The following is a 57671-nucleotide window of genomic DNA, read 5'->3' on the forward strand; positions in this document are numbered from 1 at the left end:
TGCTTTCATTAGGTTTGATTACACAATGATATTTCATTATTATTGATTGTACCTCATAACAGCGGGAACCGCTGTATTTATTAGCTCAAATCGATTCACCGCTGGTACTCGCCTTAGATGATGTCGATCGCCTTTTCACTCACCCCGAAATTGCCTCTGACTTTTTTGGTCTGCTGCGAGCTTGGTACGAAAAAGGCAAGTATGGCGATCGCAGTAGTAATATCTGGCAGAAACTTCGGTTAGTAGTAGTACACTCGACAGAAGTTTATATTCCCCTCAATATCAATCAATCCCCATTTAATCTAGGGCTGTCAGTTGAAATACCTGATTTTACCAGCGCTCAAGTGCAAGATTTAGCACTTCGGCATGGATTGAATTTGCCAATACAGGATGTAGAGAAACTAATACATTTTGTGGGTGGAAATCCCCATTTAATCCGATTGGCTTTATATCATATTTGGGCGCAGGATATCTCGCAGGAACAAATGTGGCAAATAGCACAAGTGTGGAAGATTGTCACAAAACTTTACATTATTCCCTATATTCCTCCTCTACACCCTAATCTTATCCGGTAAAAATCCGCTTCTAGAAATCGAACCGGATACCTGTTTCTACATCCAGAATTAAGCTTTAGTCAGAAGCAAAAATTTTGAGTTAGAAACAGACCCGCCGGATTTTGGTGTAGAGTCTGACTACACAAATTATTATCTAAATAAGTTCACAATCTATTCTTCCCTTGGCGTTCCCGAACTTTGGAGATAGCGCGGGCAAACCTTAGAACTATATCAGCTTGTAGAGGGAAAATACGATCGTGCTGCTCAAAGTTTAGCTTTTCCATTTTTGGCGATCGCAGAAGTACCCGGATTTATTAAACAAAGCAGGGCGATCGGACAAATAGCAGCCGTCAGTTGGTTTCCGACAATAATTAGAGAAAATTTGCCACATAGCGAGGAATAAAAGATGCACAATAGATACGCATCAACTCTATATTTAGCGTGTATATGGCGCACATTTTCGCTATAAATAGCGCCTCACACTCTAGAAAAGATATATCATCATTATTTCTTTCTCATTCTTCTCTGGGAACCTCTTTTAGGCAGTCGCTTAATTTCTGTTTCGCCTCCTTGAAATTCTACTTCTTCTCTAATTTCTACAGTGACACTTTTAACATCGCTTTCGGTCATTTGTTCCTTTACATCAATTCCCTCATAATCCGGTAGATTTTCTATTAACTGCACGTCCAACCCAGAAGCTTGAACCGACAATTCTTCGATTTCTTGACTAATTTCAGTTTCTTCAATCCGATGCTCAATTTCCGCCGCCACTAAATCTTCCTCCAAAGCCGGAAAGTTATCAATTTCTTGACTAATTTCAGTTTCTCTGATTTCCTTGTCTACTAGCTGCATTGATAACTGCTGCTTTTCCCTTGACAATTCCTCAACCTTAGTTCCCAGCATTCTAATCTGTTCGTTGAGAATGCGAATTTCTCGGTTTTGCTGCTGAATCATTTTTTCGGCATCAGCAAGAGTTCGATTTCTCTCTAATATCACCTCATTTTTAGTTTCTAATTCCAAAGCGCTCATAGCCGCTTTAATTACATTATAAAAATGTGGCTTAGATACATCAACTTGTTTAGCATTATGGCGACTTTTTCCCAAAAGTCCAATCTTTTGTCCTTGCTTAACAGCCAAAACAAAACCTTGATGATTTTTTATTTTTAATTCTTTGACAAAATCTACTTGAACTAAACTGCAAATATATTTGTGACAGTCAAAATAAAATTCTGCTTTCATCAAAAAGCACCCCTTCCTGCTACAGTCCCGCAGAATTATACCACAAACAGAGTTTTTGCGGTAAATAAAAAGAAATAAATAAGCGTTCGCCCATTTGGGTCAAAACTAAATTTCATCATCAACAACATCTTCCGGCAACTCTACCACACCCGCAATCAACTTCCAACAAGGGTCATCTCCCTCCCAATCATCGGGCCGCCAAGGCATACTCAAACTCACTGTTACCAAACAAGCTTTTTGCGGTCGATACCCCAATTCTAACTTTCTAATAAACACCGGATCGGTAATTGTTGCAGTCAATCTTTGACCATGCTGCGTGACAATAGATCCTTCCCATTTATTACCACCTTCAAATCTTTGACTTAGCTTTTTTACCGTAAATATTACTGCTTTAACTAATTGCAAAGTTAGGCGGTCGCACATAGGCAAAGACTGCATATATGCCACCGTAACATATCGCAAATCGTTGTGCAAAATATATTCTTGACTCTGGCAATATTTCAGCAAATATGCTGGCGGAACTTTCCCGACTTGCCGCCATTCTCCCGGTAAAACAGAAAGATTTTCACACTCAAACCCAAAGTCTGGCCCCGTCTTCGCCAGAGGAATTTCTAGAACATCTAACAACGCGGGTTCAAGTCTATTTATCTGCCGCATTTCTTTAGGAATCTGACCATCTGGTAAGTCAGAAACTGGACGCACCCACTTACCTTTAACCTCATTAATTCCGGCGATGCACCTGTCGCCGCGTTTCCACGAATTAGCGAGACAAATTATCCGAGTCATTCGATTTTAGATTTTAGATTTTAGATCTTAGATTCATCCCACAATTATCTAATATTTTCATTAAATCAAAGATGATTAATTGTGACATTTTTCCACTTATCGCTGAGATATTCAGCAACTAAGCGGCGGTGACAATTATGAGGTTTTGGTTCGCTACAAAGCAGACACGCACAGTCCATAATATCCGATGAAACCTTGTGTTCAATTTGTCGATCGCCCATTAAGCCCAAAAACTTCTGTTCATAAACATCCCAATCTCCCTTTTTCTTTTTATAATCATCCAAAATATCTTGAGTCGGCGCTAAATCCAGCACATGAACATACTCAATATTACCAATGGTTCGCAGAAAATATTCTAAATCTTTCCGCTTAGCAAAACCTGCTAACTGTGATACATTATTCAGCCGTGTATCGATTACCCTGCGGACTCCCGCTTTCATCAAAATCCCAAAAAACTCCTCCGCACTTTTTTGAGTAAAACCAATTGTAAATAAATTAATTGCTTTCTTTTGTGACATAAGCGATTTCCAATCCGTGACGATAATAAGCGGTTTCTAAATCAACTATTTCCTGTTTAACTTTAGGCTCTAATTCAAACAAGCTTAGCTGAATTGGCTCATTATTTTTTTTTCCTTTGTTAAACTTGCTCAAAAGTCTTTCTTCTAAATGCTGGTGCGCTTCTAAATTGCCATCTGACAGAATATGATTAATCTGCAAGTTAAAATCTTTCAACTTGTGGCAAACTAAAATAGTCCGGTGACAAGTAATCGGGTCTTTTTCCGCACACATTAAACTGATTTTATAATTGGCGGCGCCTTTTAGCAAGCGCTGAATTCCTGCGGAAAATAGAGAAGTTGCTGCTATGCGATCGTATAAAGCTTTACCGCTAGTATCGTAACAGCTTAAATCCTCCGGTCTCGCGCCCAACTCTTTGCCTAAAAAAACATATTGAATGCCGACACTTGACAGAGAAGCTTTAATTTCGGATTTATTAAAATGAGGTAAATAGCGGCTAAACGGATGCGATCGCACGTCCGCAACCGCCGTAATTCCGTGTTGTTGCAGCAGCAAAATAAACGCTTCAATACTCAGATTGGAGTGTCCGATCGTAAATAATTCCATTGCTTCGATCTTACTATGCAGTCTTTGCCTTGCGGAGAAGAGTTTGTGTAGCCTGATTGTTTCAACCTGTAGACTTCAACCTGTGGGTTTTTTCACCAACTTTTGAATCAAAAGTTGCAAAGTCAGCAGCATCAAACCGACAGATGCAAAAGCAAAAACACCCGCACCCAAAGCCACAATTCCCATTACTAAAGTTCGCACAGCCGCCGCAATATTAATTGCAGTCACATTGTCAGAATGAATCGGTTTATTAGCAAAAGTTTGGGCGATCGACAAAGTTAGCGCGTACAAAGCTGCTGCAAACCCGCCCGCCATCAGCGAACCAGTCAGACACCGCAAAACCGTCGGCGGCGTGGAAGATGCAGAGGTTGCATCTCCAGCCGAACTCGGAGGCTGAGAAGTAGAATCTGGATTAGTTAAATCAGTCATTGCGATTTTAGATTTTAGATTTTAGATTTTAGATTTTTGGTTAATTCACCAAAACTAAAATCTCTGTTGAATGACATTTTATCAGTTCTTCGAGTTCCATAGACTCTGCGAAAAGTTAGATTCATCTTTACCATCGCCTGTTAGACAGGTTTAACGGGCGATCGCGATCGCACCATCTTCGAGTTACACCCTCGGAATCGGCGCTTTTACATCATTTTCCTCCGAAAAAATCCGAATCCCAGTATTGCTAAACTGTGCTACCCAAAAATCCAAATCGGGAGAAGCGATCGCACTTTTAACCCGTTCCAAAACCTGCTGAGCCTGCTCTGGAGACTCCGCCAGCGCAAACACCGTCGGCCCGGAACCCGACATCATCGTCCCCAAAACCCCCGCCGACTCAAAAGCCTCCCGCAACTGCAACACCTGCGGGTACACGGGCAAAGCAACTTTTTCTAAATCGTTATGCAGCAATTGACCAATTTTTGATCGATCTTTTTGGGCGATCGCCCCCACCATCGGGCCCGAATGCAGCCGTTCCCGGCGGCACGCCAAATCTTCCGCTGCACAATAGGAACTACTGAACTGCTGGCGATAAGTTTGATACGACCATGCAGTAGAAATACTGAGATTGCGGTACTTCGCCAACACCACAGAAAAGCCCCCCAAATCGGGCAATGGCGACAGTTTATCCCCGCGACCAGTTGCCAAAGCCGTACCTCCCGCAATGCAAAAAGGCACATCCGAACCCAAAGTTCCCCCCAACTCTTGCAACTCCGACTGAGTAAGTCCCAATTGCCAAAGCAAATCCATCCCCACTAAAACCGCGGCCGCATTTGCAGAACCGCCGGCAAGCCCCGCCGCCACAGGAATCTGTTTGTGAATCGCAATCTCGACTCCGCCGTATTTCGCCAAAGCATCGGGGAATTGCTTCGCCAACAAATCCGCCGCCCGGTAGGCCAGGTTATTCTTATCAGGAGGGACTTGCGGGTGATCGCAGCGCACGCGAATCGTGTCCGTACCGATCGCGCGCAAGTCAATTCGATCGGCTAAATCTATGCTTTGAAGTACCATCGCCAGTTCGTGATATCCGTCGGGGCGATCGCCTATGATTTCCAAATACAGATTGATTTTTGCTGAAGCTAGCAGAGAATATGAACGCATAGGTGATTAAGCCGCAGGTGAAAGAAACCCCTGGTTGAAATTAATTGACACCAGTCAGAGTCCATTTTCTCACAACTCAAAGGAAATATTATGCAGGAAATGTGGAAAACTTTTTTTACTTCCGGGCCATTTATTCCTCACGGCCACTGCTATCTCTGGCATACCCCATTAGTCGGGCTTCACATTGCCTCAGATTCTATCATTGCACTCGCGTATTTTTCCATCCCCATTACATTGGTTTATTTTATTTCAAAACGCGAAGATTTGCCTTTTGATTGGATCTTTGCCCTGTTTGGAGCCTTTATCGTCGCCTGTGGCATCACTCACATATTTGAACTCTGGACACTTTGGTATCCTAACTATTGGCTTTCAGGAACAATGAAAGCAATTACTGCCCTTATTTCATTAGCTACAGCCATACTTTTGGTAGACTTAATGCCTCAAGCCCTAGCACTCCCCAGTCCCGCACAGTTAGAATCTGCCAACCGACTCCTAGAAGCTGAAATTGTCGAGCGCCAATTAGCAGAAGCTGCCCTAAAAAAAGCTAAAGAAGAATTAGAAATTCGCGTTGAGGAACGCACCGCAGAGTTAAAGTCTCAAACGCAACATCTAGAATTTGCCAACCGACTCCTAGCATCGGAAATTGTCGAGCGCCAATTAGCAGAAGCTGCCCTAAAAAAAGCTAAAGAAGAATTAGAAATTCGAGTTGAGGAACGCACCGCAGAGTTAAAATGTCAAACTCAACAGCTCGAACAAGCCTTGTCTGAATTGAAGCAAGCTCAATCCAACCTAATTCACAGCGAAAAAATGTCATCTTTAGGGCAATTGGTCGCTGGGGTTGCTCATGAAATCAACAATCCGATTAACTTTATTTACGGCAATATTACTCACACCCGCCAGTATGCCAATAGTTTGCTAGAACTGGTGAATCTCTATCAAGAGCAATATCCGAATCCCATACCCATAGTTCAAGAAAAAATCGAGTCTATAGATTTAGACTTTATCATCTCTGACCTGCCAAAAATATTAATTTCTATGATAAACGGCGCTGAGCGGATTTTTGGTATTGTCAAGTCGCTGCGAATTTTTTCTCGCCTTGACGAAGCAGAAATGAAATTAGCCGACATTCATGAAGGAATTGACAGCACACTGATGATTTTGCAAAGCAGATTGAATGCTAAGCCCGGTTTGGAGAATATTCAAGTTATCAAAGAATATGGCAATTTACCCCGAATAGAGTGCTACCCCGGACAGCTAAATCAAGTGTTTATGAATATCCTGGCTAATGCTATTGATGCTTTAGAAGATGACAGCCACAGCGAGTCGATTGCAGCCCATGAAACGAATCCCCGCCTCATCAAAATCTCTACCAAACTTTTAGAAAGTGAAGTCGTAGAAATCCGAATTAGCAACAACGGGCCAGAAATCACAGAATCGGTGAGGAACCAGTTATTTAATCCATTTTTTACCACTAAACCAGTAGGTAAAGGCACGGGATTAGGTTTATCAATTGGCTATCAAATTATCACAGTAAGACATCAAGGCGAATTGCAGTGTATTTCTGCACCGGGGAAAGGTGCAGAATTTATTATTAAAATTCCGATTAGCCTGCAATAAACCTTTAAGAATCCCCATAAAACCTCAATTCAACTGTTAGTAGTCAGACCAAATAGGGGTTTTTCGTAAATAGGAATTACGCCCGATTGTTGAGCAACCATTTTTTTTACGAAAAGACTCGTTGTACACAGCAGATTCGGTAAAAAACCCGGTTTATGGGCCCCGATGCGTAAGTCCTGATAAAAAAAGAATTCCCAAATACGCCACTTATTTAAGAAGTCGGGTATCTAACACAATCTTGAATTTTAAACATCTGAGAGCATATTATTACTCAAACTTACCCATTGATCCACGCTTAAATCTTCAGCGCGAGATTGAGGATTTATCTGTAACTCTTCCAGCAAGTGAACGAGTTTATCTAAGTCCACAGCCCCTTTCAAATTATTTCGCAGCATCTTGCGCTTGCTACCAAATCCCAACTTAACTAAATTCTCCAAATAGCGCGGATTAACCGCCGCAGTTTCTATCTCTCTGGGAAGCAGCCGCACCACGGCGGAATCGACTTTTGGCGGCGGAAAAAAGTCTTTAGACGGCACATCACAAATTAACTCGCATTCTGCTAAATACTGCACACGCACTGACAGCGCGCCAAAAGCTGTCGAACCCGGTTTAGCGTAAAGCCTTTGGGCCACTTCTTTCTGCACTAACAGCACGATCGCATCGAAGGGTTTAGCAGCAGGAACAGATATTGTTCCCAGCAGTTTTTGCAGGATCGGGCCGGTGATATTATAAGGAATATTGGCAACAACTTTATTGGGATTGTGGAATTTGGGAAAAGCCGTTAATTCAGCCTCTAAGTCCATTTCCAAGAAGTCGCCTTGCAGCAGTAAAAAATTGTCGGTTTTGCCGAGTTGTTTGGCTAGCTTGAGACACAAATCTCGATCGATCTCCACAGCAACAACAGACTCAGCCGCAGCCAGCAAGCGTCGAGTCAAAATCCCCGTGCCCGGCCCAATTTCTAGGACGCGATCGCGATCCAAAGAAGCCGCTTTCACAATCTTATCTAAGGCTTTCTCGCTTTTGAGCCAATGTTGAGCAAACTGTTTCCGGGGTCTGATCGATCGCATTTTTTGAATTTTTGGAGAAATCTTAGCCTGTCATTCTATCACAGCTCAATATCTTTTCCTAACCTACGGTCATGTTTATTTTTGTTAACAGGGGTTGAACTAACCAAAAAACATGGGCACTATAAAAGGATAAACGATAAAAAATAAATTAATTTATTCCCAATTACCAACAGCACGACACGGAAGGCACGGATACACGGATAGCTGTTTTTCCAAATAACCAATAACAACTAACCAAGAACCAATTACCAATTCCCCAAAAATGAAATTCCAACGAGTATTTGGTACATTACCCAAAACCACAGCCAGCGCCCCCGGCCGAGTAAACCTGCTGGGCGAACACACAGACTACAACGATGGATTTGTACTTCCAACAGCGATTCCCCAGCGCACCACAGTACAAATCGGCTTCAGCAGCGACGATCGACACCATGTTTATTCAGCAGAATATGACGAACTCATAAATTTTTCAGACGACGATACCATACCGCAAAAATTCGTCAGTTATATCTGTGGCTGCCTGAGACTTGTAGAAAAAGAAGGATACAAAATACCGCCAATAAATCTCTACATTACCTCGACTGTGCCGATCGGAGCCGGTTTGTCCAGCAGCGCCGCTTTAGAAATAGCAACCCTCAGAGGACTGCGGGCGCTGCTGAACATCCCCCTAGACGACGTGCGGCTAGCTCAAATCGGACAGCAAGTGGAAATCCGATATGCCGGCTTGAACTGTGGGATCATGGATCAAATGGCATCGAGTTTAGCAGACACCAACACCATGCTATTGATCGACACCCGCAGCCTCGAATGCCGCCCGATACCTTTTCCCACAAACACAGAAATTTTAATAATTGACAGTGGCGAAAGCCACCAACTCGCAGCAGGAAGCGGCTACAACCAGCGGCGCGCCGAGTGTGAGGAATCCGCCCGGATATTGGGAGTAAAAGCTCTCAGGGATATCGCCGATCCCCAAGCTGTCGAAGTATTGCCGGAACCCCTCAGAAGACGAGCGCGGCACGTGGTTACTGAAAACAACCGGGTACTCGAAGCGGTAAAATCTTTGCCAGCAGAGCGTTTTGGCGAGTTAATGAATGCTTCCCATGCCAGTCAGCGCGACGACTACGAAGTTTCGGTGCCTGCAGTAGACACGCTGGCGGCCATCTTGCAGTCAATCCCCGGAGTCTTCGGCGCAAGGCTGACGGGCGGAGGTTTTGGCGGTGCTTGCGTAGCCTTGGTGGAGAGTGGGAAAGCGGGTGCGATCGCATCCGAGGCGATCGATCGCTACCAGCGCGCGGGTTATAGCGGCCGCGTTTTGGTTCCAGAAGTTAAAGTTAATTCTTAACTCCAGAACTATCTCCCGACAGGGAAGGCCAGCGCACAGTGACGATCACCGAATCCTCCTCGGCCGACCAATAATGAGGCACTCCCGGCAGCCAGAGAGCATAATCTCCTTCGCGAGAAAGCAAGATTTCTTGCTCTGGAAATTGTAGGCGAAACCGCCCTTTTACCAGGATAGAAAGCGTCGTGGCTGCCGCATTTACCGCCCACTGAGTCCTACAATCTCCGGCGGGGTGAGTGCCCCATTTTACCTCTAAAACAGAAGTCGATCGCGGGTCATCTTCAGGCGTCATAAAGTGACCGGCAAACCAACCGCCCCGACTTGCACCTTCAACGCCCGCATTTCCGAAAACCACTTGAGATGACATCAGCTAATCAGGTAAACAACAAATAGCTTGAGAGCACAAACTCTACGTTTTGTACTCAAGGACATCCCACTTGATCGCTCGTGCCGTAGGGACACTCCAAGAGTCCATAGGTGTCAACTTAACGTACAACCGAGAGTCCGACAGGGGTTGAAACCCCTGCCTCAAAGCTAAAGTCGTCTGAAGACGACTAATGAGTTTTTCAGTTAGTCCGACAGGGGTTGAAACCCCTGCCTCAAAGCTAAAGTCGTCTGAAGACGACTAATGAGTTTTTTAGTCCTCTTTGAGAGGACTTTAGCTATTAGACAGGGAATTCATTCCCTGGCGGACTAAGGGGTGGGCGGGAGGACTGGTGGACAAAAAGCTTAAGTTGAACACCTATGGGCTGGGCCTAAGTCCCTACACTCGCCGTGTCCCTACAAGGGCTTACCACCAAAAGTGCGATACTTACTTGCGGCCCGAAGTTTGACCTTCCGTAGTCGCTATTTCCCCAGCTTCCATCAACTGCTTAAAGCGACGTAAATCATTGGCAATTTGCTGTTCGGGAGCTTCGCCAAATAGTTTAGCAGCACCAGCACCAATTGCACCGCCCGGAGGGTTGTATTCGATGACAACTTTTACCTCTGTACCGCGTCCCGCTGGTGCCGGTTGAAAGCGCACAAAGCCAGAATTGTCAACATCAGATCCTTCCACAGACGCCCAAGCAATTAAGCGATTTTCTTCTTCGCGGACAATCTCTGCATCCCATTCCACACTGTTGCCCATCGGCGCGCTGGCAATCCAGTGAGAACGTGTTTCATCTATTACGCTAACGTGTTTGAGATGCTTCATAAACCGAGGCAAATTTTCAAAATTGCGCCATAAACGGTACAATTCATCAGCCGGTTTGTCGATCGTCACCGTCTTTTCAACTTTAATGCTTTGATTCGGATCTGCAGCCGACTGCAAACCCTCCACAACCCCCAGACCGCGGGCTGCTAAACTGCCACCGGCAACCGCCAGCAAAGCACCTCTCAAAGAACGCTGCGACAAACCAAAAAGCACCAGCGCCCCGCCGCCAATTAAAGATGCCCAGCGTTCGGTATCGCCGCTGCTACTTTGGTTTTGTTTGTCGGAATTTGTCATTGAACTAGATTCCATTGCTTTCAACCTGGTAAATTAATAGCGAAAAATAGCAGCTAAAGGTGCCTCGTTCGGCACTTTTTCCGGCGGCATTGCATAAACCGTTCCGCCGTTGAGAATAGTTTGAATTGCTGCGACATTCAACAAATCTTCGTCACCCAATTCTGCATCGGGATGGATTTGCACCGAGTTCGTCTCGGGATTAAAGCTACCCCACTGCTGAACGCCAAGAGCAACAAACAGTCGATCGACTCGTCCAAAATAAGCAGCCGAAACAGCTTCTTTCAAGTCAGCAGAAATTTTATCGCTTCCTGTCAGATCGTGGTATTGTGCAATCGCCTCCGACTGAGCCTGCAAAAACAAAGGTTCCACCAGCGGCAAAGCTTCGGCCCGCAACTCTTCCGGCTTGAGAAGTTTCTGGTTGCCTGTAATTCCTTCTTCAACTAAATGGGGGTAAGTATTGGCTTCTCGGTAAAGCGGGAGCAAATACTCCACTCCAGCTAACACTAAAGGAGCTTTTTTATTCCGCAAATATTCGTGCAGTGCTGCATCGATTATGTGGAAATACTGCAAAATTTCCTGCTGAGGCTCATCTCGATCCGGACTTCCTTGGCCGTGAAAACTTCCCGGCTGCTGAAAGGAATTATTAGTGCCTCCTTTTGAAGTAGCAATCCGAAACTGACCTTCTTTAGCAGTCGGGTCATATTGCAGAGCCTCCTCAAGGCTTCTCGGCAAGTTTTCAACTTCAACTTCCCGAGCACTGTAAGACGTACACTCAATCAGTCTCACTTCCTTCTGACTGAGAGCTAAAACATAAAATAAATTATCTCCTGTCAGCAGAGGCATCAGCGGTTTGACGTGAAAATTGTCGCTTACAACCACTAATTCGTCAAAATTCACCGGACAGCTATAGTAGCGGAAAAATCCCGAACCGACAAAAATCGCCAGCAGGTTGCCTTGATTTTCCCAAAAGTTTTCCTGGTCAATTTCTGCTCGGACTGGCTCTAGCAATTGGGCAGCTTCTTTTTTGTCAAATCCGTACTCTACAATTTTTTCTTCAGCCTCTCTGATTAAATTTTTGAACCGAATCGGGTTTTGTTGAATTTCTGTTCCTTGAGCGACTGGCATATAAATTGATACGCACAATCCAGGAGATTGTTGTACCAGCGCTTTGAGTTCCTCTACAGATATTAAGTTCACCGCTGAAACTCCTTTGCTAAGGGGTTTTGTAATAAAAACAATCGATTGTTTAAAATGTATCTCTCCTGACATGGCCCCTGCGTCTGCCTAAAGTAATGATCGCCTGCTGTAGAGCCTTTCATCCCCGAACTAAAACGGGGTTTGCAGCCGCTGTTCCAATCGAAGTGCTTATGACCTAAGATAGACGCGCCTAACTCGGGCGTTACTTTACCATAATTTAATTTAGCCGGGTTCAAATACTCGTTATATATAATAATGAAAACAAAAATTTTTCTGGGGTTGCTCTGGGCAACATTTATTGCCTACACCTTACTGCTAGCTCCTCTCGATCAGCCCGGAACGCTAACAGTTATGGAAAAAATGCTCAAATTCCAGCTAGAAGGAATTAACCCCTACCTTGTCACAATCTTCGCTCTCATGGGAGTCTGGCCGATGGTCTACGCTTGCCTGCTATTCATTGACGAGAAAACCCAAAATATATCCGCTTGGCCTGCTTTCATCGCTTCCAACGGCGCGGGCATCATCGGCTTAATTCCCTATTTACTCCTCCGCCAGCCTCAACCACAATTTTCCGGCCGCAAAGATATGTTAATCAAAATATCAGACTCCCGCTGGACAGGCATTGTACTTTTACTAACTACTATCTGGCTGTTAGCTTGGGCTTGGTTAAATGGAGATTGGGGAGATTTTGTCAAGCAGTGGCAGTCAATTCCTTTTGTGCATTTAATAACTTGGGATTGTTGCTTGATGGCTGTAATATTTCCCTCACTTCTGGGAGACGACATGGCACGCCGCGGACTCGCGGACGATCGCATTTTTTGGGCAGTGTCTCTAGTTCCGCTGTTAGGGCTGCTAGTTTATCTTTGTCTGCGCTCCCCTCTGCCAGAATCTGCAACAGAAATCGCCACTTTCCCACTGACAGCCAGAAATTGAAACATTGAAAAATTTGGTAGTGTTCAAGATGTAATGAATATTCAAGGCCGGGCGGGATTAACAAAGGCTCAAAAAGCGACATTGAGAGGGTTAGGGGCGATCGCGTAGTCTGGGTGTACCGTAGAGAAAGATTTTAATTGTCCTGAAAATCTCGATCGACACTTATGAGGTGACTCTATGGAGCCCAATGATACATCGGCCCGCTACGACCGAATTGCCCAATGGTGGCAAACTCAGCATCAAGATTCAACCTACGGGATTGCCCAATTAGAACGGGCGATCAAATTTACTTCTAAGCAGCACGCAGCACTTGATGTCGGGTGTGGAAGTAGCGGACGTTTTATTAACAGCTTATCTAAGCATGGATTTCAGCCTGAAGGACTTGATATTTCTAGCGAAATGATCAATTTAGCCCAGCAGCTACATCCAGAAATCACGTTTTACCGGGAAGACATTTGTGATTGGCAGCCACCGAAACTTTACAGCCTGATTGCAGCGTGGGATAGCACGTTTCATCTGCCAATCAACAAGCAAGCGCCTGTGATACAAAAGCTATGCGATGGGCTTGAATCCAATGGGGTGATCCTGTTCACTTGTGGCGGCGGACATACAAGCAGCGAGGTTTCGGGAGCATTTCAAGGTCAAGATTTTGATTACAGCACTTTGGGTGTAGATACTTTTCTGCAAATTCTGGTTGAGCATCATTGCACCTGCCGCCATCTCGAATATGACCAGTATCCTGAAAATCATGTTTATATGATTGCCCAAAAGACCTAATTTATCATTCGCACCATTAAAGTGTGGGATGTCGCAACTGGTGGCTGTAACCGGACGTTGATGGGCGATCGGCTGTTTGAAGGTATGAATATTCAAGGCGCAACGGGATTGAGGAATGCTCAGAAATCGACATTGAAAGCGTTAGGGGCGTTGGTGTAACGTGTGTCGAGATTAGGGCGATCGCCATTTCGATCGTCGCTGCGATCGGATATTCAATTACGAATCATTGTGAGGTGGATGTAGGGCGATAGAATGCAGGACTCCTCGAAGATTGACTACTCCTTCTCGGTTGAGTTGCAGCCGATCGATGGTAGCGCGTCCAGTCGGTGTTAAACCCAACATTTGAGTCGAATCGCTGCTCCAAGTAAAGTGTTCGCTCCAGTTATCCTGTCGAGGATGATAAAGTGGGACGGAGCCACCTGTAACGGGGTCGATCGCCTCACTATGACTGTATTTGAAATTGTTGCACCCATGAGCTGCGATCGCCAGATTATCCAAATCACTGATGCCACCTTTGGAGCGAGGGATAATGTGTTCAATGGAGAAGGGATCTGGAGAGAATTTAGCTTGACTGAGACAATACTCGCAGCAACCATTGGCGCGTTGTTTAATGAATTGTCGTTGCTGCTGTGTGAGGCGGGATTCAGGCATAATCAACGATATCGGGTTGAGGATTGATGCCGAGGGTTTGCATGAGCTCCGTCAGAGGTTGGTTGCGGAAGGTTGCGAGTTGAATTAAGGCTTGAATGCGGGCAACATTGAGTTGTTCAAGGCGCGAGCTCATTTGGATCAGTTGCTTGTGTTCTTCGGGAGTCAGGGTTTCGGCATGACGCTTGGCGATGAGGGCATGGTATTCTTCCCAGGTTTGTGCACTAAAGCCGATGTTAATTTGTTGCAGCAAGTCGGCTTCTGTAGGTTGGGTGGTTGGAAGTCTAGGCTGGAGGCGTTCTTGCAGGGTGTTGAGGATGTAGCGATCGGGTTCAACGCCTTGTCGAGACGCTTCAGTGCGGATCTGGTGTTCGAGTTCGGGAGAGAGGTTGAGGGTGATGGTGGTCATGGTTATCTTGGCAGCAACATCTATTCATCATTTTAGCGATCGGGCTTTCACCTTATCAAAAACTTCATCGCCTGGGACTTCTCGATTTTACTGCCCGCGTCCTGGTTTGCAATCTACGAAAGCTAATGCTTCTGTGTCGAGAAAACTGGCGATCGAAATGGCGATCGGATATTCAATTTTCGCAGGACGCGCAATTAGAGCAGCTTTAATTCGTTCTGGCAAACGTCCCAAAATAACTTCGGCATCAGGAGAAAGTTGTTCTTGAAGTTTAGCTTGCATGACATTCACCTTTGGGTTGGAATTTGATAGATACATTCAAGCCACTACCCAACTCAGATTTAGCGGTCTAACGTTGCCAATCACCCGCCGCAAATTACCTCAGACTGCCACCGACAGGATCTCGACGGTCGGGTGCATTGGCGTTGTTCGAGTGCGCGCATCTCTTGCCGTATTTTGATGCTACCGCAAAAAAGCGCGTAACTTTTCAAGTTCATCACCCTGTAAACACTTAGCAAAAGAACGGTGGGTCCGAGCATTTGGATGGGGGAGAAAAGCAAAAAATCTTTCACGATTCCCTATCTCAACGAACTCGGATATTGAATTTGCTGTAGAGATATTGAATTGGCTTTGAATCACTTGCTTTGCGCGTGCCCCCAGTACCACTATCACTTTTGCTCTTGCTAGTTCTAAAACTCTCAACAAGTAGGCTTCCACACATTGCTCCTGTGATTCTTCTACACCAGTTTCGGCACGAGACTTACAATGCACTATCTCGGTAAGCGCATAATCAATGCCTGGACTAACGTTCCGTTGAAGTAGCTCAATCGCACGTTGTCTAACCGCTGCCCAAAATCGAGTAGAGCGACTATATTTCCCGTCTTTTAGCAAGGATTTTGTACCATCAACGATCCAGTGCTTACGTCCTCCTCCAAAACGGTAATTGAAATAATCGTGTACTTCGCTACATGACCAATCCCAAGTTGGGTAATCTTCATCAGAGCCAATTGATGGATTTGAACTCAGGAAGAGAATGGGTGCTTGCTCTATCTGTCCACTCCAAGGTTCAGGCACTTGAAATTTTTCTAACCCAATTGCATTTTGAGAGTCAACAATTTTACGACATGGATTTTCAACAGAAAGATCTTCTTGACACTCTCGTGCATGGGGACAATGAACAATTTCACTTAGCAGAGTTTTTTCAGACATTCCCGAAATATATCAACTGATTACGAGTTTACGAAAATCTAGCAGTCGAACTTATAATTGTATCGCAGTTGCGGTACAATACCCAATAGAAGAGAAAAATACCGCCGATCGATCGCTGATGTATGTCACCAAAAGTGGCACTAATTCACATAGCAATTGCTGCCGTTCGATGAAAATTCAACCAAATTGTCATGCGGCTAAAACAGGACGATCGAGCTTGCGGACTGCATACAGAAGCGTAGCTTTAATATAGTCAATTTCCAAGTCGGGAAATTCTTCAATAAACTTAAAAATTTGCTCACCCGCAGCCAGCAACTCTAGGATATCGATGACTCGAATCCGCATTCCCCGGATGCAGGGACGACCGCCACATTGTCTTGGGTTCACTGTGATTCTGTCAAACAGATAAGCAACGGATGCTGGCATTGCTTAAAATTGTTTAAAATCTTTGTCTTTAGCTTACTTCATTTATCGCCCGAAACTCACGCCGCGATCTAATTCTGCGATCGCTATGCTGTAATAGAGATCAGTCCCTTCAAACTTCCATAGTTTATGACCACAGCAGTATCTATTGACATTGGTACGCTCATTACACGCACTCCCGGACTGCATGGTGGATGTCCCCACATCGTCGGTAAAGGCGTTACCGTTCGCCGGATTGTAACCTGGTACAAGCGAGGATTGAATGCTGAAGAGATTTGCGATCGCATCGGACATCTCACCCTCGCCGAAGTCTACGCTGCATTAACTTACTATCATGCCAACACCCAAGAAATTGAAACTGATTTGATTAATCAAGCAGCAGAAGCCAAGCGTCTTGAAGCTTTGTACAGCAACTTTGGTAAAGAAGCATGAGTGAGATTAGGCTTTACCTAGATGAAGACTCCCAGGATCAGTCCCTACTACGGGCATTACGGGCACGTCAAGTCGATGTAACCACAGTCAACGAAACTCAAACAGAAGGATTAATCGACGAAGAACAACTTCGGCTAGCTGCCAGTCAAAACAGAGTTTTGTACAGTCACAATATTGGAGACTTCTGTCAGTTACATACTGAGTTCCTTGGCAGAGAGGAATCTCATGCTGGCATTGCGCTGATCTCACAAGACTATTCCGTGGGCGAGCAAGTTAGAGTCATTATGGAACTAACTGCTAATAAGACAGCAGAGGAAATGGTGAACCAGTTAGAGTTTTTGGGTAAATACTTGAAAAATAGCTAAATACCGAGAGCCCCGACTTCTTCAAGAAGCCGGGGTTCTAAAAGCAGACTACATCACAACTGCACTAATCAAAGTTTGCACATTTTGTACAACAGCAGTAGTAAAATTATGAGTCACAGGCAAACTGTCAACGACTATTCCCGCGCACAATAGCATCAGATACAGAATAGAGTATTTGAAGAGCGATCGCGCAACAATCTTATCCTCTGGAGTCTGCAACAGCAACCAAGCTTTTTGGGCAAAAATAGCACCCAGGAAAATAGCTGTTCCCGCATACAACGCGCCCGCTAAATGCAGGGGATAAACTAGCAGCAAAGTTGCAGGAATCATCAATAGCGTGTAAATCCAAATTTGGCGGGCTGTCTCTTCGTCGCCCTCAATTACAGGTAACATCGGGACGCCTACTTCTTTGTATTCATCGCGAATCATCATTGCTAATGCCCAAAAATGCGGCGGTGTCCACAGGAATATAATCCCAAACAGCAGCCACGCACCCCAACTCAAATCTCCCGTAACCGCAGCCCACCCAACTAGCGGGGGAATCGCCCCTGCTGCACCGCCGATGACGATGTTTTGCACGCTGTGACGCTTCAGCCAGTGGGTGTAAATTAGGACATAGAAAACGATGCCTGACATCGCTAGCAATGCGGCTAATAAGTTGGCAACAACTGTGAGCAATGTAAAGGATATTGTAGCTAGGGCGATCGCAAATATCAAAGCATCCCGCTTCTTGACACGCCCGGAAGGAATCGGTCGCCACCGGGTGCGCTCCATAATATAATCGATGTCACTGTCGTAGACACAATTAATCGTATTCGCCGACGCAGAAGCTAAAGCACCTCCGGTAATAGTGGATACCAGCAATAGCGGATCGACTTCTCCTTTGGCGGCCATCCACATTCCTGCTGAGGTTGTTATTAGCAGTAGTAAAATAATTCTGGGTTTTGTTAGTTGATAGTAACTTTTCACCACTTGCGAAAAGTTTTCGTGGAGGCGGGGGCTGTCGTTGGTAAGGATTTCTTGCATCGGTTGTAAGCTGTTAGTAATTATTTGCGAATTCGTCATTAGTCATTAGGTTGGAGTGGCGGGTTTTACGAGATATATTTGGTGTAGCTACAAGGATTCATAAACCCGCCGCCTCTTACTTTAGTCTGATCTCTCAAGCTGATAAAACTCGATCGCGCCAAGCTAAAACACTAAAAGCTATCAGGGTTCCCAGCAAAGCAGCACCGACTGCTTGGTGGGCGACTGTCAGCGGTTCTACCTGAAGGTGCAGCCGGAAAGTTGCTAATCCCAGAACTAATTGAGCAAGGAGGCAAACACTCGCCCAGTTAGCCAGTTTTCGCAAGTTTGGACTCAGTGCAGGCTGTCGCCAAGCCATGACTGCTAAGGCTAAAGTCGCTGCTGTAGCTGGTACGATACCGGCGATGTGGCTGTTCATTACCGAGCACAATTCTGAGGAATCCAAACATTGGTGCAGCGCCCATCTAGAGCCTACTAATGCGCCTAGCAAACTTTGCAGGTAAACTAACAATGCTGCGATCGAACTTACCCAAGCTAATTTGCCGACATTTCCTGTAGCTTCGTAGGGAGTCAGCATGAAACCGATGACTAGCAGGGCGCCAAAAAACAGTAAAGCTGTTCCCAAGTGAGCGGTAACGATGTCAAATCTCAGCAGTTGTGTTACTGTCAAGCCGCCCAATACGCCTTGAAAAACGATTAAAAATAGTGCTCCGGCGCTCGCCCAAGGCAGCCATTTTGGCAGGCGGCTGCGGTAAAACAAAGATAGTCCTAAAAGTGCGATCGCGCTCAAGCCAATTGCCGCTGCGTCCAATCGGTGAAACCACTCCAGAAATACCTGCAAATTCATTTGCGCTGCGGGTATTAATTGACCGTAGCACAGCGGCCAGTCGGGGCAAGCGAGCCCCGCATTCATGACTCGCGTGGCGCTGCCTACAGCCATTAACAGCCAGGTTGCGATCGCAATTTTCCACACTAGACCGCGGATAATATCTTGTGGCTGCCACTGCACTCCTGCTGCTGCGTTTGGCTGATTGAAAACTGAGTTTGCCATGGAATTTACCTTAGCCTTTGTTATCGATCGAACTTAATGAAATAGCGAGCTTTTACTTTTGCTGAGCTTAGCGGAGCTTAACACTCTTTTTCTGTGACAAACCGTCATATATACTACCTTAGCGACATCGCAATCCAATTAGTTTGTCTTTAGATATTTTTCAACTTTCCTCTTTACATTACAAAGTATTGCAGCTATTTTTATAAATTTCAACAAACTTTAATTATTTTACCGAACCCTTTGCTGTTACAGCCTCCCTCCCTGTCCCCCTCGCGGAGAAAAATAAAGATATGATTAAGAAAAGCTTTTTTTCAAATGTTTATGATATATAGCCAACTTTAACGTAAAAATTTTTAACTAAATACAGGACTGAAGAGTTACCCCCTAAGTGTTTTTCAAGGTAGTTCTCAGGTTTACTCACGTCAGATTGTATAATTCAGTTCCAACACTCAGCGTTTTATCTAATCCACCAGTTATCATTTCTTGCCTGCATAACTACATTTGGAATGGAGGAAGTGGCGCTCTTGCAGGGTAGGGTTCACTAATCTTTGAAGCGGTAACTTATACAAATTCCTGCACTTTTCTGGTGGAACCACCTTGAAAGCATTCAGACTAAAGAGTGCGATAGCCCGGATTTGACTATGCCAATGTTACTGAATTATATCAGATCCGGGCGATCGCATATAATAAGGGAATAGTGACTACTGGATTTTAGGCTTGCAGGATGCCTCAGCTCCGAAAGCATCAATTGATAGATCCAATCACTCTATCTGACGCACCCTACATCAATTCGGGATCGCCAAGTTAAAATCACTTTTTCTCCTTGGTCAATGTTTTTGACTCCCTCCTAATAACTAATGACTAATGACTTCGTTATTTCAAAAATCTAAAAAGGTAAAATTATGTCCCAAAAAAACGAAACCGCTGTTCTGGTATTATCGCTCCTAATTACGATCGGGCTAGCCGGTGCAGGTATTTGGTGGCTGACAAGCCGAGGCAGCATCAATGTCGGGGGTTTATCACCCCAAAATCAGACTTTTCCCAACTCGGCGACGGGTAATTCGCCGCAATCAGAGCAGGCAATTGGGCAGCGTCTGAGTGCTGGCGAAAAACTGTTACTTCCAGCAGAGCAAGCCACAACAACTAAACAAGCAGCAGTACAGGCGATCGCATCTGGCAACTATAACGCAGCTATTTCCGACTTACAAGCTTCGCTGAAAACGAATCGCAACGATCCCGAAGCACTAATTTACCTCAACAACGCCCGCATCGGCGATCAGAAATCCTACACAATTGCCGCCGCAGTTCCCATTGGTGGCGATATCAATGCTGCTCAAGAAATTCTGCGGGGCGTAGCTCAAGCTCAAAATGAAATTAACCAAAGCGGTGGCATTAGCGGTACTTCATTAAAAGTGGTAATTGCTAACGATGACAACAACCCAGAAATTGCCACACAAATTGCCAGTGCTTTAGCAAATAACTCGGAAATTTTAGGAGTAATCGGGCATTTTGGTTCAGATACAACGCTAGCAGCCAGCAAGATTTACCAGCAAAAACAATTAGTAGCAATTTCTCCGACAAGTACGTCGGTGCAGCTTTCAGGAGTTGCCAAAAATATATTTCGGACAGTGCCGAGCGATCGGTTTGCGGCTAATGCTCTTTCCCGCTATATGGTGGGGAAATTGCAAAAGCAAAAAGCTGCTGTATTTTTCAATTCTGCCAGCAGTTACAGCAAATCTTTAAAAGATGAATTCACGACGGCTGTTTACGGAGATGGAGGACAAATAGTAGGCGAATTTGACTTTGCTAATGGCAATTTTAATGCTGCCGAGAGCGTTAAAAGTGCGATCGCCCAAGGAGCAGAAGTGATTATGTTAGCATCCAATTCAGCCACGCTCGACCAAGCTTTGCAAGTAGTGCAAGTAAACGCCAAACGGCTGCCGTTACTAGCAGGAGACGATGCTTATACTGCTAAAACACTGCAAATCGGTGGCGCAGCAGCAACAGATATGGTGCTAGCTGTTCCTTGGCACATTCTCGCAGATCCGCAGTCAAACTTTCCCCAAACATCCAAACAACTGTGGAATGCTGAAGTAAGTTGGCGCACAGCTTTAGCCTATGATGCGGCGATCGCCTTAATTGTCGGTTTAGGGCGCAATCCGACTCGTACAGGCATTCAACAAACTTTATCGGCGTCAGATTTTTCGGCAAATGGAGCATCGGGGCCAATTCGGTTTTTACCTTCGGGCGATCGTAATCGAGTAGTTCAGTTAGTAACTGTTAAACCCGGAAATCGCACCAGTTACGGTTACGATTTTGTGCCGATATCCGGTTTGTAAACTATTAGCGATCGCCCAATTTAGGTTATACTATTCATTGGTAAGTTCTAGGGCGGGTCAAGCAAAAATGCTTACAAGATGAGTAATTATATCAAATCCGGTTGCATCGGAATTAATATTACCCCCAATCAGGACACGGCAGTGCCGTTTCCCTACAATTAATCGCGTGAGAATTACATCTCTCATTAAGTGTTCTTGATTATTTGGGTGTAGGAAAACGGCATTGCCAATTGGTGTCAACTTAAGCTTTTAGTCCATCAATCCTCCCGCCTACCCGGCAGTCCGCCAGGGGTTGAAACCCCTGTCTAATAGCTAAAGTCCTCGCTATGAGGACTGATATCAATTCCGGTTACACTCCTTATGATGGGGAGCGGGGAGTGGGGGAATGTGGAATTGCGCGACCTTGACTTTATCATTCCCACCCAACCGCAAACGATATTACAATAAAAATTTTTAAACTCATTAGTCCTCTTTAGAGGACTTTAACTTTAAGGCAGGGAATTCATTCCCTGTCGGACTGTCGGACAGTCGGACTACTAAATTCTCCCATACTTACTTCTGTTTAATTACTACCAAAGTAATGTCATCAAATACTTTTTGCTCCCCGATGTATCGCCGCACGTCGTCAATAATAGCTTGCTTGATTTCTGCTGTTGACTTTTCCCTGTTAAGGGCAACAAGTTCAATCATTGGCTCAATACCGTATTCCTTTTGATTCATATCAAAAGCTTCGGTAATTCCATCTGTGTAGAGTACGACAACATCCCCGGAATTTAACTGTATTTCAGTAGTAGCAATGAAATCGGCAATATCTGGTTCCAAGGCCATGGGAAAGCCTAACTCCATCGTATCAATCCGCTCTACTTCGCCACTGGAACGCACGACAATCACCTCTTCGTGCTGTCCGCTCAAACGCAGGATGTTGTCCCCCCGATATTCCAGCAAAGAAAGGCTCATACTTTTACCGCAATTGATGCGCTCTACGTTGTCAAAAAGCGTTTGGTTGACTGTCTGCAATAATTTAACTGGGTCGGTTTCATTGTGAACCAACAAAGTGCGAATTGCTGTTTGCGCCATAATCATTAACACGCCGCTTTCTAAACCGTGTCCTGTCACATCGCCGATGCCAATTGTGGCTTTACCGCCGTAATTTAGTACGTCGTAGTAGTCGCCGCCAACTTCATCAGCGGGTTCCATGAATGCAGCAATTTCTAGCCCTTCAATAGACTCTAATTCCTGCTGTTGAGGCAAAATCATCTGTTGCAGGCGGCGGGTTACGTCTAGTTCGGCACTCATGCGAAGGTTTTCTACTTTGAGCCGATCGTTCAAAACCAATATTTCTGCATTAGCTTGGGCTAATTGTGCGGTGCGATCTTCTACTTTTTGCTCTAAAGTTCGGTTGTAATCTTCTAATTTTTCGTAGAGAGTTGCATTTTCAATCGAGATCGCAGCTTGAGCCGCAATGATTTTTAAAGTTTCCACTCTTTCCGAGGTAAATGCGCCGATCGCCAAATTATTTTCTAAGTAGAGAATACCACCGAGTTTGCCTTGATTGAGTAGGGGAGTGCAGAGGATCGATTTGGGTTGAGTAGCGGTAATGTAAGAGTCGCGGGTAAATTGTCCTTCATCTGTGGCGTTATTTAATACTACATTTTCGTGGCTGCGAGCGACGTAGTTAACTATGGCGGTTGACAGCAGGGGAATTCCAGTTGCAGGATCTACGGAATCTACGGGAATGGATTGCATAATGGTAATACGATCGCATTCTACTGCTGCTTCGGCTTCAATCGCCCAACTCCCACCTTGATCCAGAATGAGAAAACCTTTTTGGGCCCCTGCGTTTTCAATCACAGTTTTCATCACCTGGTTTAACAATTGTTCGAGAACGATTTCACCGGAGATAGCTTGGGATGCTTTCATTACTGCGGCAAAATCTAGCGCTTCGCCTGATTTTTCACCTGTTGTGGTAATCGGATTCTTGGTATTTTGAGTATCTGTTTTGGTTGAACCAAGCCACTGGAGATATTTTTCATCTAAATCTTCTACTTTGCGTTTTGCTCCCCAAATTTGATAACCTTGGTATGCTTTTTTTAAATAAATTTGGGCGAACTCAGATTTTTCTTCGGCAAACCAAAACTTGGCGGCTAGTTCGTTGGCGAGTGCTTCATCTTGAATAAACTCATTTTCTTTAGCCAATTTAATCGCTCGATCGTATAAATCGCTCGCTTCATACCACTTACCCGATATTCTGGTCATTTCTGCGGCGACTAAAAGATATTTATGTAGAAAATTTTCCGGGCAATTATTTGCCCAGTTTTGCATTTGCGTTTGGTTAGCCTCGATTTGAGTCCAGTATTCTTGTTGCTCTTCTGGAGAAACAGATGGATGGAGTGCAGCTAAAATCAGGGAATAATAAAAGTTGTAAGTAGAAGCTTGAATAGTGCCAGAAATAAACGCTGATAATTCTCGCGCCTTGGCTATCGATGCTAACGCTAATTGCAACTCGCCATATAAATAGAGAACTTGAGCCTTGAAAATGTAATAATAGCAGATTGCGTTTGGGGTTCGGCTAACTTCCTCTGGATTTAGATAGTCGGATTCCTGAATCTCATCGCCACCAAAATCAACTTTATCTTGCGTTTGTCCGAGCAGGTTTTGTAAGATTATTTTCTGTCCCAAGGTACAATCAACAGACCATTGGTTTTTGGTTTTTTGGCAAAAAGGGAGAATGTCAGATGCCTCTTGAGGAAGTAAAGATAGATTTTTGCCTTGGTAAATTCCATTTAATAAAGTATGAGTCATGCTAAAGCCAGCAAATTGAAGCATACCTGACTGTAACCCAGCCTCAATTGATTCTGCGTTAAGACTTTCAGTTTGCTTGATGTGCTTAACCCATGATAAAGAAAAATTGGCAAGAGCATTAGCTGTTTCGCTTAAAGAATATAAATCATCGAACTTTTTACTTAACTGATATCCTAACAACGTGAGTTCGTAACTTAACTGATAGTTTCCTAATATTGCTTGGAATGCACCAAATATACTGTAGCTAATTGCCGATTTGGATGTATGACCGTATTCAACGCTCAGATTGGCAGATTTACTCATTACGACACCGGAAAGCTCTGGAGCGCCTAAGTATGCTGGGGGTTGCATTTTTATCAATAGCTCTAAGGCCATCTGCTTGATCGGGTCTTCCATTTCTGGATTGTCAATCAGCGAAGCAACTTCTCGTTTTCCTAAACTTTCGCTAAACTTAGCTAATTCAGCTTCAACAGCTTTGTCAAAGTCGCGATCTGGAAAGTCGATACCCAATTGCGCTAAAGCTGTTCGACCGATGTGAATCGCCTCCAAGTATTTGCCCTGCATGGTATATAGTTCGATTAGCAAATAATATAATTCCGAGCGTTCTAGCGCTGACTTCACTCTATTAATAGCCAATTCTATAAGCAATTCTGACTCTTGAAAGTTGCTATTGAGATATTCAACCTGGGCTAGGCTTTTATATAAATCCACAGCCATTTTATAATTATTTTTCCCTTTCCATATATTTCCAGGAAAAAATTGCTTTGCCGATATAAAATATTCTCTAGCAGCCGTATATGCAGTAGATTCTTTGGCTTTATAACCTGCCTTGAGATTCAATTGACTCAGATGCACTTTTTCAGCCTTGCTGGCAATCAAGTTTTTTCCTTTATTAAGATGATCGACTATAGCAAAAATATTTTCTTCTTGTGCATCTGAAAGTGTACTTGCAAGTAACAACCTGCCAATTTTAAGATGAACCGTTTGCTTGTGATTGTCATCAATCAAGGTATAGGCGACTTGCTGGACGCGATCGTGTTGAAACTTATAATTCAGGATAACCAAAGAGGCATCGAGGGGATTGTTCAAGGTAGTTTCTAGCGATGAAGCCGGTTGAATCAGCCCGGACTGAATAGCAGGTAGTAAATCTACAAATGTATCTGTCAGGGATTTTTCACAGACTATAGAAAGAGTTTTCAGATCGAAGCTATTCCCAATACAAGCAGCCAGAAGCAATGCTTGCTGAGGCGCATCAGGTAGTTTTTTTAATTTGTCTATCAGCAAATCCACAACATTTTCTGTGATACCTAAAGCCTCGATTTGCGGGATATCCCAGACCCAACAACGCTGTTGCCAATCAAACTTTAATAAATTTTCTTGATATATAGTTTTAAGAAATTCATTGACGAAGAAAGGATTACCTGATGTTTTGCGATAAATTAACTCAGTTAGCGGCTCTACCAGTTCTAGATTGCTGTGGAGAGTATCGGCAATCAATTGAGCGATGTGAGGAGCAGCTAAGGGGGCTAATGTTGTCCTATTGAGAATAACTCCCTCTTTTTCTAAACGATTGAGGGTTAAGATTGAAGGGTGGGTGGGGCTAACTTCATTGTCTCGATAAGCACCAATCAGGAGCAAATATTTCATCTGCTCATCAGTCAACATTAATTCGATAGACTTTAAACTAGCTGCGTCTGCCCACTGTAAGTCATCCAAAAAAATGACCAGTGGATGTGAGCTTTGGCAAAACACCCTAACAAATTTTTGAAACACCAAGTTAAACCGATTTTGCGCCTCCATCGGCTCCAGTTGCTGAATCGGAGGTTGAGGCCCAACTATTAGTTCTACTTCAGGAATCACGTCAACGATGGCTTGACCATTAGAGGCAAATGCTGCCAGTAGTTTTTCACGCCATTCTGATAGCTGTGCTTCATCTTCAGCTAAAATTTGCTGTATGAGAGAGCGAAAAGCAGCAGCAATTGCAGAGTAGGGAATATTGCGCTGTAACTGCTCGAACTTACCAGAAATAAAATAGCCTCGCCGAGCTGTAATTGGCTTGTAGAGTTCCTGTACCAGCACAGACTTACCGATGCCAGAATAGCCGGAAACGAGTACCATCTCAACGCACTTTCGTGTCTGTTCTTCAGAGCTGTTTGCTGAGGCTATCCGCGCAAAGTTTGATAATAATGTCTCAATTTCTCGCTCTCTACCGTAAAGTTTCTGCGGTATACTTAACCTGTCAGAAAAATCTTGTTGTGCTAGCGGAAAATCTGCAATTTCTCCGCATAGCTGAAACTGTCTGAGGCATTCTTCCATATCTGCAGCGATGCCAAAGGCACTCTGGTAGCGTTCCTCCGCGGTTTTCGCTAACAATTTCACAATCAGGTTAGAAACAACTTTGGGTATATTGGGATCGAGTTCGTGAGGCGGTAGAGGCTGTTTGGCAATGTGGCAGTGTACTAATTCCAAAGCATCGCTTGTATCGAAAGGTAAATAACCAGTTAGTATTCGATAAAATGTCGCCCCCAGAGAGTAAAAGTCTGTAGTGTAGTCGAGGGCCCGATTCATCCGGCCTGTTTGTTCGGGCGACATATAAGCCAGTGTGCCTTCGAGAATATTTGGGTTTTTAATTGTGGGATTTTCCCGCGTAAATAGTGTAGAAATGCCAAAATCAATAATTTTCAGGATATCTGTTTGAAAATTCCAAACAATATTGGCAGGATTGATATCTTTGTGGATAACATTAACAGCATGGATTTCACCTAAAGTCTTCGTTATTTTAATAGCAATAGAAAGAAATTCAGGCAAGCTAAGTTTTCTATCTCTCAGGATAATGTCTAAGGATTCACCTCCAAAGTCTTCTAAAACTATTGCTAGTGTATTCTGATATTTTTGCAAATCATAAGCTCTAATCACTCCATCTATATTCAAGGAACGAGTAATTTCATACTCTTGCTTATATCTGGTTAGCTCCGCAGGGGTAGGATAATCTTCCTTGAGAACCTTGAGAATAACAGGTTGATTGTCATGGCGGCGATTTGCTCGATAAACTAGCGAATTCGAGCTTTCAAAAATTTGGGCGATAATTTGGTAATTAGAAAGAATTTTCATACTTAAGATTTTTCTCAACTAAAAATACAAACAAAAATTATGGTTTTTTAGCACTAATCAGATGATAATAAGCATGAGTTGGTATTGACTGAAAATCAATAAACCCTACTGAGGATAAGATTTCTTCTATTTCCTTTAAAGTATACTGCTTACCTTTCTCATACATCAGTAATATGGCTGACAAACAGGCGACTGTGAGCGGCCCATCTTTTGTGTCATGCAAAGGCATTTCATGCAACAACACTTTCCCGCCCGATTTAAGTACATCGAATGCTCGTTGAGCCAGCAAATAGCAATGTTCTAAATCCCAATCGTGAAAAACATTGCCAAATAGAATACCGTCAGGTTCTCCAGGCCACGCATCTTCAAACATATCTCGCGCAACGGTAGTAATCTGTTTTTCTAAGCCATATTTGGCAATATTTTTTTGTGCAATCTCGCATACAGGCTCAAGATCCATAACCGTGCATTGAATCTGCGGATTAAATGCTGCGATCGCGATCGCCAGCGCTCCCGAACCACCTCCCACATCAAGAATATGCGATATTTGACCGAACACAGGTTGTTTGGCTAAGTTTGCTGCGGTTGGCAGTATCATCATGTGCATCCGATCGATGAAGCTGTGCACCATCTCAATTTTGTGCTGATTCATCGCCACCGCCATCGGCATTGGTGGTTGAGCGCCACCCATTAATTTCATGCGAAGCAGATCCAGATACCATTCATGGGGAGGGCAAAACCCCGTATAGTAAAATGGGCTATCTGGAATCATGTATGTTTTTGCTACCTTTGTCAGGCCAAACCGTCCATCTTTCTGTCTTTCGAGTAATCCAAATGCGGCCAGAACTGCCATGAAAGCTTCAGAGATTATAGGTGTGATTTTGAGGTTTTTGGCAGCATCTTCAATTGTTTGCGGTGCTTCGTCTATCAGCTTAAATAGATTGATTTCTTGCGCTAATGTTATTACTGGCCCGATGATTCTAGAGCAACTTAGATCGAACAGTATACGCTCATCGACTTCGGGAACGGGAAAGGGTTCGTTGAACATATTTATTTAGGAGAAGGGAGTTGGGCGGTTAGGTTTGAATGACATTCAACTGATCCCGTAGAAACGAGCCGGATTTTCCCACAAAATCTTTTCTACAGTTCCCTGGGGCAGTTGTCCCTCAAGAGCAACTACTTGCTCGACAATATCCGATTCGTATTCTCCATGAGGATAATCAGAACCAAAGAGGACGTTATCCGAGCCGATATACTCAATAACTTGAGATAAGTGTGGCTCCGAAGGCTCAATAGAAACAAAACACTGACGGCGGAAATACTCGGAGGGCTTCATCTTCACACGATCTGCCACTTCCCAGCGCGAACTCTCGTATTCTCGATCGAGCCGCCACAACCAGTAGGGCAACCACCCGCATCCTGACTCCAAAAAGCCAACTTTGAGTTGGGGATGGCGTTCCAGTACACCACCTTCAATCAATGTTAGCAAAGCCATCATTTGTTCCATCGGATGGGAACAGGCACGTAAGGCAAAGCGAGTATTAAAGCGATCGGCCCCAGCAGTAGGCAGACGGCTAGGAGTTCCCTCGTGAATGCCTACGGCGATTTCCAACTCCTCGCACTTCGTCCAAAATGGCTCGTAGGCGCGATCGCTCAGTAGTCGCCCTTTTACGGGATTAGGACGCAAAAAGACTGCTTTCCAGCCAAAATTAACGATGCGGAGCAATTCTGGCACCATCTCTTCTGGATCGTGAAGATTAATGCTGCCCACACCTTTGAGTATTTGGGGATTAAAACTACAGAAATCTCGCAACCAATTATTATAAGCTCGCACAAAAGCACCCACCAATTTAGGTGCCATAGTATTTACCGCAGTGATAAACAGCAGGGATGTGGGATAAATAAATGCCACATCAACCCCCATCTCCATCATTGCTTGCACCTGAATTTGGGGGTCAGCACCAGCCAGGGGCTCGACTTCCAAAAACGGTTTTGCCCATTGACGTAGATATTGCTCGGAGAACTTATTAATAATCGGTTCTCCTTGAATTTTCATGTCTGGCGAAGGAGCAAAGTGCTTGAAAGCTGGTTCGAGATATTCTTCCCAAATGCTGTGGGGTTCGTAAACGTGAGCATCGGCATCGATAATTTTATAGTTTTTAAACATCTTTTGGGTAAGGGGAAATTATAACCACATTGGAATTGGATTCAGATTATCTTCAGATATTGGTTGGTTTAACCACCCCATTTGTACGGGTACATCATAGAGTCGTCCTGCTCCTAAACGCTTCCAAAAGTGTCGCATTCCAGGCACAATTACCTTGACGACCTTCAACCCAATATCAGGACGAGTTTGATCCAGGACTAACATTTCCATTCCCTTTTGTTCTACGATTTGTTGGCAGCGCTTGATGTCTTCTAGTAGGTCGTCACTCCAGTTTTGAGCGTAATCGGCATAAACTTTAGCGCGACTACTTTTGTTGGGAACTAAATAGGGCTGATTCTGTAGCGTTGCAGTTTGCCACCAGTTTAATGCTAAGGGTTCCGCTGAGGAGGCGTACTGGGTTTTACCATCGGCGTTAGTTGGTAACACAACACCCAAAATTTGATTGATTTCCGTCAGCGCTCTACTAACAGCAATTTTAGCATCGAAATGAGAACCGAATCCTAAAAGAATATCTTCCGAGTCGCGATCGCAACATTTACTAACAGCAACAAAGGTGGGAATATTCAGATCGCTGGTGACATCCAAAACCCACAAATCCCGATGGATGGACTGATAAGACTCTTCCAGAGAGCGAAAATAAGGTTCATCAAAACTGTCCAAATCCACCTCTGGTCTTTGAATTCGGTTGTACCACCACAGCGCCACGCTATCTCGTTCGACCAATTCCATAAAACCTTGTAATATCGCCTCTTCCAAGGTGTTACCTGCTGCACAGCCGTTCGTATCTGCCCAACAGTCAGGTTTTTCTGGTTTGGGATAGCCAAAGTAACAGTAAGCAGTGGGAAGATACTTAAATTCCTGCTGAGTCAAAGACCAAACAGCCGTCCACTCGATCGCGTTGGTTTGATCAAATGGTTCGGGGACTCTTTGAAAAAGGGTCTGACAACTGGCATTCCAGTTTTGGCGATCGCTATATTGGGATTGGCTGAAATTCATACAAGCGTTGGGATGAATTGCGCGATCGCCGAGTTGGTGATAGCTACTTTTAATTCTGATTTCATCTCCCTGGAAAACCCCAGAATATCTCTCTATAGCTTCTCCAAAACCGCTAACTCGCGCCTGAATATCCGTTCTTCCCTTTCCTCCACTTCTACCGCCAATGTTTTGAGCCAATGATCTCAAGTCATCAAACATCGAGATAAAATGATGTTTTGCTACATAATTATGAAAACCATCTAGGCGATCGGGTAACTTTTGTAATTCTCGAATAACCCCCGTGATGGGACTAATATGATGCTGATATTTACTAAGGGTGGCTTCAGGAGAACTGCAACGGTGTCCGCCTTCAGCAGTAAAAGTTTTCTTGCGACTACCCAGAATTAATGGGATTGGTTTTGCACTATTCTGGCTTTTGCTAAATCCGCAAACCGGGCATTGAGGACGCTTGGTGAGAATATGGCTTTGAGTCTCTAAAGTCAAAGTATCGTGAGTAATTAATACCCCTTCCAATCGTTTATTTTCCCGATTCTGAACGATCCATTTTAAGACTTCAATAGCTGTCATCCCCAAAGCCGTTTGCAAGACACCAGGTATTTTCGCTAGGGGTGGCGTCAGCGGTGCTGTATCGTTCGTCCGTCTCTTAAGATACCCTTCAATGGGTCGATTGCATCGCAAGCGTTGCGCCAAACATTCCCAACAGCCCGTTTTTCTGGGATAGAACAGTGGGCCAAGCCAGATAATTGTGCCAATCGGCTTGACAAGTAACCAGGGACGCGATTTTTGTAAGGCAAGCTGATTGAGCGCGGCTAGATCCAGTTGCAGGTAATCATCACACAAAACGACTTGCAAATCGGCATCTTCGCTGACCTGGATTTGGTGCGATTCTAGAGTTTCAATCAATTCAGCAGCGGAAATAGAACCCATTGCCCTCACTGCGACTTTGGTTGTCTGTAAGTGATCGTGTGCGGCTTCCACGCTAATATTCAACTGCTCACAAAAAATCTGTAACGATGGCGACAGCAACTCATCACCGTTGCTCAGATAACCCTGATTTTTTAACTGACTTAGCCCATAGTAGATATAAGATGCCGGCAGGCGATCTTGCAATTGATTGACAATTTCATCAATGCTATGATTTCCATCCAACAACGGAGCTAATTGGGCGTAGATAGGGTCGCTCAGTACAGCCGCATTCCTTTCCGACAAAAGGAAAACTCCTTCTGTTCTTTCTGTCTCGATGCGAAAGCAATCCTTAAATTTTGGCTTGTAATCGCGATACATTCTGTAAGCAAATTTATTGTATTAATTTAAGTATTTTTTGTACGTTGTTGCGCTTTAGCGCTAAAGCGCAACAACCTACCTAACCACTTACTCATCAACTGGTGCTGAGATTACGACCTTAGCAAAGGCAGGTGGGAATATAGGGATTAGGAGGAGTGTACCCTCCATCTCCGACGCCCTGACTCCAATCGCGCAACTCAGATACCGTCAAAACCGATGGACTGAGTGCGGGGCGAGGTGGATAAGCTATTACCATCACAAACTTTTTCTTGTCGTTATTGTAACCAGCCAACCAGCCATTAAATCGATCGACAGTTACCACCCAGACAAAATTTTGAGTCAACTCTTTCGTAAAAACATACGGCTTTTGATTATTGGTAAGCTGCTGGTAAAGCTTAGGCAACGTTAAGTCACTCACCGATATGTCTCCAGTCAAATATTGAGACAGACGATCGCTCTGTGCCATTATTTGATCGACAAACATACCCGGACAGTAATGCTCCTGAATGCAGGTACGGGCTAACTCTTTGACTGCATTGATAAACTCTTGTCGGAGATTTTCCTGCGCTTCGTTTGGCTTATTTTCGGTATACTCATGAGGCTCAAGCCAAGACCAAGCAACCAATTGCGACCATTGAGCGGCGAATTGCTGTGTTGTCTCAGTTAGGTCAAACCCCATTTCTTTGAGCAGATTCTTTAGCTCATCTTCAGCTTTAGTTGGCTGATCTGGACTGACTAAGCTTTGGATTGTATTGAATTCAGACATTGCTATCTTCTCCTTAAGATTGTAGCTATATGGATGATATGTTGCTCTCTCGAAACCTTTGCTTCTCAATCAAAGCTAAGTTCAGGAATTGGGTTTACCATCGCTTGATACATTATTTCTCGAACTTTTAGCACGTTGCAATAGAAAACTAAAATCTGACATGGCTTTTTCAGAAGTACCCCTAGAACTTGGTAGTGTTGCAGTGACGTGGCAACCAATACAGGAATCACCGTTGACCTGGGTTTGGGAATAAGCTTCCATAGCTACATTGAATAGCGGTCCTGGTGTAGTCCCCGTTCTACTGTTTGATATTAACTTATCATTTGTCAAAGACGTAAGTTGACTAGCAGTAGGAGGATTTTGCACCCATTGAGTTCCCACAAGTTGATAGTATTGCCATACAGAATTCCCATCCACTTTTCGGAATTCTTGCTGCCAATTTTTGTTCTGTTGTTGGAGAGATTTCTTTACAGAGTCACTGAGTTGGTTGCTTCTGCAATTGCGCTGTTCGGAGAGTCGTACAGCCTGGGTAGGAATTTGCGGCTTTATTTTCCCATCCTGGGATTTCGTCACCGCATGGGGAGATTGATCGCGCCAAAGAAAAGGCCATTCTACGTATGGATAGTTAGGTAGGCAAGACCCCTTATTTGGATCGTTTGGATCGCAATCTGGGTTGGATAGGGTTGGTTTCAATCCTAGAGGCCCATTATCCACTTTGAGATTATCCACCTGTTCAAAGGTAGCCCAAACCCATCCAGGAGTTGAACTTTGCTGTTTAGGTATTTTATAGGCAATATGGAAGCCAATCAGTCCCACTTCAATTTCCTGAAGTACAGGATCGTCAGTACCACAATTATCGGTAGTACAAACATATTGTTCTTTAGGAATTGCTAATACCCGCTTTGTGGTATAGTAACGACCTTTTTCCTCTGCGCTAGATTTTTTATCAAAAACGCGCCAAGCTGCCTTAACTTCTATGGGTGCATCTATACTTGAATGGGTGGATTTAAACTCTAACTTTTCCTTTTGGTTGTACTCAGCCAATTTGCTAGCATCGTACCATTTATTATCCACAATTTGCTTGAATTCATTTGGGTTCAAATGACTCTCGACTATTATGTAATTTCCTTGTTTATCGACAAGAGGAATGTTGTTGAGCAACAAATTATTTTCTTCATCGCTAACCTCAATTTTTGCTGGGCACTCCTTACTCTTAATAACTTTTTCGATCCAAGCACGGCTATTTTGTAAATTTTTTCGCAATTCCTCATTTTCTGGCGAACCCGATCCTTGCCCCTTGATTAAGTCTAAGTTTAAGGTTCTTATTGCAAAAGGGTTGGGTGTATTTAGCAAAGGGTTTTCACCATTAGGAAGAAACACTTCTTCAGGAGTTCGATAAAATTCCCATACACGTGGAGCGAGCGGTGCTTGACCCAAGGCAAGTTCCTTTAATGACCTGGCGTCATTAGCAGGCCAATTCAAAGTTACAAATGTTCTCCAAGCGATGTCGGCAAAAGCAAACGCATTATTAGAAAGAGGGCTTTGTGGCAGCTCTTTGAAATTTTCCAGCTTTATAGGTGGAGGTGAATAGCCGCTATCAAATACTCCCATAGCACGATAGGAGGCTACAAACCCTGAAAAAACAGAAATAATTGTTACGAGGCATAATAAACTCAGGAACCGAATAATCTTCATAGCTCTTTTGTTACTCCTGATAATCCCGAATGGTATCAATTGCTACTGAAACGATCGCCAAAATACTGCCTATAAAACTCGCAACTCACCGTCGCGAGATTGGCTTGTAAATTTACCAACCCCATACTTTCCAACTTAAATGCCTCCACTACATCCTATTCTACAGGTGTGCTGCTTTTTACCACTCGCATGAATGCTGCCAGCAACTATGGCTCCATTTCGGTTCATTTAAGCTCGATCCGCCCTAGCCCCCCTCCTTAAAAAAGGGGGGGACAAGAACTTACTCTTGCGTCCCCCAACAATCAGCAGGGCGGTTTCATTCTCACCAAAATCGCGATTTTGACTCTTGTAGTGCCAAGAATGCCTACCCTCCCACAGACGATTTCACGGCGTTTCAGACATGGGGGCAGCCCCTACAAGAGAATGAAACAACCATCTCCTGTGCGGTGTAGTCGCACAGGAGATGTTGTGAACCGCGGTTTAGTCCTGACCAACTTTATTGCTAAATTCTCACTGCAAAAGATGCTGCTAATTCCCGTTCTGGTTCCATACCAACTGTAGGCGGCATGGAACGATTTGCTACTTGCTCAATTAGTTGTAAATGTTGCGGCAGCATTTTAGCTAAACTGTAGCGTTCTAGGGCGGTTTGACGGGCTTTGATGCGAATTTCTGCCATGCGGGTAGGATGGTCTAAAACTTCATCAATGCGATCGGCTACTTGTTTCGGTGAGAAGTAATCGACTAGCAAACCGTTCTCTCCGTCGCGGATAACTTCTCTGACTGGCCCTGTGTCGGAACCGATTACTAAACATCCTGTTGATAAAGATTCAATCATCGACCAAGATAGTACAAAAGGTCTGGTCAAATAAACGTGTACGTCGGATGCTTGAATTACTTTTAAATACAGTCCGTAAGGTAGGGGACCGACAAAGTGAACTCGCGACAAGTCTAGGGGGACTTTTTTGAGCATATAGTCTTTGTAAGACTCGCCGTTGGGTAAAGAACGCCCATAACAAACTCTTTCTGAACCAACGATTACGACGTGACAGTTGGGGCGACGTTCTTGTACATAGGCGATCGACTCAATGAATTCGGGAAAACCCCGGTAAGGTTCCATTCCCCGCGATACGTAGGTGACAATTTCATCAACGCCAGACAAGTCTAAGTTAGGCAAAACCAGTTTAGCACCGGGGTCTGGTTTGAAGTAATCGGTATCTACGCCGTCGTGGAGTGTGGATAATTTTTGTTGTAGTTCTGGCGGAAATTGCGATCGCTGCCAATAAGTGGGCGACAAACCCCAATCACAAGAGTATAAATCGATCAGAATCGGCGCATTTTTGATTCTAATTCTGGCCATATCGTCAACTGTTAAAGGTTCCGCTGGATCAAAATCTGCGTCGGAACCAATAGCATGATAAAACCACTCGAAATAGCACAAAAGTGGTGTATTTGGAAAAGCTTCCTTGACAAATAATGTCGGGCCCCAACCGGAATGTCCGCAGATAATATCGGGTACGAAACCGTCGGCTTTCAGTTGTTCTGCCATTCTAAATACGGCTTGTCCGTAGATGACGGCACTTTCTAAAGGGCGGACGTATTGGTGAGTCTGCGCGTGGGGTTCCCGGCTGGGGGTAAATGCTGCTTTGCGAACGCCGGGAATGTTCCACTCTGGGCGCTCGTTTTTAGTGCCGAAGACAATTTGATTTTTGGGATCTGCGCCTAAAGCCGTGATAATGTGGCGGTATTGGGCGGGGAAGTTGGGATGGAGAAATAATGCTTTCATTGTCAGTTGTCTGTTGACTGTTGACTGTTGACTGTTGACTGTTGTCTGTTGTCTGTTGACTGATAACAATCTAAAATCTAAAATCGATTGACTGTTGACTGTTGACTGTTGACTGTTGACTGATAACAATCTAAAATCTAAAATCTAAAATCGATTGACTGTTGACTGTTGTTAGTTGGAATAAAATATTTTGAAGCGGCTAAAAAGCTTGTATTTTATTCATTGGGGGTTGGTGCTTTGCAGATCCAGACACAATCTCGCGGTACTGAAGATGTATTTTTCAGGATGATTTCATAGTTTAAATGATGGAGAAATTTTTCCATAATTGTATCAGTCATAACTGAAAACGCTGTGCCGTCTCTGTGTCCTAGCAAGTTTTTGTCCCACTCGCTGGCGAATTTTTGCCACCCTAATTCGCTAAAAATATTTGTGTGGTGAAACACGCAAATTCGATCGCCCTGCAGCAGTTTGGGAATTCGAGTCAGGTAGTTGAATATATCTACCGGCTCTACGTGTACCATTGTATCGTAACAAAAGCAGACATCGGCTGAACTTGGGGCGATGCCGTCTAATGTTAAACCGTCGAGTTTGACGTAAGAAACGCGATCGTCTCCCAAGCGCGATCGCGCTGCTTGCAACATTTGACTGGAAATGTCTGCACAAATTAGTCGATCGCAATATTTCAGCAGCAGCGAACCGGTTTTTCCCCCGCCGATACCAATTTCTAAAACCGTATGTTCTTTTTTGATGTACGGTGCAATAAATTGCTGTTCTATCAGCGCTTCGTATTCGGCTAAGGAGTTGGCGGCACCGGCAGCTTTACCTATCCATTCGTCGCCAATATGGGCAAGTTCGGCATTAGTTTTTTGCCACTGTTGGGCGTAACTGTCCCAGGCCCTTTCATAATCTACTCTTGGGCGATCGGTCATTTTATCATCGTTCATTTTTGATTATTTTATAGTATTGATGGCTCAATTTTCAATATGTTCCGCAATTTTTGGCAAATTATATTAAATCCTGCCAAAAGTCTACGAGGTGAGTTACTGCCCTTCACGGGCGGGGACGCTGGCACTGTAAAATGACTAATGACGGCTGAAATATGCTTCGCAGAAAATCTCTGCATAAGCTTGAGTCATTTCCTCAAAAGTATTAAGTGAATCCAAGACATATTTAGCGTTTTCAGCTAACTGCTGCCGCAAAGATTTGTCCTCCAGTAAACTAATCAAAGCTGCAACTAATTCGTCCGGGCGATCGGGCGTATAAAACAAACCATTAATTCCAGGCCGCACTTGTTCTTTAATTCCAAAAACCGGCGATGTAACAATTGGCAAATCGGAGACCATCGCCTCCAAAATCACTCTGGGAAAACTTTCAACGCGAGAAGTGCAAACAAAAATATCAGCAGCTTTGTAATATTTTCCCGTCTCCCCAGTTTCCGGGACTACTGTCACTCTTTGCCGCAACTCTTCTGGTAATTCCCCCACCAACTCGGCTAATTTATTGCTGTAAATACTCGGGCGATCGCCCACAATAAAACATCTAATCTTATTGTGCCATTTATCAGGTAAAAGTGAAAGTGCCTTAACTAAATCCTGCTGGCCTTTGCGTTCGCATACCGTTCCCAGCAGCAAAATTACCACATCTTCCGCTGCAACACCTAAAGTTTTTCTAGCCAATTCAGAATTCTCCGAATTTTCCAGTTTGCTCAAATCTAAGCCGTTGTGAATCACTGTAAAATTGTGGTGGCTGTTGAGAGGCAAATACCTATCCCGCGTGGCATCTGCCACAAAAATCACTTTGTAAGGAAAGCGAAAACACTCTAAAGCTCTCGCCGCAATCTCCGAACCAAACCTGTTAAAATAAGTTTGCCAAGGTTCGCTTTCGTGCACGTTCCACACTGTAGGAGTTCCGAGTTGCCGCGCGGCATCAACTACAAAAAAGTTTTCTAAAGTATTGGCATAAATTGCATCTACTTTTAAACTGGCAATTTCTGTGCTAAAACTGCGGATGGCTTCATCATAAGCATCGCGCTGATAGATGTGTTCGAGAGGATTGTCGCGCACAATTACTTCAATTCCCTGCTGTTCGTAAGCTTGACGCAGGGGCCCGTCTGTTACGCAAAGTACGATCGGCTTAATCACACCCTCTGCCGCCAATTTCACCGCAATTTCGTACTGATGCAGCGGCGCCCCAGTGAAATCCAGCGAATTGCTGCACATCAAAACTTTGATAGGATGAATCAAATTCTCTGCTTTTGCTACCAACAAACCAGAATTATTAAATTTTACTTCTTCATTATTGGTTACATCCGTTACATCCGTTACATCCGTTACAAAATCCGTTGCCGAACCTTTTTCTTTCATAAAAACCCGTCGAGGTTGAATATGAAAATACTCATCTTCTAAAGACAAGTGCGGACTATAAAAACTGTCATTTTTCCCCGCATACTTACGCCTAAAAGCCGCCACTTCTTGAGGATTGTCGGTAAAACCCCTAGAAGTTCCCTCTTTGTGCAACAACTCCGCATCGGGACAATATACGCACCGATAACCGCGTTCTAACAATCGGTATCCGTAATCTGCATCATTGTAAGCAACAGCAAAATTCTCCTCATCAAAACCGCCCAATTCTAAGAACAATTGACGCGGAGTAATCGTGCAAGCGGCTGTTACCGCAGAGTAATTTCGCGTTACCATCGCTTGAGAAAGATAGCCTCGATTATTCTTGTCCATCAGCTTAAAAGCATGACCAGCCAAACCGTGATGCAGCCCGTGAATTACGCCCGCGTGCTGAATTCTGCCGTCGGGATATAAAAGCCTCGCGCCGACTGCACCCACGCCCGCGATTTGAGCGTATCCCACCATTTGACTCAGCCAGCGCGGGTTAATTACTTCAGTATCGTTGTTCAAAAACAACACATATTCGCTGTCAACTTGTTCCGCAGCGCGGTTGTTAATTGCTGCAAAACTAAACTTGCCGCCAGGATTTTTTATCCGCAAAACTTGGCAACTTAATTCCTTTAAGTATTCCAGAGTTTTCGGGTCGTCGCTTTCGTTGTCGATGACGGCAACTTGATAATTTTTGTAGGTTGTAGTTTCTAGAGAATCCAGACAGGCTTTCAGCAATTTAAGCTGATTTTTAGTAGGAATAATTACCGTTACTGATGGGCCGTTATCCGGAAAATCCTGGGCAAATATCCCCAAATTTTCTTTAATCGCCCATGCGTGCTGAGCGACATTGCCGTTAATTTGGCGGCGGTTCAGTGCGTCTTGAATGGCTTTTTGACCTGCGGAAAAACTGGCGGGTTTCGCGGCCCCAGATATGGCTGTAGAACCGGGTGCGGTTCGCCAGTGATACAGCACTAGCGGCAGGTGGGCGACGTGGCGAGAAACTTCGGTGGCTCTCAAGGCAAAATCGTAATCTTGCGAGCCTTCAAAACCTATCCGTAAACCGCCTATTTCTTCAAAAATGTGTCTTCTCACGGCGCACAAATGACCTAGATACATATAGGAAAGCAGCAGTTCCGGCGACCATTCCGGTTTGAATTGCGGGGCGAATCGGCGACCTTTAGTGTCGATTTTGTCGTCGTCGGAATAGAGAAAATCGGTGGCTGGATGGGTGGCAAAATATAGGGCGACTTCGCCTAATGCGTCGGGAGTTAGTTCGTCGTCGTTGTCTAAAAACAGGATGATGTCGCCTGTTGCGAGGGCGGCGGCGCTGTTGGTTGCTGCGCTGATGTTGCCGTTTTCTGTGCGAAATGTGATGCGAATACGATCGTCCTTTTGAACCCAGCTTTTCAAAGTGTCAGCAACAGTGAAATCGGTGCTGCAATCGTCGGCAATGCAGAGTTCCCAGTTGGCATAAACTTGATTGATTACACTGTCGATCGCACTTTCGAGAAAATCTATCTGCGGATTGTAAACTGGCATTACTACCGAAATTTTTGGCAGGGGTTCCCGGCACGATTTTAACCGAGAAATTAAGTAATCGCGCGCGCGATCGTTCCACTGATTCACCTCCAGCCATGCGTCATATCTATCAATGGGTTGAGGCACCACAAAACCCGCCGGTGGCAGTAAATCTCCCGGCGCACTAAACTGTTTTTGCTGCCGATAAATCTTCCCCAACTGGCGGAGCACTTTCACAATTTCCCAGGGCAATGGCACAATTCTACCAAGACGCTGTTTTCTTTCCCTCGCCCGCTGCTGAATTGCGGCTGTAAACCTTGATAACTCCTCAAATTTATCTGCACTTCGCTGCCAGATATGGTAGCGCCGCACTGTCAATTTTTTAGGCGCTTGAAAAGACAAAATTTCCCCGCTTTCTAACTCAGCTTGCAGAGAAACGTGCCATTCCCCTGGCGGCAAATCGACAAGGGCCTCAAAACCGCTTTCCGAACTGTTAACCCAGTCAGGAAACACTTCGCCGACATCTTTTCGCCGCAAACCGTAGGCGCATTCTACAGAAGTATCGCCGCACAACAAGCTTAATTTAGCAATTTTGCGATCGTGGTGGCAGCACCAACCAGCAAACAAAATTTGACCCTGACGCTGTTCCCACACCACCGGTACATCTAACGATGCTTGAATCGTTGAAACTAACAACGGATAAGCTGCCAAAAGATGCCATTTACCTCGATCGTCTTGGGCTTCCAGTAGCACTTCGTGTCGTCCGGCAGGCGCGTCCAATTGAATTGTAAAACCAGATTTCTTCGCAGCGGGAATATTAGAGTGTGCTAGCGCTATATCACTTCTCTCTATGCCGTAAACGCCTACGAAACTCTGGTTTTTAATTCTGACGCGGACTGCTGTAGTCTCTCTTTTTTGGTTAAAAACCCAGCCAACAATTAGCAGGTTGGAATCACAAACTTGCCAAGTAGTGGGTTGATCTAACGAAAAAATAAATTTAGGGAACAAGTCGCGGATTTTTCGCTGAACTTCCCACAACTTTTCTCTCACTTGCCACCATATTGAAGACTTGATTATAGCAAGTTCTGCCCGAAAAATTTCATTTTCCTGGCGGGAGTTTTCTAATCTTTCCTGAGTTTGACTTTGTGCTGTTTCTAGCTGAATTAACTCAGCTAACTTTTGCTGCAATATAAATTCAGTCTCTTCAAATTGTACCTGAGTTTCCCCTAATTCTGCTTCTAATTTTAAGACTTTCGCTAAAGCTATTTGAAATTGCGATTCTTTGCCGGCAAGCTGTACCTGAGTTTGTCCTAATTCTGTTTCTAATCCGAGGAGTTTCGCTAACGCTTCTTGAAATTGCGATTCTTTGCCGGCAAGCTGTACCTGAGTTTGCCCTAATTCTGCTTCTAATTTTAAGACTTTTGTTAAAGCTTCTTGAAATTGTGATTCTTTGCCGGCAAGCTGTACCTGAGTTTGTCCTAATTCTGTTTCTAATCCGAGGAGTTTTGCTAAAGCTTCTTGAAAATTTGATTCTTGGCCTGCAAGCTGTACTTGAGTTGCTCCTAATTCTGTCTCTAATCCCAACACTTTCGCCTGGGCCTGGTGAAATTGTTCTTGCCACTGTTTGAGTTCGGAAGAGCTAGTTTTTTGCTGTTTTTCCAGCAAGCGGATTTTTAGCCAATCTTCAAAGGGCCAGATTGGAGATGCTGGGAAATGAATAACTTGATCGATCGCACCTTTCGACTCACTGCTGAGATTGCCAGCTTGGGTTTCCAAAAGTTCATAGAGTTCTAATGCTTCGGGAAAATATTTTTCTATTAAACTCGGTCTGTGACTTTTGACAATATCGTTGACTAATAAAGATTCTTCAAAATTGTCTCCCGGTATCGCACCTAAGTTAACGTTAAATTTTTCGTTGACTCGATCGAGGAAAAGTTCAGGAGTGTTGCCGATCGGGTAAACGTTGGCTAGGAGACAGCGATGGGGAAAGCGTTCGTAAAGTTCTAAAACTTTTTGATTGTAGTGAATCCACATTTTTACTGCCTTTTCGGGATTTTGCAGCAAGCTGACATCGGTTCCCCGGCGGTAAAGGGAATCGACTACTTCCCAGGGCGATCGATAAACACAGATAAAATTAGCTTCGGGGAGTAAAGTCAGCCAAAAATCCCAAAAAAGGGCTGTTCGCGGGTCTTTCCAACCCCAATGTTTGTGAGTTTGTTGATTTTGATCGATCGCCCTTTTGGCGATTTCCACGTATTCTGCTGCTACCGGAATCGTTTTTTCAAACGTACATCCGAGTTCATCAATACCGTGCGATCGTAAAACACTTTTGTGAAACTCCACAAAATCAACATTCTCGAAATGACCTTTCACATTTCCGTCGGCCGGGCCCACTAACTTTTTGCCAATATCAACCCCAACTTTCTGAAACAAAGAAGCTGTTAAAGACGTACCGGAACGGTGCATTCCGGTAACAATAAAAACCGACGGTTTGCTGTCATTTGTACTCACAATTTATCTCCCTCGCCCTAATACCCACACCAACCAAATTTACTCACTAATCTCCCGCTAAGCCCAGGGAGCGCCTGACTTGAAACCACGCGCTTCTAATCTTCCAGAACTTGCTGCTTTCCATTGCCAAAACCCGACACTTCGCTTGCTCTAATTCTTGCTTGAGATTAATTAGCTGATTTTCTGTTTTCTCCAACTGCATTTGCACAGATACTAACTGATTTTGAGTTTGCTCCAATTGCGTTTGAGCTGAAACTAATTGCGTTTGAGCTTCTTGCAAACTTGTTTGAGATTCTTCCAACTTTGTGTGAGTAATCATTAACTTACTTTGATTTTGCTCCCCTTCTATCCTAGCCGACTCTAACTGAGTCTCAAGTAATTGAAGTTTTGTCTGAGTAGAACCCAATAAAGACTGCGATTGTCTTTGGTTGATCAGCGATTTAACAGTGCAAGTTTCCAGAATCCATTCCCAACCATAGTTATTGATTGCTTTGACTATCAACACATCCTGCAATCCTACAGTGTTTTTGGGTAAATAACAGCTCCAACCCGACTGCAAAGCCCCATCAGTTTCAAAATATCCAGCTACATCTGGGCGATCGTAAAAAGGCTCGCACCTCTGTACCACCTCCCCATTTACCAGCACTTGCAGCTCCTCAATTCGGCCGTTGAGGTTCACATCAGCTACCCATCCTTCTAGATACAAATTCTCCTTATTCGTAAAAGCAGCAACATCAATATATCCTTCCGGGTGATGATTGAAATTCAACTCCGAAAAATCTCTAACTAGCTCATTTGTGACAACATACAAATCCTGAAATCGGCAGATGCCTTTTTTGATGCGGTGAACAAAAGCTTTGCCTCCGCTAACTTTCTCGACACATTCTCTCACAAACTTTTCAGTTACATAAGTTGTGCCGTATTCCTCCTTATCTAAAGACTGGCTTTCGCTTTGAGGACTAAACAAAATACCATTTGCCGGCATTTCTATATTCGCTAGGCGCAAACACTCATCGTGAACGCTGAACATTAAAATGCCGTTAGGAGTCAACAAATCGTACAAATTTTGTAACCAACTTGTAAAAGTTCTTTCCGGCATATGGCTGAAAAAAGAATTAGCCAGAATGCAGTCAAACTTGCGGTCAATTAAATAATTTTCTGGTTTCCCAGTTGAGACAATACCGTTAACGCCCAAGTATTCAGTTTGAAACTTAACCGCATTAGCATAAATATCAGAAACCCAAATTCGTTCCGGCGGTATTTCCTGAATCAAAAACCTGGTAAATCTACCGTAACCGCAGGCAAAATCTAGAAAAGAGGGAACATTTTCAAAACTGCCAAAATGCCATTCCACAACTTGTTTAACCGTATCCAAGATGCGACGCCCGATCGAATAATAGCGCACCAAAGCCCGATCGCGATCGTCTTTGACGTTGTTCAAGCTGAACAAATACATTTCATCGTCTTCGCAGATATTCAGTTTAAAATTTTCGGGAAACTTAGTTTGATCTTGAATAAATGCTTTGATTACGGGATTTTCGACTAAATCTAAATTGATATCGCTCATTGTTTTTACAGAATTTTAGATAACCTCTGTTGACTGCTCTTTTACTAGAGCATCAGCATTAACAACAGTTAAACACGGTTCGATCAGCAAGTCAACGATGCCGTTACCGCAAGACTCAGTACAAGACTGAACTCTAAACATCGCCACATCAACACAGCGATCCAGATAAGTTAAATCTCCATCTACCGTTCCCACAACTCCAGCATTCAGAAAATAAACACCGGGATTCAGCAAACATTTAAAATGAAACTTTACTACAATTGTCGTTCCTGCTTCCACGTACCTAACTGACTGAGTAGAAGCCTTCAAAGAAGCACCCGCCAACTCAAAACCGCTAATTGTTTTAATCAACATTCCAAACCTAACCTTGGAAGTTGACCGCGAGAAAGTGACAGAGTAAGTATAAATATAATCTTGACGACCTAGCAAGTGATTTACCACCTTTCCCTTCAGCGTCTCGATGTGGGGGTTGATAATTTCCGCTCCACGAGACGGATACCTTACCGTATTCGACGGTATCATCCCTGGATCGTAAAATTCATCGTAATATTCCTGGGGTTTAGAAAGATGTTGCTCCGGTTTAACTTCCCTCTTTGTGCTTTCTAAATTAGCATCCTGAAGCTGGTCTTGACTTTCCTGTTTTGTCAGTTGGTTCAGAGTTCGAATATCTGACTTCAACCCCAGAACCTGATCCGGATCAGCATAAATCAGCTTTTGATACTTAGAAATTACCACTTTCGGCGTGTGAGCGAGCAGCAATTCACCGCTATCCATTAAAATCGCGGAGGTACAAAGTTGCACAACAGAAGTAGCAGCGTGAGAAACAAATAAAATCGTTCCGCCACCTTCCTGAATGCTTTGCAATCGGGCAAAACACTTGCGTTGAAAAGCTTCGTCGCCCACCGAAAGCGCCTCGTCAACCACCAAAATATCTGGTTCGACGCTAGTCGCTACGGCAAAAGCTAGTCTGACAAACATACCACTAGAATAAGTTTTGACTGGCTGTTCAATGAAATCGCCAATATCAGCAAAAGCAGCTATATCGTCAAATTTTTCTTCAGTTTCTTTTTGATTAAATCCCAGTAACTGAGCGTTAAAAAACACATTTTGCCGCCCAGTAAATTCCGGGTTAAACCCGCTTCCGAGTTCCAACAAAGCGGAGACTCGCCCTTTAACATCCACGCTTCCTGTGGTAGGAGTCAGCGTCCCTACAATTATTTGCAGGAGAGTGCTTTTTCCCGAACCGTTGCGACCGACGATTCCCAGAGTTTGTCCTTGAGGAATTTCCAGATTGATGTCGTGTAGGGCCCAAAATTCGTCAGCCAGTTTTTTGCTGGGGTAAATAATTTCCTTTAAGCGGTCTCCTGGACGATCGTACCGCTTAAAACATTTGGAAACATTTTTTAGTGAAATTACATTTTCTGTCATTGGCGGCAGTCAATCGATTTTAGATTTTAGATTTTAGATTTTAGATTGACTTGAAATCTCAAACATATTTACACCACAATCGATTTTAGATTTTAGATTTTAGATTGACTGTAGATCTCAAACAAATTTACAGTACGTCAGCAAAAGCGGGACGCAAACGCCGATAAACAGCCAAACCTCCACAAAATATAGCAGCAGAAATTAGCGTGGCGACACCCCATTCGCCCCAATGCTTAACTTCTCCAAGCAGTATGAGGTCTCGATAAACCTCCGAGATGGCGGCCATTGGATTCAGCCAAAATATCCACGCTCGCCACTCTTGGGGGATGATTGATGCTGGGTAGACGATCGGCGTCAAATAAAACCAAAAATTTAGAATAACACCTAATGTCTGAGGAATGTCTCGCAAAAATACAGTCAAGCCCGCTGTCAAATATCCCAAACCAGCAGTTATCAGCAACTGAGGCACCCACACCAACGGCAGTAAGCATAAAGTAGCGTTGAGCTTTTGCGACGATACTGCTACTATCACAATCAAAGCTGCTAAACCCAGAGAACTTTCAAGAAAAGCTGTAAAAATCGGCACTAGGGGCAGCAAACCGAGGGGAAATACCACTTTTTTTACTAAATTCGGCTGCCCCACCACCGATACTGCCGACTTGATCAAACCGCTGGTGAAGGCAGTCCAAGGCAGCAAACCTGCAAACAACCAGACTCCAAATGTAATGTCGCTGTTTTCTGGGAAGCCTGCAAGGCTAAGCTTTACCTTGAGGACGATCGAAAATACGTATGTGTAAATCACCAATTGCGATAGCTGATTCAGCAGCGGCCACAAATTGCCCAGAATCGAGCCTTTGTATTGAGCTTCCAAGTCCCGGCGCACCAATGTTGCCAGCAGATTCAGCTTCGCCCACCGCCGGGGCGTATTTGCCGGCCGCCGGCCGCCCAGCCTTCGGACCTTTTGGGCAACTCCTTTCACAGTTCTCTGCAATTTTTTCGCCCTCGTTCACTAGCTTCACACCTAAATCAACTCAAGCTACAATTATGCAGCTTTTGCTAAACCGCAATTATTCCACAGCCCCGCCGCTTTGATCAAGGATCTGCCACCCTGGCTTGGGCTTCTTCGTTCTTTCTTCTTTCCCCTTCCTTCGGAGGTTATTTTAGCCGATCGCCGATCGAACTGCCGAACCCATCGCTAGTTTTTGCTCGTCGTCGTAGCCCCACCGCTGGAAAAACTTTTCATACTTGCCGTTGGCAGTCTGCAAACTTTCTAGCATTTGCGACGCTATAGTTTGACAGGCTGGCATTTGCAGCATTTGAATTAAATTGCGCGATCGCTCCTGCACTCTAGCAGAATCGGCCGCCATTTCCTCCTTTTGCTGGCGCGAATGATGTACAACCATTGCCGCCGACATCGCCAAATTTTTCACCAGCAGTTCTGCTACGATCTCAGGAGCCGATCGCAGCGCCTCGACTACTCCGGGTGACGGGTGATCTGCCTCCTGTCGATCGTCCGTTAGATAGGTGACAAAAAACCCCCTAGCACCATTTTGTGTTTTCACCAAAGATGTAACAGCTTGCTGGATGTCGGCTTGTAAAAGTCGATCAGCCTCCATGAACGACAGTAAAGATTGAGTCAGCTCGATCGCCCCCTCAAAAGTTATGCTTTCCGATGCTAATAAAGAAGATGGAATACTCATAACGAACTCAATAATTGTCAAGATTCTGCCAATAATTGTAAACAATTCCCGCTGCCCGATCGCAGATAAATATGGCTATTATCTCCTCCAAACAACAGCCCTCCGACCAAAATCTACCCGAAGACATAGCCCCAGCCCGTCGCAAAAAAGCCGCCAAACCCCAGGCGGAATCTTTGCTAGAATCGCAAGAACTACCCGACGAAATAAACAGCAAACAAGACGACAAAATCCGACCCCAGCGCTTAGCTGAATACATCGGACAAAAAGACTTGAGAGAAGTTTTGGCGATCGCAATTGCAGCAGCTAAATCTCGCGGCGAACCTATGGATCACCTGTTACTCTACGGGCCTCCTGGGTTGGGAAAAACCACAATGTCGCTAATTCTAGCAGCAGAAATGGAAGTTGAATGCAAAATTACCACCGCCCCAGCGTTAGAAAAACCGCGAGATATTGTCGGATTGCTGATCAACCTCAAAGCAGGCGACGTGCTGTTTATCGACGAAATTCACCGTTTATCTAAAGTTACAGAAGAAATCCTCTATCCGGCGATGGAAGACTGCCGCTTAGATATTACGATCGGGCAAGGCAAAAGCGCCAAAATTCGCAGCATTCCCCTGAAACCATTTACCTTAGTAGGAGCAACCACAAAAGTCGGGTCGCTGACATCTCCGTTGCGCGATCGCTTCGGCTTGATCCAAAGATTACGCTACTACGAAATAGACGAACTTAGTCTAATTGTCCAAAGAACCGCCCAAGTTCTCGACACTCAAATCACCCCAGAAGGAGCCACAGAAATTGCCCGCCGAGCTCGCGGAACGCCCCGGATCGCTAACCGCTTGCTGCGACGAGTTAGAGACTACAGCCAAGTGAAAAATTTAAAGCCAATTGATGCCGAAGTTGCCTCACTCGCCCTGGAATTATTCAACGTCGATCCGCTAGGTTTAGATTGGACAGATCGGCGAATTTTGACAGCAATGATTGAGAACTTTAACGGCGGCCCAGTGGGCTTAGAAACCCTCGCAGCTTCGACAGGAGAAGATACTCAAACCATTGAGGATGTATACGAACCGTACTTAATGCAAATCGGATTTTTGCAGCGGACAAGTCGGGGCAGAATGGTAACTCTTGCTGCTAGAAAACATTTGGGTTTTATGGAATAAAAGGAGTAACAAATGGTACAAATACAAACAAAAACACTAACTTTGTCCGAGTTTCTAAAACTGCCAGAAACCGAACCAGCTAGCGAATATATCAACGGTCAAATCATCCAAAAAGCTATGCTACAAGGAAAACATAGCCGGATTCAAGGTGAATTAGTCCCAGCCATCAATGTCGCTGTTAAGATTCAGAAAATTGCCTTAGCTTTTCCTGAATTGCGGTGTACTTTTGACGGTAGGTCAATCGTGCCAGATGTCACAGTATTTACTTGGGAAAGAATACCAGTTGATGAAAATGGGGATGTTGCTAATGTATTTGAAACTTACCCAGATTGGACAATTGAAATTCTGTCTCCAGGGCAGAGTCAAACTAAAGTAACTGGGAATATTTTACACTGTCTGAAAAACGGCACTCAAATGGGTTGGCTGATCGATCCGATGGTGCGCTCGATCTTAATTTATCCCCCTGGAAAGCAACCAGAAATTTTAGCAAAACCCGAAGAAGTGTTGCCCGTTCCAGATTGGGCCGCAGAATTGCGGCTGACGGTAGGAGATTTGTTTGGGTGGTTGAAACTCTAGCCGAAGTCAGTTGCCAGTTGACAGTTGTTACCAATTCCCAATTACTAATTACTAATTACTAATTCCAATTTCCAATTCCAATTCCAATTTCCAATTTCCAAATTCCCCATGTTAATATCCCTCAGAATAGAAAACTTTGCCTTAATAGACTGCCTGGATCTAGAATTTGGCCCGAGTTTGAACGTATTTACAGGGGAAACCGGCGCTGGTAAATCGATTATCCTAGATGCGATCGATGCAGTTTTGGGCGGGAAAGTCGATCGCCGATCGATTCGCACCGGAGCAACGCGGGCAATACTGGAAGCTACCTTTGAATTGGACAAAGCCGCATCTTTGTGGCTGGGCGAGCAAGAAATTGAACCCATAGACGGAAATTTAGCCGTTTGCAGCCGGGAAATTAACGCATCAAGCGGTGCTCTACGCACCAGATCCCGGTTGAACGGAATTCTCGTCAACCGCCAGTTAATGGACCAACTGCGCGATCGGCTGGTCGAAATTACCGCCCAAGGCCAAACCGTCCACCTCGGACAAGAAACCCTCCAGCGAGAATGGCTCGATTTATACGGCGGCAAAAAGCTCGCTGAAGCGCGATCGATCATCGCCTCCGCGTGGCTGGGAGCCAACAGCGCCAAAACAGCCCTCAAACGGAGGCGTCAGTCGGAACAGCAGCGACTGCAAAGACTTGATTTGTTAGAATACCAAGTCCGAGAACTCGGCGAAGCCCACATCGAAGACGCCGACGAACTCGAACAGCTAGAACACGAATCAATCCGGCTGGGCCACGTCGTCGAATTGCAGCAGCAGAGTTACCAAGTCCACCAAGCCCTGTACCAAAACGAAGGCGACACCGCATCAGCCGCTGACTTGTTGAGCAAAGCCGAAGTAATTTTAAGCGACATGGCGGTTTACGATGTGCAGTTGCAACCAATCCTAGAAATGGTCAGCGATGCTTTAGCTCAAGCCACAGAAGCCAGCCGGCAAATTAGTAGCTACGGCGAACAATTAGAAGCAGATCCCGAAAGACTCGAAGAAGTAGAAGATCGGATTCGCGAACTCAAACAAATTTGCCGCAAATACGGGCCGCTCAAAGAAGCGATCGCCTACTACCAAAGCATTCAAAACGAACTAAATGAACTTTTAGAAGGAGGCGAGTCAATGGAAGCCTTAGAACTCGCATATCAGACCGCTTTAGAGCAATTAAAAGACGCTTGCAGCCACCTCACTACCCTGCGGCGCGAAGCAGCCCTCAAACTAGAAACGCACCTCGTAGGAGAACTTAAGCCGTTAGCAATGGAAAAAGTGCAATTTCAAGTCGAGATCTCGCCTTGTACCCCAACTGCTACCGGTGCCGACCAAATCGCCTTTTGTTTCAGCCCCAATCCGGGCGAACCTCTGCAACCTCTGGGCGCGATCGCCTCCGGGGGAGAAATGAGCCGCTTTCTACTCGCTATCAAAGCCTGTTTTTCCCAAATAGAAAGTGCCGGTACGCTGATTTTTGACGAAATCGACGCCGGAGTCTCCGGGAGAGTCGCCGGGGCGATCGCCAAAAAACTCTACCAACTTTCCGACAAACACCAAGTTCTCTGCGTCACCCACCAGCCGCTGATCGCCGCGATGGCTGATTTTCATTTTCGCGTCAACAAACAGACGATCGAAGCAGAACCAAGTATTGGCGAACCCGCAGCCGACTCGGAACCAATGGAACGCACAGTAGTGAGAGTTGCCGCCCTCAACAGTGAGCAGCGGCGGGAAGAACTCGCCCAACTCGCCAGCGGCCGCTCAGCAACAGAAGCCATCGCGTTCGCCGAATCCCTGCTTGTCGAAGCCGCCGGATTGCGCCAAACTCAGTCCGCCAAACCCTGATGACACACTTGAGCCGATCGGGGGGTTAAAAGGCGGAGTTTTTTCAGAGTCGGAGGTTACACTAAAAATATCAACCGCAAATTTTACAAAAAAAAGCTGAAAACCCCGTGAATTTAGTGGGATGAAAGCTAACAGCAGCAAAATAGAGAGAAATTCTAGTTAAAAACCACAATTGTGTAGAGAAGGGCACACATCACTAGCAACTGGTAGTGTCACAATTGCGGCTAGTCCCACAAGGCCACCCCTCTTTCAGTAGTCCTCCCGCCAGTACGCATTCATGTTCCTGCGGGCGATCGGCTCAAAGCTCGGTAGAACATACTTAAACCAGGCACGCACAATGTCAAAATCAGTTAATAAACCCTTTAAACAAGATTGGCGCTCTGTAAAAAGATTGCAGCACTCCCACCGCCTCGTTACTCTCCCACCCTCCGTTCAGCAACAAGGTCAACTTAATTTCCCTTGTCTTGTGGCCGGAGTTCTGTAAACTGGGAAATACTTTCACACATACTTGAGTCTTGTGCGACAAGTGACTCACTAATCAACTTCCCCACTCTCTTGGCTTAGAGACTAACCCTTACACTTAAGCTTCTGTAAAGGTCTATGAAATCTGCATCTTCCACCAATTACTCTTCTCTGGACAACGTGATTGATGTCGCTGTTGTCGGCGGTGAAAATCATCATCAGGAAAATTATTCTCCCCCGGAAATTAGGAGCAGTGCAATTATCCCGCGCCAAGGAAACCTCTCTGGCATTCTCGACCTTCTAAATAAGCAAAGTTTCACAGTAGTAGTTAAGGAAGTAGAAGACAAACTTAAGGTTGTCAATCAAACGCTGGGAATGCTCGACAATATCCTGGAGAGCGAGGGATTTGATGCCATACTCAACGAGATGTTGCAGTCGATTACCCTCAAAACAGGGGAATTGCTGAATGCCGATCGCACCACGATATTTTTATTAGACGACGAAAAAAATGAACTCTGGGCGATCGTTGCTAAAGACGAAAATGGCAAAAACCTAGAAATCAGAGTTCCCGCCCATGTAGGCATTGCCGGAGAAGTAGCCACGTTCCAAAAAGTGGTTAATATCCCTTACGATTTTTACAACGACGAACGATCGGCTAACGCCAAAAAATTTGACGAAAAAACGGGCTACCGCACTTATACAATGCTGGCAATGCCCCTGATTAATGAAGACACAAAAGAGTTAGTAGCAGTTGTTCAACTGATTAATAAATTAAGACCAAATCACGAAAAATACCCAACTTTAGACGAACAAATAGACAGGCACGGATTTACTAAAGAAGACGAACAAGTTTTTAAAGAATTTGCTCCCTCGATTCGCCTAATTCTAGAATCTTCCAAATCTTTCTACGCAGCAACTCAGAGACAACGCGCAGCAACGGCGCTGATGAATGCCGTCAACGCTCTTTCTCAGAGCAGTTTAGACTTAGAAGATACCCTAAAAAGGGTGATGGATCAGGCCCAAGAACTCATGAATGCCGATCGCAGCACCCTGTGGCTGATCGACGAAGAGAAAGACGAACTGTGGACGAAAATCCCGATGGGTGGCAACCTTAAAGAAATTCGCATACCCAGAACCGCCGGTTTTGCAGGCATCGTCGCCCAATCTAGCGAACCGCTGCTGATTCCCTTTGACGTGTACGACGACCCCCGCGCCGCCACTTCCAAAGAAGTAGATCAAAAGTCGGGCTACCGCACTTGCAGTATGCTTTGTATGCCAGTATTTAACTCGGACAAAAAATTAATTGGCGTCACCCAATTAGTTAATAAAAAACGACAAGGAGAATTCCCCCCCTACAACCCGGAAGATTGGCCTCACGCCCCCGAACAGTGGAAAGCGAGTTTCAATCGCAACGACATGGAATTTATGAAGGCGTTTAACATCCAAGCAGGAGTCGCGCTGCAAAACGCCAAACTGTTTGCCGAAGTCAAACAGCAAGAACAAAGACAAAAAGATATGCTGCACGCCTTGACTAACGGCGTAATTTCTACCGATAAAAAAGGCAATATAGTAGCGACAAATCCCAGTGCCAAAAAATTACTGGGTGTCAGCGATGCAGAATTAGCTGAAGGTCAATCTTTGCGCGAGTTAATTAAGTTAGAAAAAGGCGATTTTGCCAAATGGTTTGATACGTCTTTGTCTCCCGAAGACGATCAGGATCGCCAGCAGTATTACCCAGATCAAGTTTTGCTGTCCTTTGAAGGAGAAGCGCAAAGTATCAATCTCTCGATTAATTCAATGACCGACGCTACCGACCCCAGCAAGGTCAACGGCGCGTTAGTAGTAATGGAAGATATTAGCAGTGCCAAGCAAGTCAAAAACTTGATGTACCGTTACATGACTCCAGAAGTAGCCGAAGCTTTGTTAGCTTCAGGGGATACTGGATTGGGCGGTAAGCGCAAAAACGTTTCGGTGCTGTTCTCAGACATTCGCAGCTATACCACACTTACGGAAAAATTGCAAGCCGAAGAAGTGGTAGTGATGCTGAATAAATATTTTGAAGTGATGGTAGATGTCGTATTCGAGTACGGAGGGACTCTCGACAAATACATCGGTGACGCTCTGATGGCAGTTTTTGGCTCTCCAGCGCCCCTAGAGGATCATGCTTGGTGCGCCATGCAAACGGCGGTGAAAATGCGGGAAAAACTGGCCCAGTTCAATCGAGAGCGTATGGCAAATGGCGAATTGCCGATCGGCATCGGTATGGGCGTACATTCCGATGAAGTTGTCAGCGGCAACATCGGTAGTAGCAAACGCATGGAATTGACTTCTATAGGAGACGGCGTAAACCTCGCCTCTCGCTTAGAAGGCGCTAGCAAGCAGTACGGCACCGACTTGATCATCAGCGACAATACTTACAGAGATTATGCCGATCGGCTGTACGTGCGAGAACTCGACTTTATTACTGTCAAAGGCAAAAGCGAACCCGTAATCGTTTACGAACTCGTCGGCATCCGCGAGGGATACTCGCCAGTGGGCAAGCCCCTAACCGAAACACAGCAACAAACTATAGAACATTACACCAAGGGGCGCGAACATTACAAAACTCCAGTCAGCCAAAGACTCTCAGAAAGTGAGGTGAAAAACATCTTAAATGAGGTCGCCGAAATGCCAGAGGCAGAGATTAAGAAACTGTCCTACAATCTAGAGCAACAGTTGGAACACGAACTCAAGAACCTGTTATATCAACTGAAAAAGCTGTCAGAGTACGACCCGAAAAACCTGTCGGAAGCAGACAAACTCATCGTACTGTTGCAGCCTGAAATCCAACTGCTGAAATTGGAAGGCATCAAAAACCTCTCGGAAGACGAAGCCAAAATGCTGCTGCAAGCAAAAATCAAGCCCCTATCAGCAGACGATATTAAATACTTGCAAGAAGGCGAAGTCAAAAAGCTCTTGGAAGCAGACATCTTAGAACCATCAAATCCCCAAATCAAGCGGCTGAAACCCTCAGATATCAGGCAGCTATTGCAGGCGAAAATTAAAAGTCGGGCCTGTGAGACAGTTGCAGAAATGTTAGATGAGGAATTTGAAAACCTGGGACTTGATCGAGTGAAAAAACTGCTGAGCGAGTTTAAGAAAGCCTTAGAACCAAAAGCCAAGCAAGCCTTTAAAGACGCTGAACGCGAATTTAACGCCGTTCTGGAAGTTGACCCGAAAAACAAGGCAGCTAAATTGCACGTCGATCGCTGTATGTTATTTCAACATCGGTTTTCAGACGTACTCAACTGGGATGGTGTGTGGAATCTCACAGAAAAATAGCAGTAGCCCACAGCAAATGCTGGCGGTGGCGTCAGGGTTCCGGGTGGGGGCGATCGCGATCGGGGGTGCGCCTCCCATCCGGCCACCAATTAACCTGAATATCCTATTGAGGTAATCGTAAATAAGCTCCAACAGGTATTATGGTTATATAACCGGATTTGAATTTGCCAGCGAGATGCCGGGGTTTCGCCCTAGGTGTTTCGTTCGCACTACCTAGCGCAACAAACTTAGCACTTCTATTATTTGAAGCGCTTAAAAATAGTTAGGACGGGCAGCAGCGTTACCCGGTTTCTGAGAAAAATCTTGGAGAAAGGCGACGAAACATCCGCTCAAAAACCGGGTTTCTCACCCCGCCCGCGTAAGTCTTAATAGCGTTAGCGGCTCCTAAAAAGAGCTGACTTCGCAGATAGTCAATGTTCTAGTCTTAGATATAGAAAACCACTAGCGTCAGTTATGGATAATTGGAATTCGCAATCGGGAGATGTTGAGTGGGTAGATCAGGTTTACCAACTATTGCTGGAGATTGCTCGGAGCTCCCTGTCAGATATCCCCAGAATCCCGGAAAACATCACTGTTAAGGCTATCCCTCTGATCCAGAAGGTACAAAGCATTCAGCAAAGACCTGACGGGCAAGTGTTCAAATCAGGTTCCTTTTCAGTAAACGATCACGAATGGGTCGATCGAGTCTGCCAACTATTGGTAGAACTAACCAGCGCGTCTTTGTCCGAACAGCCCAAAATGCCGGAAAACCTGGCAGGCAGATCTTTAGCCCTCGCTGATCGAGCACAAAAAATTAAAGAAGATATCGAAGAAAATGCAGCCCAAACCCCAGCAGATGAAGAGGAGAATTCCTTACAGTCTCCAGACGCGCTGCTTTCCCTCTTGCACCACAGTTTGAAAACTCACCGCGCCAAAAGCTACAACCCCGATGCCCCCGAATGGCAGCAAGTCTTGAGCCTGCTCGACGTAGTGCAGTCAATTTACAAGCAAATCCAAAATTAAATTCAAGCTTAACTCAGGCGCGTCTTGATTGTGCGCGATCGCTGGCTATTAAAGGCAGTTGCTCTTTGACATAATTTTTTTTTGCTGTAGCCCGAACATTTCCGATTATTGCACTTTTGTCAACTACACTAGGTTTAATCGGTTCTAGGGCAAAAGAACATGAGCGGAGAAAACATCGGCGATTTGTCAAAAGAAATATTAGCCGATCGCTATCAGTGCGATCGGCGGCTCGGCAAGCAAGCAGGAAGGCAAACCTTACTCGCCCGCGACTTAAAAACGCAACAGCAAGTAGTAGTCAAACTTCTCTCTTTCAGCAGCGACTTTAACTGGGAAGACTTAAAACTGTTCCAGCGAGAAGTCGAAACCTTAAAATCCCTATCCCATCCAGCAATTCCCCGATATCTCGACTCCTTTGAAATCGACACGCCCAAACGCAAAGGATTCGCCCTAGTTCAGACTTACATCGCAGCCAAATCCCTACAAGAATATCTCTCAGACGGCCGCACCTTCAGCGAAAGAGAAGTCAAACAATTAGCCACAGCATTATTAGACATCCTCGCCTATCTGCACCAGCGACAGCCCCCGGTGATTCACCGCGACATTAAACCCAGCAATATTTTACTCAAGAATCGATCGGGCAACAGCGTCGGCAAAGTCTACCTAGTCGATTTTGGTGCAGTTCAAACCCTAGCAACCCAACAAGGAAAAACAGTCACCGTTGTCGGAACTTATGGCTATATGCCGCCCGAACAATTTGGCGGGAGAGCAGTTCCAGCTTCCGACTTGTACAGCGTGGGAGCAACATTAATCGCCTTAATTACCAAGCAGCATCCTGCCGACTTGCCACAGCAAGATTTGCAGATCGAGTTCGAGCAATTGACCAAACTCAGTCCCGGTTTTACCAATTGGCTGAAGTGGATGACGCATCCGAGTTTAGAATGCCGTCCCGCCTCAGTCCAGAGCGCAAAAGAAGCTCTAGAAAAACCGCCGCAAATCAATAAATCTTCCCTGCCATTGAGAAAGAAACAGCCCGTGTATCATCCCCTGGCCTTATTGCCTCGTGCGATCTGGTACAGTTTTGTTACCGGAGTTATAGCGGCAGGAGCTTGTGCACTTATTTACGGCTCCTTGCTTATGGGTTTGATGACGACGACGGGTTGGATCGGGATAACTTTAGGGGGGATAACGATGATAATTATGGCAGTCTTTTTGAGTCTTCATTTAGGCTTGCTGCTGGGGTTGGGAAATGGAATAATCATAACGATCGTGACCCTATTGTGGTTTCATCCCCTCACTAACCCCAAACTTCACCGACAGGTTTTAAGTTCAGTTAGTATGCTAATCTCCGCCTTGATAACTATCTATTTCTTTAAAAATATGAATTTTAAACCTGAAGGAAATTCCAATTATATTTTCTTTGCGATTGTCCCCTCGCTAATTACAGCACTATCTCAGGGGGAAAGTAGCAAGTTTATTGCCCGGTGGTATCAAAAAGACAGCGGACTGTAAACTTTAAAATAAGAGCGTGTTTGGTTGATTAGTTATCATTTTTAGCGACAGTGAATAATCACCAACTACCGACGAAATACCTGATTTTTAGAATAAGTCAGGTATCTAATCAAACTGTTTAATTTAAAGTTCAAACAAAGGTCAAAAACATGACTTGCAAAGTATTAGCAGAACGCTACGAAGTGCAGCGACAACTAGGAAAACAAACAGGTCGTCAAACGCTGCTGGCTCGTGATTTGCAAACTCAAAAATTAGTTGTCATTAAACAGCTATTTCTCGGCAGCGATTTTGAATGGCAAGACCTCAAGCTATTTGAACGAGAAGCGGAAACTTTAAAAGCACTTTCTCACCCAGCAATTCCGCGCTACCTCGACTACCTGGAAATTGACGAACTAAACAGTAAAAGCTTTGCCCTGGTACAGACTTATGTAGAGGGAAAAACTTTGCAAGATCA

At 44.7% G+C, this 57671-nt stretch carries 47 protein-coding genes (1 of these 47 running past the window's edge); 16 read left to right on the forward strand and 31 right to left on the reverse strand.

What is annotated here, in order from left to right; genetic code table 11:
• The first annotated feature begins 71 nt into the window (after positions 1-71).
• Positions 72-575, forward strand: a complete 504-nt coding sequence (locus QUA07_RS15830) for an AAA-like domain-containing protein (RefSeq protein ID WP_333326794.1) — start codon at positions 72-74, stop codon at positions 573-575.
• A 483-nt stretch (positions 576-1058) separates the two neighbouring features.
• Here QUA07_RS15830 and QUA07_RS15835 read toward each other — a convergent pair whose 3' ends face one another.
• The 6 genes from QUA07_RS15835 to ispE all read right to left on the reverse strand — a co-directional run bounded on the left by QUA07_RS15835 (position 1059) and on the right by ispE (position 5291).
• On the reverse strand, positions 1059-1793 hold the full coding sequence (locus QUA07_RS15835; protein WP_333326654.1) for a hypothetical protein: 735 nt from the start codon (positions 1791-1793) through the stop codon (positions 1059-1061).
• A 105-nt stretch (positions 1794-1898) separates the two neighbouring features.
• Positions 1899-2579, reverse strand: a complete 681-nt coding sequence (locus QUA07_RS15840) for a dual OB domain-containing protein (RefSeq protein ID WP_333326656.1) — start codon at positions 2577-2579, stop codon at positions 1899-1901.
• 65 nt (positions 2580-2644) lie between these two features.
• Positions 2645-3097 (reverse strand): DUF488 domain-containing protein, encoded by a 453-nt coding sequence (locus QUA07_RS15845; RefSeq protein ID WP_333326658.1) that lies wholly within the window; start codon positions 3095-3097, stop codon positions 2645-2647.
• Positions 3075-3701 carry a DUF488 domain-containing protein gene (locus tag QUA07_RS15850; protein WP_333326660.1) on the reverse strand — a complete coding sequence of 209 codons (627 nt, stop codon included), beginning with the start codon at positions 3699-3701 and terminating at the stop codon, positions 3075-3077. The genes QUA07_RS15845 and QUA07_RS15850 overlap by 23 nt, the downstream gene beginning before the upstream one ends.
• Positions 3702-3776: 75 nt before the next feature.
• Positions 3777-4130 carry a DUF3082 domain-containing protein gene (locus tag QUA07_RS15855; protein ID WP_333326662.1) on the reverse strand — a complete coding sequence of 118 codons (354 nt, stop codon included), beginning with the start codon at positions 4128-4130 and terminating at the stop codon, positions 3777-3779.
• A 183-nt stretch (positions 4131-4313) separates the two neighbouring features.
• Positions 4314-5291, reverse strand: coding sequence for a 4-(cytidine 5'-diphospho)-2-C-methyl-D-erythritol kinase (gene ispE, locus QUA07_RS15860; RefSeq protein ID WP_333326664.1), 978 nt, complete (start codon positions 5289-5291; stop codon positions 4314-4316).
• A gap of 90 nt (positions 5292-5381) precedes the next feature.
• On the opposite strand from ispE, the gene QUA07_RS15865 reads away from it, so the two are divergent.
• A complete protein-coding gene (locus tag QUA07_RS15865) occupies positions 5382-6908 on the forward strand; it encodes an ATP-binding protein (protein ID WP_333326665.1) in 1527 nt (508 codons plus the stop codon).
• 245 nt (positions 6909-7153) lie between these two features.
• Here QUA07_RS15865 and rsmA read toward each other — a convergent pair whose 3' ends face one another.
• Positions 7154-7975 (reverse strand): 16S rRNA (adenine(1518)-N(6)/adenine(1519)-N(6))-dimethyltransferase RsmA, encoded by an 822-nt coding sequence (rsmA, locus tag QUA07_RS15870; RefSeq protein ID WP_333326667.1) that lies wholly within the window; start codon positions 7973-7975, stop codon positions 7154-7156.
• 262 nt (positions 7976-8237) lie between these two features.
• Between rsmA and galK the strand changes: the two genes are divergently transcribed.
• Positions 8238-9317 carry a galactokinase gene (gene galK, locus QUA07_RS15875; RefSeq protein WP_333326669.1) on the forward strand — a complete coding sequence of 360 codons (1080 nt, stop codon included), beginning with the start codon at positions 8238-8240 and terminating at the stop codon, positions 9315-9317.
• Here the strand turns inward: galK and QUA07_RS15880 are convergent.
• The 3 genes from QUA07_RS15880 to QUA07_RS15890 form a co-directional block, all read right to left on the reverse strand.
• Positions 9307-9681 carry a signal peptidase I gene (locus tag QUA07_RS15880; protein ID WP_333326671.1) on the reverse strand — a complete coding sequence of 125 codons (375 nt, stop codon included), beginning with the start codon at positions 9679-9681 and terminating at the stop codon, positions 9307-9309. The two genes, galK and QUA07_RS15880, sit on opposite strands and share 11 nt — an antisense overlap.
• A 444-nt stretch (positions 9682-10125) precedes the next feature.
• Positions 10126-10818 carry an SRPBCC family protein gene (locus tag QUA07_RS15885; RefSeq protein ID WP_333326673.1) on the reverse strand — a complete coding sequence of 231 codons (693 nt, stop codon included), beginning with the start codon at positions 10816-10818 and terminating at the stop codon, positions 10126-10128.
• Between the two features lie 18 nt (positions 10819-10836).
• On the reverse strand, positions 10837-12000 hold the full coding sequence (locus QUA07_RS15890) for a baeRF3 domain-containing protein (protein ID WP_333326674.1): 1164 nt from the start codon (positions 11998-12000) through the stop codon (positions 10837-10839).
• A gap of 255 nt (positions 12001-12255) precedes the next feature.
• Between QUA07_RS15890 and QUA07_RS15895 the strand changes: the two genes are divergently transcribed.
• The 3 genes from QUA07_RS15895 to QUA07_RS15905 all read left to right on the forward strand — a co-directional run bounded on the left by QUA07_RS15895 (position 12256) and on the right by QUA07_RS15905 (position 13869).
• Positions 12256-12933 (forward strand): DUF2834 domain-containing protein, encoded by a 678-nt coding sequence (locus tag QUA07_RS15895; protein ID WP_333326676.1) that lies wholly within the window; start codon positions 12256-12258, stop codon positions 12931-12933.
• A gap of 177 nt (positions 12934-13110) precedes the next feature.
• Positions 13111-13710 (forward strand): class I SAM-dependent methyltransferase, encoded by a 600-nt coding sequence (locus QUA07_RS15900; protein WP_333326678.1) that lies wholly within the window; start codon positions 13111-13113, stop codon positions 13708-13710.
• A gap of 21 nt (positions 13711-13731) precedes the next feature.
• The gene (locus QUA07_RS15905) at positions 13732-13869 is read left to right on the forward strand and encodes a hypothetical protein (RefSeq protein ID WP_333326680.1); all 138 of its coding nucleotides are present in this window, start codon (positions 13732-13734) and stop codon (positions 13867-13869) included.
• 57 nt (positions 13870-13926) lie between these two features.
• Here the strand turns inward: QUA07_RS15905 and QUA07_RS15910 are convergent, their stop codons facing one another.
• The 5 genes from QUA07_RS15910 to QUA07_RS15930 form a co-directional block, all read right to left on the reverse strand.
• On the reverse strand, positions 13927-14361 hold the full coding sequence (locus QUA07_RS15910) for an HNH endonuclease signature motif containing protein (protein WP_333326682.1): 435 nt from the start codon (positions 14359-14361) through the stop codon (positions 13927-13929).
• Positions 14354-14767, reverse strand: a complete 414-nt coding sequence (locus QUA07_RS15915; RefSeq protein WP_333326684.1) for a hypothetical protein — start codon at positions 14765-14767, stop codon at positions 14354-14356. The genes QUA07_RS15910 and QUA07_RS15915 overlap by 8 nt, the downstream gene beginning before the upstream one ends.
• An 87-nt stretch (positions 14768-14854) precedes the next feature.
• Positions 14855-15046: a hypothetical protein gene (locus QUA07_RS15920; RefSeq protein WP_333326687.1), complete on the reverse strand. Its 192-nt coding sequence runs from the start codon at positions 15044-15046 to the stop codon at positions 14855-14857.
• A 180-nt stretch (positions 15047-15226) separates the two neighbouring features.
• Positions 15227-15973, reverse strand: coding sequence for a uracil-DNA glycosylase family protein (locus QUA07_RS15925; protein ID WP_332997913.1), 747 nt, complete (start codon positions 15971-15973; stop codon positions 15227-15229).
• Positions 15974-16162: 189 nt separating this feature from the next.
• Positions 16163-16399 (reverse strand): DUF433 domain-containing protein, encoded by a 237-nt coding sequence (locus QUA07_RS15930; protein WP_333297618.1) that lies wholly within the window; start codon positions 16397-16399, stop codon positions 16163-16165.
• Positions 16400-16525: 126 nt separating this feature from the next.
• Between QUA07_RS15930 and QUA07_RS15935 the strand changes: the two genes are divergently transcribed.
• Both QUA07_RS15935 and QUA07_RS15940 read left to right on the forward strand, forming a co-directional pair.
• Entirely contained in the window at positions 16526-16828 is a 303-nt protein-coding gene (locus QUA07_RS15935; RefSeq protein ID WP_333326689.1) for a DUF433 domain-containing protein, read from the forward strand.
• Positions 16825-17193 carry a DUF5615 family PIN-like protein gene (locus QUA07_RS15940; RefSeq protein WP_333113410.1) on the forward strand — a complete coding sequence of 123 codons (369 nt, stop codon included), beginning with the start codon at positions 16825-16827 and terminating at the stop codon, positions 17191-17193. Before QUA07_RS15935 ends, QUA07_RS15940 begins: the two co-directional genes overlap by 4 nt.
• A gap of 48 nt (positions 17194-17241) precedes the next feature.
• On the opposite strand, the gene QUA07_RS15945 is transcribed toward QUA07_RS15940, so the two are convergent.
• Together QUA07_RS15945 and QUA07_RS15950 are read right to left on the reverse strand one after the other, a co-directional pair.
• Complete coding sequence (locus tag QUA07_RS15945; RefSeq protein WP_333326796.1) at positions 17242-18219, reverse strand: heme o synthase; 978 nt, start codon at positions 18217-18219, stop codon at positions 17242-17244.
• Positions 18220-18352: 133 nt separating this feature from the next.
• Complete coding sequence (locus tag QUA07_RS15950) at positions 18353-19267, reverse strand: heme A synthase (RefSeq protein ID WP_333326691.1); 915 nt, start codon at positions 19265-19267, stop codon at positions 18353-18355.
• 902 nt (positions 19268-20169) lie between these two features.
• Here QUA07_RS15950 and QUA07_RS15955 point away from each other — a divergent pair.
• A complete protein-coding gene (locus QUA07_RS15955; RefSeq protein ID WP_333326693.1) occupies positions 20170-21606 on the forward strand; it encodes an ABC transporter substrate-binding protein in 1437 nt (478 codons plus the stop codon).
• A 552-nt stretch (positions 21607-22158) separates the two neighbouring features.
• On the opposite strand, the gene QUA07_RS15960 is transcribed toward QUA07_RS15955, so the two are convergent.
• The 14 genes from QUA07_RS15960 to QUA07_RS16025 form a co-directional block, all read right to left on the reverse strand.
• Positions 22159-27519 (reverse strand): AAA family ATPase, encoded by a 5361-nt coding sequence (locus tag QUA07_RS15960; RefSeq protein ID WP_333326695.1) that lies wholly within the window; start codon positions 27517-27519, stop codon positions 22159-22161.
• Positions 27520-27556: 37 nt separating this feature from the next.
• Entirely contained in the window at positions 27557-28567 is a 1011-nt protein-coding gene (locus tag QUA07_RS15965; RefSeq protein ID WP_333326697.1) for a methyltransferase, read from the reverse strand.
• A gap of 45 nt (positions 28568-28612) precedes the next feature.
• Complete coding sequence (locus QUA07_RS15970; protein WP_333326699.1) at positions 28613-29686, reverse strand: amidohydrolase family protein; 1074 nt, start codon at positions 29684-29686, stop codon at positions 28613-28615.
• Between the two features lie 18 nt (positions 29687-29704).
• Positions 29705-31966, reverse strand: coding sequence for a TOMM precursor leader peptide-binding protein (locus tag QUA07_RS15975; RefSeq protein ID WP_333326701.1), 2262 nt, complete (start codon positions 31964-31966; stop codon positions 29705-29707).
• 118 nt (positions 31967-32084) lie between these two features.
• Positions 32085-32732, reverse strand: a complete 648-nt coding sequence (locus tag QUA07_RS15980; protein WP_333326703.1) for a hypothetical protein — start codon at positions 32730-32732, stop codon at positions 32085-32087.
• 81 nt (positions 32733-32813) lie between these two features.
• Complete coding sequence (locus tag QUA07_RS15985) at positions 32814-34427, reverse strand: hypothetical protein (RefSeq protein WP_333326705.1); 1614 nt, start codon at positions 34425-34427, stop codon at positions 32814-32816.
• Between the two features lie 35 nt (positions 34428-34462).
• A complete protein-coding gene (locus QUA07_RS15990; protein WP_333326707.1) occupies positions 34463-34576 on the reverse strand; it encodes an AAA-like domain-containing protein in 114 nt (37 codons plus the stop codon).
• A 353-nt stretch (positions 34577-34929) separates the two neighbouring features.
• Positions 34930-36210: a glycosyltransferase family 4 protein gene (locus tag QUA07_RS15995; protein WP_333073645.1), complete on the reverse strand. Its 1281-nt coding sequence runs from the start codon at positions 36208-36210 to the stop codon at positions 34930-34932.
• Between the two features lie 215 nt (positions 36211-36425).
• Positions 36426-37154 carry a class I SAM-dependent methyltransferase gene (locus tag QUA07_RS16000; RefSeq protein WP_333082268.1) on the reverse strand — a complete coding sequence of 243 codons (729 nt, stop codon included), beginning with the start codon at positions 37152-37154 and terminating at the stop codon, positions 36426-36428.
• 138 nt (positions 37155-37292) lie between these two features.
• Positions 37293-42629 carry a glycosyltransferase gene (locus QUA07_RS16005; protein WP_333326709.1) on the reverse strand — a complete coding sequence of 1779 codons (5337 nt, stop codon included), beginning with the start codon at positions 42627-42629 and terminating at the stop codon, positions 37293-37295.
• 46 nt (positions 42630-42675) lie between these two features.
• On the reverse strand, positions 42676-44196 hold the full coding sequence (locus QUA07_RS16010; protein ID WP_333326711.1) for a methyltransferase: 1521 nt from the start codon (positions 44194-44196) through the stop codon (positions 42676-42678).
• A 15-nt stretch (positions 44197-44211) separates the two neighbouring features.
• Entirely contained in the window at positions 44212-45624 is a 1413-nt protein-coding gene (locus tag QUA07_RS16015; RefSeq protein WP_333082265.1) for an ABC transporter ATP-binding protein, read from the reverse strand.
• Positions 45625-45751: 127 nt separating this feature from the next.
• Positions 45752-46603, reverse strand: coding sequence for an ABC transporter permease (locus tag QUA07_RS16020; RefSeq protein ID WP_333326714.1), 852 nt, complete (start codon positions 46601-46603; stop codon positions 45752-45754).
• 181 nt (positions 46604-46784) lie between these two features.
• Positions 46785-47324: a hypothetical protein gene (locus QUA07_RS16025; protein ID WP_333326716.1), complete on the reverse strand. Its 540-nt coding sequence runs from the start codon at positions 47322-47324 to the stop codon at positions 46785-46787.
• A gap of 71 nt (positions 47325-47395) precedes the next feature.
• Between QUA07_RS16025 and ruvB the strand changes: the two genes are divergently transcribed.
• The 7 genes from ruvB to QUA07_RS16060 form a co-directional block, all read left to right on the forward strand.
• Positions 47396-48484 carry a Holliday junction branch migration DNA helicase RuvB gene (gene ruvB / locus QUA07_RS16030; protein ID WP_333326718.1) on the forward strand — a complete coding sequence of 363 codons (1089 nt, stop codon included), beginning with the start codon at positions 47396-47398 and terminating at the stop codon, positions 48482-48484.
• A 12-nt stretch (positions 48485-48496) separates the two neighbouring features.
• The gene (locus tag QUA07_RS16035; protein WP_333326720.1) at positions 48497-49060 is read left to right on the forward strand and encodes a Uma2 family endonuclease; all 564 of its coding nucleotides are present in this window, start codon (positions 48497-48499) and stop codon (positions 49058-49060) included.
• A gap of 108 nt (positions 49061-49168) precedes the next feature.
• Entirely contained in the window at positions 49169-50923 is a 1755-nt protein-coding gene (recN, locus tag QUA07_RS16040) for a DNA repair protein RecN (protein ID WP_333326722.1), read from the forward strand.
• Positions 50924-51523: 600 nt separating this feature from the next.
• On the forward strand, positions 51524-54706 hold the full coding sequence (locus QUA07_RS16045; protein WP_333326724.1) for a GAF domain-containing protein: 3183 nt from the start codon (positions 51524-51526) through the stop codon (positions 54704-54706).
• Positions 54707-55159: 453 nt separating this feature from the next.
• The gene (locus QUA07_RS16050; protein ID WP_333326726.1) at positions 55160-55708 is read left to right on the forward strand and encodes an inorganic pyrophosphatase; all 549 of its coding nucleotides are present in this window, start codon (positions 55160-55162) and stop codon (positions 55706-55708) included.
• A 159-nt stretch (positions 55709-55867) separates the two neighbouring features.
• Complete coding sequence (locus tag QUA07_RS16055; protein ID WP_333326728.1) at positions 55868-57217, forward strand: serine/threonine-protein kinase; 1350 nt, start codon at positions 55868-55870, stop codon at positions 57215-57217.
• 149 nt (positions 57218-57366) lie between these two features.
• Positions 57367-57671 carry the beginning of a serine/threonine-protein kinase gene (locus QUA07_RS16060; protein ID WP_333326730.1) on the forward strand. The gene runs 1270 nt beyond the window's last position, so 305 of the gene's 1575 nt are visible here — the first part of the coding sequence; its start codon is at positions 57367-57369; its stop codon lies beyond the right edge, outside the window.

Source organism: Microcoleus sp. T3_A4 (assembly GCF_036700465.1).
GTDB lineage: Bacteria > Cyanobacteriota > Cyanobacteriia > Cyanobacteriales > Microcoleaceae > Microcoleus.

Coding starts and splice junctions, on each gene's coding strand:
- ispE (WP_333326664.1), bottom strand. CDS start 5,291: ATGCGTTCATATTCTCTGCTAGCTTCAGCAAAAATCAATCTGTATTTG.
- rsmA (WP_333326667.1), bottom strand. CDS start 7,975: ATGCGATCGATCAGACCCCGGAAACAGTTTGCTCAACATTGGCTCAAA.
- QUA07_RS15900 (WP_333326678.1), top strand. CDS start 13,111: ATGGAGCCCAATGATACATCGGCCCGCTACGACCGAATTGCCCAATGG.
- QUA07_RS16015 (WP_333082265.1), bottom strand. CDS start 45,624: ATGACAGAAAATGTAATTTCACTAAAAAATGTTTCCAAATGTTTTAAG.
- QUA07_RS15920 (WP_333326687.1), bottom strand. CDS start 15,046: ATGCAAGCTAAACTTCAAGAACAACTTTCTCCTGATGCCGAAGTTATT.
- QUA07_RS15895 (WP_333326676.1), top strand. CDS start 12,256: ATGAAAACAAAAATTTTTCTGGGGTTGCTCTGGGCAACATTTATTGCC.
- QUA07_RS15970 (WP_333326699.1), bottom strand. CDS start 29,686: ATGTTTAAAAACTATAAAATTATCGATGCCGATGCTCACGTTTACGAA.
- QUA07_RS16000 (WP_333082268.1), bottom strand. CDS start 37,154: ATGAACGATGATAAAATGACCGATCGCCCAAGAGTAGATTATGAAAGG.
- galK (WP_333326669.1), top strand. CDS start 8,238: ATGAAATTCCAACGAGTATTTGGTACATTACCCAAAACCACAGCCAGC.
- QUA07_RS15885 (WP_333326673.1), bottom strand. CDS start 10,818: ATGGAATCTAGTTCAATGACAAATTCCGACAAACAAAACCAAAGTAGC.
- QUA07_RS16045 (WP_333326724.1), top strand. CDS start 51,524: ATGAAATCTGCATCTTCCACCAATTACTCTTCTCTGGACAACGTGATT.
- QUA07_RS15850 (WP_333326660.1), bottom strand. CDS start 3,701: ATGGAATTATTTACGATCGGACACTCCAATCTGAGTATTGAAGCGTTT.
- QUA07_RS15975 (WP_333326701.1), bottom strand. CDS start 31,966: ATGTATCGCGATTACAAGCCAAAATTTAAGGATTGCTTTCGCATCGAG.
- QUA07_RS15930 (WP_333297618.1), bottom strand. CDS start 16,399: ATGCCAGCATCCGTTGCTTATCTGTTTGACAGAATCACAGTGAACCCA.
- QUA07_RS15985 (WP_333326705.1), bottom strand. CDS start 34,427: ATGAAGATTATTCGGTTCCTGAGTTTATTATGCCTCGTAACAATTATT.
- QUA07_RS15935 (WP_333326689.1), top strand. CDS start 16,526: ATGACCACAGCAGTATCTATTGACATTGGTACGCTCATTACACGCACT.
- QUA07_RS16050 (WP_333326726.1), top strand. CDS start 55,160: ATGGATAATTGGAATTCGCAATCGGGAGATGTTGAGTGGGTAGATCAG.
- QUA07_RS15960 (WP_333326695.1), bottom strand. CDS start 27,519: ATGAAAATTCTTTCTAATTACCAAATTATCGCCCAAATTTTTGAAAGC.
- QUA07_RS15855 (WP_333326662.1), bottom strand. CDS start 4,130: ATGACTGATTTAACTAATCCAGATTCTACTTCTCAGCCTCCGAGTTCG.
- QUA07_RS16025 (WP_333326716.1), bottom strand. CDS start 47,324: ATGAGTATTCCATCTTCTTTATTAGCATCGGAAAGCATAACTTTTGAG.
- ruvB (WP_333326718.1), top strand. CDS start 47,396: ATGGCTATTATCTCCTCCAAACAACAGCCCTCCGACCAAAATCTACCC.
- QUA07_RS16035 (WP_333326720.1), top strand. CDS start 48,497: ATGGTACAAATACAAACAAAAACACTAACTTTGTCCGAGTTTCTAAAA.
- QUA07_RS15955 (WP_333326693.1), top strand. CDS start 20,170: ATGTCCCAAAAAAACGAAACCGCTGTTCTGGTATTATCGCTCCTAATT.
- QUA07_RS15880 (WP_333326671.1), bottom strand. CDS start 9,681: ATGTCATCTCAAGTGGTTTTCGGAAATGCGGGCGTTGAAGGTGCAAGT.
- QUA07_RS15940 (WP_333113410.1), top strand. CDS start 16,825: ATGAGTGAGATTAGGCTTTACCTAGATGAAGACTCCCAGGATCAGTCC.
- QUA07_RS15945 (WP_333326796.1), bottom strand. CDS start 18,219: ATGCAAGAAATCCTTACCAACGACAGCCCCCGCCTCCACGAAAACTTT.
- QUA07_RS16010 (WP_333326711.1), bottom strand. CDS start 44,196: ATGAGCGATATCAATTTAGATTTAGTCGAAAATCCCGTAATCAAAGCA.
- QUA07_RS15950 (WP_333326691.1), bottom strand. CDS start 19,267: ATGGCAAACTCAGTTTTCAATCAGCCAAACGCAGCAGCAGGAGTGCAG.
- QUA07_RS15865 (WP_333326665.1), top strand. CDS start 5,382: ATGCAGGAAATGTGGAAAACTTTTTTTACTTCCGGGCCATTTATTCCT.
- QUA07_RS15910 (WP_333326682.1), bottom strand. CDS start 14,361: ATGCCTGAATCCCGCCTCACACAGCAGCAACGACAATTCATTAAACAA.
- QUA07_RS15835 (WP_333326654.1), bottom strand. CDS start 1,793: ATGAAAGCAGAATTTTATTTTGACTGTCACAAATATATTTGCAGTTTA.
- QUA07_RS15840 (WP_333326656.1), bottom strand. CDS start 2,579: ATGACTCGGATAATTTGTCTCGCTAATTCGTGGAAACGCGGCGACAGG.
- QUA07_RS15995 (WP_333073645.1), bottom strand. CDS start 36,210: ATGAAAGCATTATTTCTCCATCCCAACTTCCCCGCCCAATACCGCCAC.
- QUA07_RS15845 (WP_333326658.1), bottom strand. CDS start 3,097: ATGTCACAAAAGAAAGCAATTAATTTATTTACAATTGGTTTTACTCAA.
- QUA07_RS15980 (WP_333326703.1), bottom strand. CDS start 32,732: ATGTCTGAATTCAATACAATCCAAAGCTTAGTCAGTCCAGATCAGCCA.
- QUA07_RS15965 (WP_333326697.1), bottom strand. CDS start 28,567: ATGTTCAACGAACCCTTTCCCGTTCCCGAAGTCGATGAGCGTATACTG.
- recN (WP_333326722.1), top strand. CDS start 49,169: ATGTTAATATCCCTCAGAATAGAAAACTTTGCCTTAATAGACTGCCTG.
- QUA07_RS15915 (WP_333326684.1), bottom strand. CDS start 14,767: ATGACCACCATCACCCTCAACCTCTCTCCCGAACTCGAACACCAGATC.
- QUA07_RS15925 (WP_332997913.1), bottom strand. CDS start 15,973: ATGTCTGAAAAAACTCTGCTAAGTGAAATTGTTCATTGTCCCCATGCA.
- QUA07_RS16055 (WP_333326728.1), top strand. CDS start 55,868: ATGAGCGGAGAAAACATCGGCGATTTGTCAAAAGAAATATTAGCCGAT.